Here is a 57,416-nt window from a genome sequence, read left to right on the forward strand (position 1 = left end):
TCAAAACCTGGCGCGTAGCCTACTGGAATCACATCGGCCACCCGAAAGTCACGCCGACCTATGACATCGGCACGACCACCTGGTGGGTCAAGCCGGACACCAAGCCTGCCGATGAAGTAAAGCAAGTGATCGAACAACAGAACAACGCTGCCCCGGCGAGCGTGGAGTAACCCGATGCTGGCTTATATTTTCAGGCGGCTGCTGCTGATTATCCCAACGCTGTTCGGCATTCTGCTGATCAACTTCGTCATCATCCAGGCCGCGCCCGGCGGGCCGGTGGAGCAGATGATCGCCAAGCTCGAAGGCTTCGAAGGCGCCACCAGTCGCATCGCCGGTGGCGGCGCGGAAGTGTCGGTGGCCGGTTCTTCCTATCGCGGCGCCCAGGGCCTGGACCCGGCGCTGGTCAAGGAAATCGAGCGCATGTACGGCTTCGACAAGTCGGCGCCCGAACGCCTGTGGATCATGATCAAGAACTACGCCCACCTGGATTTCGGCGACAGTTTCTTCCGCGACGCCAAGGTCATCGACCTGATCAAGGAAAAGATGCCGGTGTCCATCTCCCTCGGGTTGTGGAGCACGTTGATCATGTACCTGGTGTCCATCCCCCTGGGGATCGCCAAGGCCACGCGCCATGGCAGCCATTTTGACGTGTGGACCAGCTCGGCGATCATCATCGGCTATGCGATTCCGTCATTTCTGTTTGCCATCCTGCTGATCGTGGTGTTCGCTGGCGGCAGCTATTTCGACTGGTTCCCGTTGCGCGGGCTGACCTCGAACAATTTCGATCAATTGAGCTGGGGGGGCAAGATCCTCGACTATTTCTGGCACCTGGCCCTGCCGGTGACCGCCCTGGTGATCGGCAACTTCGCCACCATGACCCTGCTGACCAAGAACAGCTTCCTCGATGAGATCAACAAGCAGTACGTGGTCACCGCCAAGGCCAAGGGCCTGACCCGCAACCGGGTGCTCTACGGCCATGTGTTCCGCAACGCCATGCTGCTGGTGATCGCCGGCTTCCCTTCGGCGTTCATCGGTATCTTCTTTACCGGTTCCTTGCTGGTGGAGGTGATTTTCTCCCTCGACGGCCTGGGACTGATGAGTTTCGAAGCGGCCATCAACCGCGACTACCCGGTGGTCTTCGGCACCTTGTTCATCTTCACCCTGCTGGGGCTGGTGGTGAAGCTGATCGGCGACCTGACCTACACCTTTGTCGATCCGCGCATCGACTTCGAAAGCCGGGAGCATTGAGATGAACCTTTCCCCTCTCAATCGCCGTCGTTTCGAGCTGTTCAAGGCGAACAAGCGTGGCTGGTGGTCGCTGTGGCTGTTCATGATCCTGTTCGTGCTCAGCCTGGGCGCCGAACTGATCGCCAACGACAAGCCCCTGGCGGTGCATTACGACGGCGGCTGGTACTTCCCGGCCCTCAAGCGCTACCCGGAAACCACCTTCGGCGGCGAATTCCCGCTGGAAGCCAATTACAAGAGCCCGTACATCCGCGAATTGCTGGCGGCCAAGGATGCCTGGGTGCTATGGGCACCGATTCCGTTCAGCTACCAGAGCATCAACTACGACCTGAAGGTCCCCGCCCCCGCCCCGCCCTCCGCGGTGAACTGGCTGGGCACCGACGACCAGGGCCGTGATGTGCTGGCCCGGGTCATCTATGGTTTCCGCATTTCGGTGCTGTTCGCCCTGACCCTGACACTGCTCAGCTCGATCGTCGGCGTCATCGCTGGCGCCTTACAGGGGTTCTATGGCGGTTGGGTCGACCTAGCCGGCCAGCGGTTCCTGGAGATCTGGTCCGGTCTGCCGGTGCTTTACCTGCTGATCATCCTGGCCAGTTTCGTCCAGCCCAATTTCTGGTGGCTGCTGGGGATCATGTTGCTGTTCTCCTGGATGAGCCTGGTGGACGTGGTGCGCGCCGAGTTCCTGCGCGGGCGCAACCTCGAATACGTGCGCGCCGCCCGGGCCCTTGGCATGCAGAACGGCGCGATCATGTTCCGGCATATCCTGCCCAATGCCATGGTCTCGACCATGACCTTCATGCCGTTCATCCTGACCGGCGCCATCGGCACCCTCACCGCCCTGGACTTCCTCGGTTTCGGCCTGCCGGCCGGCGCGCCGTCCCTGGGCGAGCTGGTGGCCCAAGGCAAATCCAACCTCCAGGCGCCCTGGCTGGGCATCAGCGCGTTCGCCGTACTCGCGATCATGTTGAGCCTGCTGGTGTTCATCGGCGAGTCCGCTCGCGATGCCTTCGATCCGAGGAAGTGAAATGAACCAGGACAATCTGATCGAAGTCCGCGACCTGGCGGTGGAATTCGTTGTCGGGCAACACCGCCAGCGCGTGGTCGAAGGCGTCAGTTTCGACATCAAGCGCGGCGAAACCCTGGCCCTGGTGGGGGAAAGCGGCTCGGGCAAGTCGGTGACCGCCCACTCGATCCTGCGGTTGCTGCCCTACCCGCTGGCCCACCATCCCACCGGCGCCATCCAGTACGCCGGGCAGAACATGCTGGGTTTGAAGGAAAAAATCATCCGCCACATCCGCGGCAACCGGATCGCGATGATCTTCCAGGAGCCGATGACGTCCCTCAATCCGCTGCACTCCATCGGCAAGCAGATCAATGAAGTGCTCGGCATCCACAAGGGCCTGACCGGCAAGGTCGCGACCCGTCGAACCCTGGAATTGCTGGAACTGGTGGGCATCCCCGAGCCGCACAAGCGCCTCAAGGCCCTGCCCCACGAACTGTCCGGCGGCCAGCGCCAACGGGTCATGATCGCCATGGCCCTGGCCAACGAGCCGGAACTGCTGATCGCCGACGAGCCGACCACCGCCCTGGACGTCACCGTCCAGCTGAAAATCCTCGATCTGCTCAAGGATCTGCAGGCACGATTGGGCATGTCGCTGCTGCTGATCAGCCACGATTTGAACCTGGTCAGAAGAATTGCGCACCGCGTATGTGTCATGCAGCGCGGTTGCATCGTCGAACAGGCATCGTGCGCAGAATTGTTCCGCGCGCCGCAGCATCCGTACACTCGGGAACTGCTGGCCGCCGAGCCCAGCGGCAACCCGGCGAGCAACGTGATGGGCCCGCCGTTGTTGCAGGTCGAGGACCTGAAAGTCTGGTTCCCGATCAAGAAAGGCCTGTTCAAGCGCACGGTGGACTACATCAAGGCCGTGGACGGCATTCGCTTCAGCCTGCCCCAGGGCCAGACCCTGGGCATCGTTGGCGAGAGCGGTTCCGGCAAGTCCACTCTGGGGCTGGCGATCCTGAGGTTGATCGGCAGCCAGGGCGGGATCCGCTTTGAAGGCAAGCAGCTGGACAGCTTGACGCAGCAGCAGGTGCGACCGCTGCGCCGGGAGATGCAAGTGGTGTTTCAGGACCCGTTTGGTAGCCTGAGCCCGCGGATGTCTGTGGGACAGATCGTCGGTGAAGGCCTGCGGATCCACAAGATCGGCACCGAAGCCGAACAGGAACAAGCGATAATCGCGGCATTGAAGGAGGTAGGCCTGGACCCGGAAACCCGGAACCGCTACCCCCATGAATTTTCCGGAGGGCAACGGCAGCGTATCGCCATTGCCCGGGCCCTGGTGCTCAAGCCGGCGTTGATTCTGCTGGATGAACCGACGTCGGCCCTGGACCGTACCGTGCAACGCCAGGTGGTGGAGCTGTTGCGGTCGCTGCAAACCAAGTACAACCTGACGTACCTGTTTATCAGCCATGATCTGGCTGTCGTCAAAGCGCTGAGCCACCAATTGATGGTGGTCAAGCATGGCCAAGTGGTCGAACAAGGTGACGCCCGCAGCATATTCGCTGCGCCGCAACACCCCTATACACAGCAGTTGCTGGAGGCCGCCTTCCTGGCCCCAACAGCTGCCGAATAACCTGAAAGAGGAGCAACACATGGGTTTTCTCGCCGGTAAGCGCGTACTGATCGTCGGTGTCGCCAGCAAGCTGTCCATCGCATCCGGCATCGCCGCCGCCATGCATCGCGAGGGCGCTGAACTTGCCTTCACTTATCAGAACGACAAACTCAAAGGTCGTGTCGAAGAGTTCGCCCAAGGCTGGGGTTCGAGCCCTGAGCTGTGCTTCCCGTGCGACGTGGCCAGCGATGAAGAAATCGCCAAGGTCTTCGAAGAACTGAGCAAGAAGTGGGACGGCCTGGACTGCATCGTGCACTCCGTGGGCTTCGCCCCGGGCGACCAGTTGGACGGCGACTTCACCGAAGCCACCACCCGTGAAGGCTTCCGCATCGCCCACGACATCAGCGCCTACAGCTTCGTCGCCCTGGCCAAGGCCGGCCGCGAAATGATGAAAGGCCGCAATGGCAGCCTGCTGACCCTGTCGTACCTGGGCGCCGAGCGCACCATGCCGAACTACAACGTCATGGGCATGGCCAAGGCCTCCCTGGAAGCCGGCGTGCGCTACCTGGCCGGCTCCCTGGGCCCGGACGGCACTCGCGTCAACTGCGTCTCGGCAGGTCCGATCCGCACCCTCGCCGCTTCCGGCATCAAGAACTTCCGCAAGATGCTGGCCGCCAACGAAGCGCAAACCCCGCTGCGTCGCAACGTCACCATCGAAGAAGTCGGCAACGCCGGCGCCTTCCTGTGCTCCGACCTGGCGTCGGGCATCAGCGGTGAAATCATGTACGTGGACGGCGGCTTCAACACCACCGCCATGGGCAACATCGAAGAGTAATCTTCGCCGCGCCTGAAAAACGCCGCTCGTCCTGGAAGGGACGAGCGGCGTTTTTCATTCCCGATGCCCCTGCCACGACTCTCCAGTGTGGGAGCGGGCTTGCTCGCGAAGACGTCGGCACAGCCAACGTCAATGCCAACTGACCCGCCGCTTTCGCGAGCAAGCCCGCTCCCACCTGGGTCCTGGGTCGGCCGCAAAAATCTCCATCCACCGCCAATCCCCTGTGGGAGCGAGCCTGCTCGCGATGGCGGTTGATGGGCATCAGCACCGCTTGTCCTGTTTCTGCGCATACATGGCGGCATCCGCGTCAGCCAGCAAGCTGTCGATCGATTCGTGGTGTTGTGGCCCGTACTCGACCTGCCCGACGCTGAAGCGGATGTCGTAGCCGCGCTGCTGCATCGCATTGCGCTCATCGAGGACTTCCCGGAGTCGCTCCATGATCGCCGAGATCTCGACATGGGAAGAGCCAGTGAGCAAGGCCACGAACTCATCACCGCCCAGACGACCAATCACGTCGCTTTCGCGAAAGGCGATGCGCAGTACGTCGGCGAAGGTCTTCAGCGCGCGATCACCCTCGGCATGCCCAAAGCGGTCGTTGATGGGTTTGAAATCGTTGAGGTCGAAGTACAGCAGCGTCGCCGGTCGCGACAGGCGCTCACAAACGTCCAGAGCATGTTGGGCCAGTGTCCTGAAGCCACGTCGATTGGACAGCAGGGTCAGTTCGTCCATGCTTGCCATCTGCACGGCGACCATTTCCTGCTCGGCCATCCGCGCCAGGTCGCGCAGCAGCTCGCGCTCTTCGTCATCGAGTTTGCGCGGACGGGTATCGATCAGGCATAGCGTCCCCAGCTTGCTGCCACCCTCCAGTCTCAACGGTTGCCCCGCATAGAAGCGAATGCCGGGGTCACCCGTGACCAACGGATTGTCTCGAAAGCGTTCGTCCTGCTTCGCGTCGCTAACCTCCATGATCTGATCCTGCAAGATCGCATGCCCACAGAAGGAAATCGCCCGCGGCGTTTCACTGATGCTCATGCCACTCTTGGATTTGAACCACTGCCGGTTGGTATCCACCAGGGACACCAGCGCGATGGGCACATCGAACAGGCGTCGAGCGAGGCGGGTCAATCGATCGAAGCGCTCTTCGGGTGCGGTATCGAGCAGTTTCAGCGATTGCAGAGTCTTGAGACGGACGGCTTCGTCATCAGGTTTACCTGGTTCGAGCATCGGTCACTCCGTTGTGGGTACTGGCTCAAGTCTAGCCCAGCTTCAACCGCTGACGAACCGCATGACTGAATCAGACGGGCATTTGCCGACGAGGGCTTATACACTGCGACACAGGTTCAATAAGAGGCGCTGACCGATGAAGCCCATCCCCCAGGATTCCGCCCCCCGTTTCTGGCGCGATGCGGCCTTGCCCTTCATTGAAGCCAGGGCCATCGCGGATGGGCGCAAGGTCTGTTATTCACGGCATTCCCACGACCATTTCTCCATCGGGGCGATCACCGCCGGATGCAGCACCTACGTGCATGAGCAGTCGAATTTCAAAGTCCAAAGCGGCACCGTGGTGCTGATGAATCCAGGGGATGTCCACGCCTGCAACCCGATTGACGATCAGCCATGGTCATACGTGATGCTCTACGTCGACACCCTGTGGCTGAGGGACCTGCAACGGCGAATCGGCTTTGACGAGGAGCTGGATTTCCAGGGCTTTGCCACCACCCACAGCCGCGATGCCGAGCTGTTTGCCGCGTTGCAAGGGTTGTATGGGCAATTGGTGGATGAACGGCTCGCCCCCCCGTCCAAACAAGCCGCCGCCGAGGCGTTCTTCATCGATCTGCAACAGCGCCTCAACCCGGCGGGACGTCCGGACCGGGGCAGCCATCCCGGTTTGATGCGAGCGGCACAGTTCATCCATGACCATTGCGCCGAAGCCTTGAAGCTCGAAGACATCTGCAGCGCCGCGCAACTGTCGCCGTCCTACCTGAGCCGGGCTTTCAAGCGTCACTACGGGATGACGCCCCATGCCTTCCTGGTCAATCGCCGGATCCAGTTCGCCCGCCGGCAATTGCGCGAAGGCAAGCTGATCGCCGACGTCGCCCTGGACAGCGGATTCGCCGACCAGGCGCATTTCCAGCGAGCCTTCAAGCAGCACCTGGCGGCGACGCCAGGGCAGTATCGAGGCTGACACGGGCCATCGGGTGATCCCCTGTGGCGAGGGGATTTATCCCCGTTGGGGTGCGAAGCAGCCCCTGCAACTTGCAACGCAGTGAATCAGGTACGGTTAATTGAACGTTTTAGAGGGGCTGCTTCGCACCCCAGCGGGGATAAATCCCCTCGCCACAAAAAGCTTGCAGGTCAAAACACCCGTGACACCTCAAGGCAGCAACAGGTACATCGCGCTGGCTACCAGCAACCCCGCCATCGTCCGATTGAACCAGCGCATGGTCGCCGGATTGCCCAGCCAGTTGCGCAGGAAACTGCCCGCATACGCCCAGCACCCCACGGAAACGTAGCAGATCACCAGGTAGACGGCTGCGAATTGCCAGACCAGCCTCGCTTCACCATCGGCCACGAAGGCCCCCATTCCCGCGACACAGGCCAACCAGGCCTTGGGGTTGAGCCATTGCATCAGAGCCCCATGGAACATCGAGGGCGCGCGCCCTTCATTCGCACTTCCCAGGTGTCCGTTATCCCGGGCCAGCTTCCAGGCCATGAACAACAGGAACGCCACGCCGCCCAACTGCACCACTCGCGTGAGACCGGGCCAGCGCTGCAGGACTTCATGCAAACCCAGCCCCATCAACACCAGCAGCAGGACAAATCCCAGGGTTGCACCGGCCACATGGCGCAACGTCGCACGAAAGCCGTACCGGGCCCCGGAGCTCAGGGCTACGATATTGACCGGGCCTGGCGTGATGGAGGCGACAAGCGCAAACGCCGCCATGGAGAAAAACAGAGTCATCGCATACCTTCTTCAAGTTGGTGAGGTGGCGCACACAGTAAATCTGCGCAAGCCGCAGGTATTGAACAAAACTGCCCCATTGCAACCACGCGGTACCCGGTGATTTTTTTGTAAACTCTATGCGAATCCGGCCAGTGGAGCCGATACTGTGCGGCTATCTCAGTCAGGCGCGCCCTATGTCCTTTGCGGTATTGCGATTCATTGGCTTCATTCTCGGTATTTTCCTGATCACGCTGGCCGCGAGCATGGTGATTCCGCTCATCACACTGATGATCTATGGGCGAAACGATGACCTCTCGGCGTTCTTATGGTCGAGCCTGATCACCTTCACCTGTGGCATCGTGCTGGTCGCTCGCGGACGGCCCGCACACACGCAGATGCGCCCTCGGGACATGTACCTGTTGACGACCGCCAGCTGGGTCGTCGTCTGCGTGTTCTGCGCACTGCCGTTGGTGTTCATCCAGCACATCAGCTACACCGACGCCTTTTTCGAGACGATGTCAGGCATCACCACCACCGGCTCGACCGTCCTGACCGGGCTGGACAGCGCATCCCCCGGCCTGCTGATCTGGCGCTCGATGCTGCACTGGCTTGGCGGGATCGGCTTTATCGGCATGGCGGTAGCGGTCCTGCCGCTGCTTCGGGTCGGCGGCATGCGACTGTTCCAGACCGAGTCGTCGGACTGGTCGGAAAAAGTCACCCCGCGCTCCCACGTCGCAGCGAACTACATTCTGTGGATCTATATAGGATTGACCGCTCTGGCGACCCTGGCCTTGTGGCTGGCAGGCATGACGCCTTTCGAAGCGATCAATCATGCGATGTCCCTGATCTCCACGGGCGGTTTTTCCACGTCGGACGCATCCCTGGGGCACTGGCCTCAACCGGCGATCCATTGGGTATCAGTCGTCGTCATGATGGCCGGCTCGCTGCCATTTACCTTGTATGTCGCCACCTTGCGCGGCAACAGGCGAGCCTTGTTCAAGGACCAGCAAGTCAGGGGTTTTGTCGGCTTCCTGGTCGTCACCTGGCTCGTGGTAGGAACCTGGCTGAGCCTGAACAGTGACTACACATGGTGGGATGCGGTCCGTATCGTGGCCGTCAACGTGACGTCCGTGGTCACCACCACGGGCGTTGCGCTGGGTGACTACACCCTATGGGGCAGTTTTGCCTTGTTGCTGTTCTTCTACCTGACGTTCGTCGGCGGCTGTTCCGGATCAACCGCCGGCGGCCTGAAGATCTTTCGCTTTCAGGTGGCCCGAGCCTTGCTGATGGGCAGCTTGAAACAACTGATTCATCCCCGGGCAGTGATCCAGAAAAAATACAACAACCATCCCATCGATGAAGAAATCGCCCGCTCGCTGCTGACGTTTTCATTTTTCTTCGCCATCACCATCGGCGCTATCGCCCTGGGGCTGGCACTGATCGGCCTGGACTGGACAACCGCCCTGACCGGCGCGGCCACCGCCGTGTGCAACGTGGGACCGGGGCTGGGGTCGATCATCGGGCCGGCAGGCAACTTCTCGACCTTGCCGGATGCCGCAAAATGGCTGTTGACCGTTGGCATGTTGCTGGGTCGCCTGGAGATTCTGACCGTCCTGGTGTTGTTCACACCGGTGTTCTGGAAGTACTGAGCCCCTCGCCCTGTTGCAAAGTACAAGGCAAAAAAAAGCCGCGACACCTCGATGGAGGCGTCGCGGCTTTTTTCAGACGATCAGCGGTCGTTCTTGATCGACGAACTGGTCGCGTTGGTCAGTCCCTTAGTGTTGTGGGTACCAGGCGTGCTGTCGGAAATAGCCGAAGCTTTGGTCAAGCCGCGGGTATCGCGGTCGTTGGCAATGCTCGAAGTGACCGACGCATGGCTCGTACGGTCAGTGCGAGTGGTCCCGGTGTGCTTGCCGCTCACGCCATGATCGCGGGTGCGTGTCGCGGTGCCGGTGTGATCGCTGCTCAGGCCTTTGCCGTGACCACTGGAGTCGCTGGATTTCCCACTGCCCTTGCCACCACCATTGCCGCCTCCGTTGCCGCCGCCATTACCACCTCCGTTGCCACCTCCATTACCACCGCCATTTCCACCCGCAGCAGCGTAGCTCGCGCCAATGGGCGACAGATCCGCCGGCAGCAAGGCAGAGGCCCCTAGCATCAGGGTGCAAACTGCGACGGCAATTAATGACTTCTTATGTTTGGACATGTTGTCTCCGAAAGACAAAATCAACGGTTGAACCTCTAAGACGTCAAGGTTCAATTTTTGTTCGCGTTTCTCCGACCAACGACAGGAAATTCACTGTCGATTTTTCGGTGGAGCTGTGTCGAAGGCAGCTCTATGCTCAGCCCCATGAACAAACAAGACTCGCAGCTCCCACCCCACGCCGAGATGGTCCGCGCCATGCTCGAACGAGACACCGCCTACGAGGGAGTGTTCTTCACCGCGGTCAAGACCACCGGCATTTTTTGTCGTCCCGCCTGCACGGCGCGCAAACCCAAACCGGAGAACGTGGAGTTCTTCGCCCATGCCGACGACGCCCTGTCGGCCGGCTACCGCGCCTGCCTGCGCTGCAAGCCCCTGGACGCTGCCGCCATCGCTCCGGACTGGATCCAGGCGCTGCTCAAGGCCGTGGACGCCGAACCCGATCTGCGCTGGACGGACGCCCTGCTGCTGGAACAAGGCATCGAACCGTTGAAACTGCGGCGTTGGTTCAAGCAGCATTTCGGCATGACCTTTCACGCCTACCTGCGCACCCGACGCCTGGGCATCGCCCTGGGGGGGATCAAGGAAGGCAATTCCATCGACAATGCGGCGTTCGATTCGGGCTACGAATCCCTGAGCGGATTTCGCGATGCTTTCGTGAAGTCTTTCCACATCACCCCCGGCCGTGCCGCTCAAAGCGAACCCCTGCTGTTCACGCGCCTGACCACCCCATTGGGGCCGATGCTGGCCATGGCCGAACGACGCGGACTGGTGCTGCTGGAGTTTCTCGACCGTCCGGCGCTGACCCGGGAAATCGAAGAACTGCAACAGCGCTACGGCTACACCGTCGCGCCGGGGCACAACGCACACTTGCAGCAGATCGAAACCGAACTGACGGATTATTTCGCCGGCAACCTCACAACCTTCAATGTCCCGTTGCACATGCCCGGCAGTGCATTTGCCATCCGGGTCTGGGCCGAACTGCAAAAAATCCCTTATGGCGAGACTCGCAGCTACGGCGCCATCGCCACCGTCCTCGGCAGCCCTGGCGCCAGCCGCGCCGTAGGATTGGCCAATGGTCAGAATCGCCTGGCCATCGTTGTACCGTGCCATCGGGTAATCGGTGCGGACGGCTCCCTGACCGGCTATGGTGGCGGGCAACCGCGCAAGGCCTTCCTGCTGCGACTGGAAAAAGCCGCTGTGCAAGTTTCCCTGCCCCTGGCGTTCTGACCATCCCGAGGACACAGACCCGATGCCCGTGCCGTACCACGATGCCAGTGTCTTTCTTGCCAACCTCGATGAAGAGTGGCGGCGTCACGTCGAAACAACCGGCCCCTGCCTGCTGCAACCCAAGCCGGCCCGCGATCCCTACGAAGTCCTGGTGCGGGCCATCGCCTACCAGCAGTTGCACGCCAAGGCCGGCGATGCGATCTTCGGTCGACTGCTGGCGTTGTTTCCGACGCAGCCATTCCCAAGGCCGGAGCAGATTCTGGCGACCGACTTCGAGCAGTTGCGGGGTTGCGGTTTTTCCGCCAGCAAGATCGCAACCATCCAGGGCATCGCCCAGGCAGCCCTGGACGGTGTGGTGCCGGATTACCCGACAGCGTTGGCGATGGACGACGAAGCCCTGATCGAACGCCTGGTCACCCTGCGCGGCGTCGGTCGCTGGACCGTGGAGATGTTGCTGATCTACAGCCTGGAGCGACCGGACATCCTGCCAGTGGACGACTTCGGTGTGCGCGAAGGCTATCGGCGTCTGAAGGGCCTCGAACGACAGCCCGGTCGCAAGCAGATGATCGATATCGGCCTGGCCTGGAGCCCCTATCGGACGGTGGCGGCGTGGTACCTGTGGCGGGTGCCGGTGCCTGCCCGTGGGACCGCGTGATCGTTCTTCGCGAGCAAGCCCGCTCCCAGGGGATCGCATTTCAATGTGGGAGCGAGCCTGCTCGCGATGGCGTCAGACCTGTCGAAACGCTGACCGTCTACGCTATCCCAGGTCATCCCAACCCCATCGGAGGCTCCCATGCTGCTCGAAGGTTCCTGCCATTGCGGCGAGGTGTCATTCAGCCTGACCTGTGCCCACCCCTACCCTTACCAGCGCTGCTACTGCTCGATCTGTCGCAAGACCCAGGGCGGCGGCGGTTTCGCGATCAACCTGGGCGGCGATGCCCGCAGCCTCAAGGTGCGCGGTCGCCGGCACATCTCGATTTATCATGCGCGGCTCAAGAACGAAGGCGATAAACGCGCCCACCGCAGCAGTGCCGAACGGCATTTCTGTTCCCTCTGCGGTTCGGGATTGTGGCTGTTCAGCCCCGAATGGCCGGAATTGATCCACCCTTTCGCCTCGGCTATCGATACGCCGCTGCCGGTTCCGCCAGAGCGCACCCATCTGATGCTCGGCTCCAAGGCCCCCTGGGTGGAAATCGAAGCGCATCCCGGCGACCAGCGGTTCGAGGTTTACCCCGAGGAATCGATTGCCCAGTGGCATGAGCGCCTGGGGTTGAAGGCTTAAGGCCCCCATCGCGAGCAGGCTCGCTCCCACATGGAAACGCATTCCCCCTGTGGGAGCGAGCCTGCTCGCGATGGCGTCAGTACCGACAACGCTGTACTACAGCGCCGGCACACCACTGTGAAAACGAAACTCCACATCCGGCGACTCGATCAGGTCCCGCTCGGCCTCACGCACCTTGTCGATCACCTGGGCGATGTCCTTGGCATCACCGTACTGGTAGGCCAGTTTCAGATAGCCCTGGAAATGCCGGGCCTCGCTTTTCAGCAGGCCGAAATAGAACTTGCCCAGCTCTTCGTCCAGATGCGGCACCAATGCCTCGAAACGCTCGCAACTACGGGCTTCGATGAACGCACCGACCACCAGGGTATCCACCAGCTTGACTGGCTCGTGGCTGCGCACCACTTTGCGCAGACCCGAGGCGTAACGCCCGGCGGAGAGCTGACGCAAGCCGACCTTGCGCTTTTTCATCAGGCGCATGACCTGCTCGTGGTGCACCAGCTCTTCCCGGGCCAGGCGCGACATCATGTTGATCAGATCGACATGGGAATGGTACTTGGCGATCAGGCTCAGGGCGGTGCTGGCGGCCTTGAACTCGCAGTTCTTGTGGTCGATCAGCAACGTTTCCTGATCGGCCAGCGCAGCCTGGACCCAGGCATCGGGAGTGCGGCAGCCAAGGAATTCGTGGATTTCGGGAAGGATCATGGGGCTCACGGGCAAAAGGTAGTCGAGCGAAGGGCGCCGATTATACCGGCCTGCCCCCAGACCACCAGCCACCCCTGTTGATATGCATCAAGTCGACGACTCACCGGCAAGAACTATAGTTGAGCAACATCATGCCTTTTCATTGCTGGAGACGCCGATCATGCAAGCCATCCGCAGCATCCTGGTGGTCATCGAACCCGAACACTCGGAAAGCCTGGCGCTCAAACGCGCCAAGTTGATCGCCGGTGTGACCCAGGCCCATCTGCACCTGCTGGTCTGCGACAAAAAACATGACCATGCCGGCATGCTCAGCGTATTGAAAGCCGCGCTGCTGGCGGACGGCTACAGCGTCACCACGGAACAGGCCTGGAACGAAAGCCTCCACGACACCATCATCGATGTACAACAGGCCGAAGGGTGTGGCCTGGTGATCAAGCAGCATTTCCCGGACAGCCCGCTGAAAAAAGCCCTGCTCACCCCGGCGGACTGGAAACTGCTGCGCCACTGCCCAACCCCGGTGCTACTGGTGAAAACCGCGGGCTCCTGGAAAGACAAGGTGATTCTTGCCGCCGTTGACGTGGGCAATACCGACGATGAACACCGGCACCTGCACAACACCATTATCGATCATGGCTATGACATTGCCCTCCTGGCCAAGGCGCACCTGCACGTAATCAGCGCCCATCCGTCGCCGATGCTGTCGTCCGCCGACCCGACGTTCCAGCTCAAGGAAACCATACAGGCCCGTTATCACGAACAATGCCGGGCGTTCCAGGCCGAATTCGACATCGACGACCAACATCTGCACATCGAGGAAGGCCCGGCGGATGTGTTGATCCCCTATATGGCGCGCAAGCTCGAGGCCGCCGTGACAGTCATTGGCACCGTGGCCCGCTCCGGGCTGTCAGGGGTGCTGATCGGCAATACCGCCGAAGCGGTGCTCGATACCCTGGAAAGCGATGTGCTGGTGCTCAAGCCCCAGGAAGTGGAGGATCACTTGGTGGAGTTGGCGGTCAAGAGCTGAAACACCACCCTTGTGGGAACTACCTTTGTGGCGAGGGGATTTATCCCCGCTGGGGTGCGCAGCAGCCCTGAAACCAGCCGCCTCGCTGTGTCAGACAGATTGAGCTCACAGTGATGGGGCTGCTACGCAGCCCAGCGGGGATAAATCCCCTCGCCACAAAGAATGTCAGCGGGCCACAAAGGAGCACAGTCTCAACCGCCAAACGCGTCCTTCAGGAACCCCGGCGCGATGTAGCGCTGGTAATGGGCTTCGGACAGCAGGAAAAACTCCCGATCGATGGCGTCCCGCAGGTCCGGCAGTTCCCAGTCGCGGAACTCCGGTAGCAGCACCATGCCGTAGGCTTCGAGGTTGTTGATCACCCGGGCGCCCCGGGCGATCAACTGATAGGCCCAGCAATATTCCGACTGGTGCGCCACGAAGCGGATCTGGCGCGCCACCAGTTGCTCGCGCAGCAGCCCGGGGTCGAACACCTCGAGTTTCGCCACCATGACTTGCACCAGCAACTGCTCCAGGCGCATCCACACCGCGCGTTTCTCGTCTTCGCTGTAGCCGTTCCAGTGAATCACCTCGTGGTGGAAGCGCTTGCAGCCACGGCACACCAGGTCACCGTAGACAGTGGAGCAAAGGCCGACGCAGGGGGTCTTGATGAGCTGGTTGGGCATAACGGAACGCACACGCAAAAGCAGGACAGGCCGGCATGTTAGCCCTTTGTCTAAGATTGATCACCCCTCAAACTTCCCGGCCCAACTTACCTTTAATTTTTTTTTCCCGTAGAATCAGCCAGCCTTTTAAGGCGCCAATGTCCGTTAGAAGCTGTTTTCAAAGCGTCACGAGCACAGTCGTTCCTTCAGAACGGTGTTGGCGAAGGGTCTTTCCAGCGGGGAAAGCCCAACGCCAACCCTCATCAGCTCCCCGTTCTGCAGGCGTAAAACTTTGAAAGCAGCTTCTGTGAGGAACCCCGGAAACCCTGGCGTGGTGGCTCAAAAAGCCCCCGACGCGCATGGGTACCGCGGGTTTCTGGATGAGCGTCCCGGACACCCATTTGGGACCACTGATGAGGGTAATACTGTGCTTGAAGCCTACCGCAAACATATCGAAGAGCGTGCAGCACTGGGTATCGTTCCCCAGCCGCTCAACGCCGAACAAACCGCAGGCCTGGTCGAGCTGCTGAAGAATCCCCCGGCTGGCGAAGAAGCTTTCCTCGTTGACCTGATCACCAACCGCGTTCCGCCTGGAGTCGACGAAGCCGCCTACGTCAAGGCCGGTTTCCTCTCCGCCCTGGCCAAGGGCGAAGTCCAATCCCCTCTGCTGGACAAGAAACGCGCCGTTGAACTGCTCGGCACCATGCAGGGCGGCTACAACATTGTGACCCTGGTGGAACTGCTGGACAGCGCCGAGCTGGCGCCAGTGGCCGCCGAAGAACTCAAGCACACCCTGCTGATGTTCGATGCCTTCCACGATGTGGCTGAAAAAGCCAAGAACGGCAACGTCCACGCCAAGGCCGTGCTGCAATCCTGGGCCGACGGCGAGTGGTTCAAGAAGCGTCCGGTGCTGGCCGACAAGATCAGCCTGCGGGTGTTCAAGGTTCCTGGCGAAACCAACACCGACGACCTGTCCCCTGCCCCGGACGCCTGGTCGCGCCCTGACATCCCGCTGCACGCCCTGGCCATGCTGAAAATGGCCCGTGACGGCATCGTTCCGGACGAGCAAGGCAAGACCGGCCCGATGAAGCAGATCGAAGAAATGCGCGGCCAGGGGTTCCCGATCGCCTACGTCGGTGACGTGGTCGGTACTGGTTCCTCGCGTAAATCCGCCACCAACTCGGTGCTGTGGTTCTTCGGCGACGACATTCCTTACGTGCCGAACAAGCGTGCCGGTGGTTTCTGCTTCGGCAGCAAGATCGCCCCGATCTTCTACAACACCATGGAAGACGCCGGCGCCCTGCCGATCGAATTCGACGTGTCGAACATGAACATGGGCGACGTGATCGACCTGTACCCGCACGCCGGCAAGGTCTGCAAGCACGGTACCGACGAAGTCATCACCACCTTCGAAATGAAGACCCCGGTCCTGTTGGACGAAGTCCGCGCCGGCGGCCGTATTCCGCTGATCATCGGCCGTGGCCTGACCGAGAAGGCCCGTGCCGAGCTGGGCCTGCCACCGTTCGACCTGTTCAAGAAGCCTGAAGCCCCCGCCGCCAGCACCAAGGGTTTCACCCTGGCGCAGAAAATGGTCGGCAAGGCGTGCGGCGTAGCCGGTGTGCGTCCTGGCACCTACTGCGAACCGAAGATGACCACCGTGGGTTCCCAGGACACCACCGGTCCAATGACCCGTGACGAGCTGAAAGACCTGGCCTGCCTGGGCTTCTCCGCTGACCTGGTGATGCAGTCGTTCTGCCACACCGCGGCGTATCCAAAGCCGATCGACGTGACCACCCACCACACCCTGCCTGACTTCATCATGACCCGTGGCGGCGTTTCCCTGCGTCCGGGCGACGGCATCATCCACTCGTGGCTGAACCGCATGCTGCTGCCAGACACCGTCGGTACCGGTGGTGACTCCCACACCCGTTTCCCGATGGGTATCTCGTTCCCGGCCGGTTCCGGCCTGGTGGCGTTCGCCGCTGCCACTGGCGTCATGCCGCTGGACATGCCGGAATCGATCCTGGTGCGCTTCAAAGGCAAGATGAAACCTGGCATCACCCTGCGTGACCTGGTTCATGCCATTCCTTACTTCGCGATCCAGAACGGCCTGCTGACTGTCGAGAAGAAAGGCAAGAAAAACGCCTTCTCCGGCCGCATCCTGGAAATCGAAGGCCTGGAAGGCCTGACGCTGGAACAGGCTTTCGAGCTGTCCGACGCATCGGCCGAACGTTCGGCTGCCGGTTGCACCATCAAGCTGTCGAAAGAGTCGATCACCGAGTACCTGCAGTCCAACATCACCCTGCTGCGCTGGATGATCGGCGAAGGCTACGGTGATGCCCGTACCCTGGAACGTCGTGCCCAAGCGATGGAAGCCTGGATCGCCAACCCTGAGCTGATGGAAGCCGATGCCGACGCCGAATACGCTGAAGTCATCGAAATCGATCTGGCCAACATCAACGAGCCTGTGCTCTGCGCCCCGAACGACCCGGACGACGCCCGTCTGCTCTCCAGCGTAGCTGGCGAGAAGATCGACGAAGTGTTCATCGGCTCGTGCATGACCAACATCGGTCACTTCCGCGCTGCCGGCAAGTTGCTGGACCAGGTCAAGGGCCAGCTGCCAACCCGTCTGTGGCTGTCGCCGCCGACCAAGATGGACGCTCACCAGCTGACCGAAGAAGGCTACTACGGCATCTACGGCAAGGCCGGCGCACGCATGGAAATGCCAGGCTGCTCGCTGTGCATGGGTAACCAGGCACGCGTCGAGCCGAACAGCACCGTGGTGTCGACCTCGACCCGTAACTTCCCGAACCGTCTGGGCGACGGCGCGAATGTCTACCTGGCTTCGGCCGAGCTGGCATCCGTTGCGTCGATCCTGGGTCGCCTGCCGACCGTCGAGGAGTACATGGAATACGCCGGTAAGATCGACAGCATGGCAGCGGACGTGTACCGCTACCTGAGCTTCGACCAGATCGCCGAGTTCCGTGAAGCGGCTGCAAACGCCAACATCCCGGTCGTTCAAGCCTAAGGCTTCGACGCTCGACTGAAAACGCCGCCCTTCTTGCGAGGGGCGGCGTTTTTTTTATGCCTGGGCTTTTGATGCAAGCCGCACCGCCGCCATCGCGAGCAGGCTCGCTCCCACAGGGGATCTGGGGTGAACACAATTCCCGAGAACACCTCAGAGCCTGTGGGAGCCGAGCTTGCTCGCGATGGCGGCGGCACATCCAGCATCACCGCAACTGACCCACCGCATTCGCGAGCAAGCCCGCTCCTACAGGGGATTTGGGGTGTCAAGCCGTAAGGGAATAGACCAGTGCAGTAATCGCCACCAGTCCCACCGATACCACGAAGACGTTGGACGCCTGACCACGATAGCGGGCCATGGCCGGGACCTTGCGGATGGCGTACATCGGCATCAGGAACAGGATGGCCGCGATCACCGGGCCGCCCAGGGTTTCGATCATGCCGAGGATGCTCGGGTTGAGCGTGGCAACGATCCAGCACACCAGCAACATGAACACTGCCGTCAGGCGGTCCAGGGTCTTGGCTGCCGGGCGACGGCCGCTCTTGACGATCAGGCCCTTGAGGCCTTCACTGGCGCCGATGTAGTGCCCCAGGAACGACTTGGAAATCGCCACGAAGGCAATCAACGGCGCCGCAAACGCGATGGTCGGGTTGCTGAAATGGTTGGCCAGGTACGACAGGATCGACAGGTTCTGCGCCTTCGCTTCGGCCAGTTGCGCCGGCGACAGGGTCAGCACGCAGCTGAACACGAAGAACAGCACCATCACCACCATCAACACATGGGCGCGGGACAGGATCTGCGCGCTGCGCTGCTCGGCGCCCTCCCCGTAGCGGCGTTTCTGGTCCACCGCGAACGCCGAGATGATCGGCGAGTGGTTGAACGAGAACACCATCACCGGAATCGCCAGCCACAGGGTATGCAGCAGCGCCGAAGGGGCCGGCAGCGTGGACGCGGTGCTCAAGATGCCGCCGCTCCAATGTGGGATCAGGAACACCGCCAGGAACAGCAACGCAACGATAAACGGGTAGACCATCAGGCTCATGGCCTTGACGATCGCCTGCTCGCCACACCGTACCACCGCCAGCAGGCCCAGGATCAGCACCAGGGACAGCACGGCACGGGGGGGCGGCTGGATATGCAGTTGATGCTCCAGGAAGCTGCCCACCGTGTTGGTCAGCGCCACGCTATAGATCAGCAGGATCGGGAAAATCGCAAAGAAATACAGCAAGGTGATCAGCGCGCCGGCCTTGATGCCGAAATGCTCTTCCACCACCTCGGTGATGTCCGCCCCGGCGCGACCGGACAGCACGAAACGGGTCAGGCCCCGGTGCGCGTAGAACGTCATGGGAAATGCCAGCAATGCCAGGATCAGCAAGGGCCAGAAGCCGCCCAGGCCAGCATTGATCGGTAGAAACAACGTACCGGCACCGATGGCGGTACCAAACAAGCCCAGCATCCAGGTCGTGTCCTGGCGACTCCATTGGCTGAGGGTGGCTGGGGCTGTCGATTCAAAGCGCTCTTCGACGCTATTGGCCTGATCATTCATCCGGTCGGATCTCCGCTTTCCGGTCATATGCACCCGGCCGGGACGAGTCGGAAAACCCCGACAGGCAGCGCCCTGGCCGAAACAGGGGCGCGATTGTCCGGGATTAGCGAGCAGAAGCAAAGACTTAGCTGAGGAGCGGTGGTGAATGGCAAAAAATGCCAGGGCATGAGGTATCGCCGCTTTGCACCAGCTCCTACACTCACAAACAGAATCCACAAGACCTGTGGGAGCGAGCCTGCTCGCGATGGCGACCTGTCAGCCAACCTGGCGTCGACTGACTCGCCGCCATCGCGAGCAGGCTCGCTCCCACAGGGTATTCGTCAGTACGATTTGCCCACAGGAGCCCAGCATGACCGCAACCGTCCTGGTACTGGTTGAAACCGTCAATGACTACTTGCCGATCCTCGAACGCCAGGGTTATCACCTGGAACTGGCACCCACGCCGGCCGAGCGCAAAGCGGCGATTTTCGAGCATGGCGAGCGGTTCAATGCGGTGCTGACCCGCGGCCCCCTGGGTCTGACAGCCGACGAGATGGCGGCCCTGCCCAACCTGCAGATCATCTGCGTGATCGGCGCCGGCTACGAGCAGGTGGACCTTCAGGCTGCCCGGAACCGCGGCATCGTGGTCACCAACGGTGCCGGGGTCAACGCGTCCTCGGTGGCCGACCACGCCATGGCGCTATTGCTGGCGCTGGTGCGCGACATCCCCCGAGCCGACGCTTGTATACGCCGCGGAGAATGGACGAAAGTCATGCGCCCTTCCCTGGCCGGCAAACGCTTGGGGCTGCTGGGCCTGGGTGCGGTGGGCATGGCGATTGCCAAGCGCGCGGCCCTGGGCTTCGACATGAGCGTCAGCTACCACAGCCGGCAGGTGCGCAACGATGTGCCCTACACCTTCTGCGCTACGCCCACGGAGCTGGCCCGTGTTTCGGATTTCCTGATCGTCGCCACGCCTGGAGGGCTCGACACCCGACGCTTGATCAACAAGCAGGCCCTCGATGCCCTGGGTCCCAAAGGCTTCCTGGTGAACATCGCCCGGGCCAGTGTGGTCGCCACTGATGAGCTGATCAGCGCCTTGGAACATCGACGCATCGCCGGAGCGGCCCTGGACGTATTCGATCACGAGCCCGAAGTGCCCGAAGCGCTCAAGCACCTGCCCAATGTGGTCCTGACGCCCCACGTCGCCGGCCTGTCGCCGGAAGCGACCCGAGGCACGGTGGAGCTGGTGGGCCAGAACCTGAATGCGTTCTTTTCCGGCAAACCCGTGCTGACACCGGTGCCGCTGCCCGAGCCGAGTTGATTACAAAGCTGTAGAACTGACACCGAACCTGTCGCGAGGGGATTTATCCCCGCTGGGCTGTGCAGCAGCCCCAATACAATTTATCTGATGCACCGAGGTGTTAGGATTTAGGGCCGCTTTGCAGCCCAGCGGGGATAAATCCCCTCGCCACAAAAGCCGTTCATCTGAGCCAGCCATAGCACAACACGATCAGAGAACCCCCAACAACGTCCACAACCGTCGGGACTCGGCATCGGCGCTGATCAGTTCCCCCAGCAGCTCGCTCAACGGTTTGTTGCCCCACTCCACGCCCCGCCGGATCAGGTAAGGCACCGGGCTGTGGGGTTCGGTGCGCGACAGGTAGCCGGCGATGACCAGCAACTGCCGGTAGGCCTCTTCACGGCTGGCGGGCTCCTGGAAGACCTGGGCCGGCGCTGTACCCGCCTGGGCCTGGGCAGTCGATGGCGCGCCCGCGGGTGAGGCTTGCGCCGGCACGACAGTGGGCTGTTGTGGATGCATCGCGATGAACTCCTCTACCAGTGCCAGCAAGGCCTGTATCACGTCCTGCAGGGATTTGTAGCCGGGGGCCAGGTTGCCCAGGTAAGCGTCGCTCCAGGCTTCGAGCCGTTGCAGGTGCTGCTGGCTCAACATGAGGCTGCCCTGGCGATGCAGCCAGAACGACAACGGTGTGCCGCGAATCAGTTCGTCGAGCTTTTTCTGGTCGCTGCGCGCCGCTTCCGCCGAGGCCTTGGCGTTCTTGCTGTCGTTGGCCTGCACTTGCTGACGCCGCAAGCGCTGCCAGTCGTCCAGGCAGAAGCCGTCGAAGGCCGAGTCGCGGCCATTGAACAGCGGCACCCGCGTCAACAGCACCTCGCTATAGCGCCGGGCCAGCCATTCCAGCGGGATGACGCGCCATGACTGGTCGCCTTCTTCAGCCAGGGGATGCAACTGCTCTGGGTAGCGTTCACACAGGCCCGCCACCAGCGCCAGGCTGCCCGGCAAGCCCTCCAGGCCGGACAGGTGCAACCAGGCCTCCCCCAGCCAGGCGCTGATCATCAGGTCCTTGCTGCGTTCGAGCAGCAGCGCGGTGGCGAGTTTTTCCAGTTCCGGCCATTGGGCGCGCTTGATCTGGGACTGCCACACCCCGGTGGGCAGGCTGGTGTCGTCTTCCCGGCGTAACTCCCGCAGTTGATCGTATTCCAGCTCGTAGCGCAGGTCCTGGCCGCAGGGCGACTCGGCGCTGATCGGCTCGAGCAACTGGCTGATCAGCTCGGGCAAGGGGGAGATAGGTACGCTCACAGGCCCTCCTCACGGGTGGCGATGGCGGGGCTCGACGAGGTCGCCATGAAAGGTGAACGGGGTGCCTGGGTCGGCAGCGGCGGTATCGACAGCGGCAGCTTCGAACCCTGGCTCATCAATGACAGGCGCAGGAACATCAAGGTTTGTTGCGTTGTGCGGGCCTGGAGCTGGGCCTGGGCCGGACTCTGGGCTGGAATCTGGCCCGTTACCGGCAGTTGCAGGGTCAGCGGGAAATCGGTGTAGTCGACATTCGGCTGGCGTTGCACCGACACCAGCGAACGCATCAGGCGCAACAAGGACCACGGCCCCTGGTATTCCCAACCGGCCTCCAGGTCGCGCACCACCAGGTTCGGCTGCAGCGGGTCATTGGCCGGTCGCTGGTAACCGTTGCGGGCCCAGCGCAAGGTCAGCCGCACGGGCTGCCCGACCATCCAGCGCAGGTTCTGCTGGGCGTCACCTGGGTAGTTGATCTGTTGATTGCCGGCGTTCAGCCCCCAGGCGATTACCTGGTCGGCGCCGCGCTCCTCGTCGCGGTCGGTACGCCAGCGCACGTCCATTTCCACGCCGAGAATGCCGCTCTTGTCCCGCACGAACAGCGGCCCCAACCAGGTACCGGCCTGCTTCAACCGGTTCAGAAAGTCCTCGGCAGCCAGGCGCTCCGGGGTCTGGCTCAGTGCCAGCCCGGCCTGGGCCAGGGGCAGGCGTGTATCGATCAGCTCCAGCAAGCGCTGCACCCGCGCCGGGTCGGCGTCACTGGCCCGCAGGTCCTGGGAAAACGGAAAGCGCCCGGCCAGGTATTGGTTGAAGTAATTGGCCACATCGTTCCAGGCCGTCGCCGCCTGGTTCTGTTGCAGGTACAGGCATCGTTGCAGGGCCCCCTGCTGCAAGCTGACGGCACGCTGGGCCAGATCACCACGGCCGCCGGACAGGTTGGAGGTCTGCAGGATCTGCGCGCAGGAAGAGGTGTCCATCTGGTTGAAATCCCGGCTCACCAGTTGTTCCAACTGCGCCGCGGAACTGGCCGGGTTCTGGCTCTTGTACTTGAGCAACTCATCGTTGATGGCCATGAACCGCGACACCCGGTCGTGCTCCAGGGCCGAGAGATCGTCCTGCTGGACGATCAACCATTCCAGGGCCGGCATGCGCTGCTCGGCGATCTGCACCATGGCGTCGAACTGCTGGTTCAGGCTCAGTTTCAGACCTTGTGGATCGCTGGCCCCGTAGAGCTGCAAACCGAAATTCTTCGAGCCGTCCCAGCGCTGGACATCGGCCCGCTGGCTGAACAGGGGCTGGGCTTCGATTTCGTCCAGGCCACTCTTGATCTGCGCCAGGGCGCGACGGTTGAGCAGGCGCTGGAACCGCGTCGCCAGGTCGGCCCGGTGCACATCCATGAAAGCCTTTTGCAGCGCGACGGCCTGGGTGGTCTGGACATTGAAGCCCATGCCCGGCAACTGCTCCTCGCTTTCATCCAGGCTCAGCCACATGGCCCGGGCCGCGGCCCCTTCAGCCGTCTGGATCAGAGCATCACGGTAGTCCGGCGGGATGCGCGGCAGTTCCTCGTTGGCGTAGTTCTTGTAGCTGGCGAAATAGTTCAGGGCAACGCTGAAATCGTCGCTGCCGTCGCCCTGCCCCTTGGCATCGGCGCTGCCGCCAGAGGGGTCCTTCTGCAGGGCCAACGCCACGAAGTCTCGCTTGAACAAGGCTTTCACCGCGTCATCCAGGGCCGTGACATGCTCCTGCAACACCAACAAGCCACTGCCCTGCTGGACCAGCAGGTTGTCCCGGGAGCCGGTCTGGACGATCCACTGGTCGCGAAAGCTCTGTTGCAGCTTCGCCGCCTGGCTCTCCAGGTCCTGGGCAAGCTCCGGCCCCAGCAAGGTGCTGTGGCTGACTTTGTCCATCATCTGGGTGTAACCGGGCACCAGGTCCTGGCCCTTGCCCCGGCCCCAAGCCGCGTTGGTCAGGTTGACCAGGGTCTGCAAATCGTCGACCAGGGCCATCAGGTCTTCCAGCTCGCTCAGCGAGTTGCCGCTCCCCGCCTCCAACCGTTGCAGGTGCAGCTTGAGGTAACCGGCCTGGCGCACGAAGTTGTCCGCCAGGAAGTAATGATCGAGCCAACGCTGCATCAGCCCGGTGAAGTTATCGCCGATCACCGTGCGTGCAGCGTTCAGGTCCAGCCCTTGCAAGTCCTGTTGCGAGCCCATGCCTTGTGCATCGAACAGCACCCGGTTGTAGAACCGCGCCCGGCTCAGCGTGCCGGCGTTGAGACTCAGCGACAAGGCGTTATTGCTCAGTTGCACCAGCTCATCCAGAGGTGCCTTGGGGTTGCTCACCGCCTGGCTGAACATCTGGTTCTGCTGTTCGAGGCGCACGGCGCGCTCCACCAGATCCTTGGCCTTCACGTAGCTCTGCCATTGCGCCGGGTCTTCGCTTTCCACGTTGCCCCGCCGCTCGGTGTTGCGGATGGCCTTGAGCTGCTCCAGGTCTGCCGCCAGCAGGTCGCGCAGGGGTAACACCCAGTGATGCCGGGCGGTCAGGCGCAAGCCTTGCTCCAACTGAGTGTCCACAGAGGAGAACCACGAGGTGGGAAAAACTACCGCAACGTAGCGCCAACGCGGAGCTTTCTCCAGCATGTTCCAATAGGTCTGCACGTTGTAGCGGGTCGGTTCCAGCTGCGGTTGGTCAGGGTCGACCACCAGGTAGTTCTTATGCGTGCGCAAGATCAACTGCGACAACCCCTCGGCCTCTTCCACCGAGTCGTGCCAGACCCAGAGCATGCCCCCCAACCAGACCAGGCCGACCACCAGCGCGACCACGCCCGCCAGTCGATGCCAACGCAGGCGCAAACGCAACAGGCGCGGCACGGGCTGGGCCAGGCCGCGTTCGGCAACGAAACGCCGCGCCCACAGTTGCCGGGCGAACACCGTCTGGCGCAGGACCTTGTCGCTGGCGGCAAACCCATCCCCGGTGACGGTCGGCGCCTGACTCGCAGTGAAGTACACGCCGCGAAAGCGCGGCGCCTCGCCCTGGGCATTACCCTGGAACACCGGTTCCAGGAGGATCTGCAAGGCCCGCCGCAACCCTTCGAAGCGCTCCGGCAGCCCATACAGATCGCCGCTCAACTGCCCCGAAAGCGCGCCGATTTCGATGATCGACTGCGACAGCGCGGCGTTGACCTGATCCAGCGCCTGGTCGCTCCAGTGCGACTGCCAGGCCGCGTCGGGTGAGTACGGCGACGACCAGCCCAGCGTCGATTCCCGGGCCTCGGCGGGCAGCGCGCTGACCAGTTCCTGGAACCCGGGCAACTCTTCCATCCCGGTAATCACCACGTACACCGGCAGACTCAGGCCGAATCGCTGCAGCAGGTCGATGAAGCAGCGGCGAACCTTGAGGCTCAGCTCGGTGGTGTGCTCGATATCGTCGAGCCTGCTGAACGGCACAGTCCAGATCACCGCGTCCATCGGCCGGCGGCTGCGCAGCCGCAGGATCAGTCCCAACAGCCGCCACCAGTTGCCCCGTTGCCGGTTCATGCCTTCATCGGGCAGGAACAGCGCCTGGGGCACCACCAGCACCGCCCCCTCGGCATCCGACCACCAGCGTCCGAACCACGCGGCCTTGTCCGTTGGCTGCAAATGCCACTGGGTGCACAACTGGGCCCCGTCGGTCTCGTTGCCAAGCATCAACAGCCAGGGGATCTGGTAGCGGTCCCGGGTGCCCTGCTCCTGCTCCATGTGACGGACCGCCCCATAGAAACTGCGAATCGCCGCGCCGCCCTGGGTTCGCAGCCACCAGATCAGCGCCGCGATCACCAACACCACGACGATGACCAGCACCACCAGGGCGACGATGCTCACGGGGCTCATGAGTCCTGCTCCTGGACCACCGACTCGTTCAACTGCAACACCGGCTCGAGTTCCGAGCGGATGTCACGCCAGAACACCTGTCCCAGCCCGGTCAGCAGCAACACCATCGCCAGGATCGCCAGCCCCAGGCGCAACCCGTCGGGCAGCGATGTCTGCGCCGGCATGCGTACCGGCGGGGCTGCCGCCGACATCGCCAGGCGCTGGCTGACGTCGACATAGTCCGGCTCATGCTGCCAGGCGAACGTGAACAGCGCCGCGCGCCATTTTTCATGCTGGATCTGGCCGGGCTCGCCGCGCAGGCGCCCCTGGAACCCGAGGATCAGGCATTGCAGGTACACGTTCGCCAGGTCCCGGGTGCCGGGCATCTGCTCATCCAGCAGTTTCTTGATGGCCGCGGGCAGCCGTTCGCCAGCCTGACGGCTGGAATACATGCGTGATTCAAGGGGATGCTGCTGCCAGGCCAGTTGTCCCGGCCAAGGGGTGAACAGCAAGGTTTCGTCCACCAGGGCGACGAAGGCATAGACCAGCGCCTTGACCTGCTCGGTCGCCGAGTCGCCGACAGTGGCAAAGGCCACCCGCCACAAGCGTTGGGCACTACGTCCGGAAAACTCCACCACCCGGCTGACCAGGGCCGCGGAGTCGTTGTCCTTGGGCAAATCCTGCCATTCCTGGAACCACCTCAGCCAGACCTGACGAAACGCGCTGCTCAGCGGCGCCTCGTGCAGACTCCGGACCGCCCCGCCACTTCCGTCAGGCATACGACTCCCCTTTTGCGATCAGGCACTTTCACCGACTTGCGCGACAAACAACACCACTTGCCACGGGCTGCTGGCCTGGGTCGACGCCGGCGCCACGATGTGCAAGGGCAGTTGCCCGTCGAACCACTGCCCGCTGGCGGCCACCACAAACAACCGGGTGTCGTCGCCCACGCTATAGGCCACCTGCTCGTTGCGGCTCATGGCTTGGTGCGGCAGACCGCTCATGCGCTGCCGGCTCAACAGTGGGACGTGTGGCGCGGACGCGATGATCGCGCCGCGCAACCAATCGGCGGCGGCTTGTTCGCTGGCGCCGTTGGGCATGCGCAGGCCGATCACCAGGCGTTGGCTCGGCTGGTCGTCGGGCAACTGGATGGAGAACACCTGCTCATTGCGCTCGAAAGCCAGGCTGCGATAACCGGCGCGGACCAGTTCCAGGGTGGTGTCGAGCCAGTCGAGCAGCGGTTCGTAACCGCGCTGCAACTCGAGGAAATCCAGCGGCGCAAACGCCGGCACGCCGGCCAACGGATCGAGGGCCGACCAGGCGCCGGCCAGTCCCAGCAACAAACCGTACAGCGCCTGGGGGGTCGCCACCCGCGTGTTCAGGCTGCCTTCGACTTCCGGCAGGCGCGCCCACAAGGCGGTCATCTGCCGACGGATCTCCAGCGCATCGTCCTGGTTGCCGGCTGCCTGGGCCTGGCGCAAGCGACCGGCGAGGAACAGGCACTTTTCCCGGGCCCGGGCACACAGCCCGGCCACTCGCCGACCGAGCACCGACTCGGGCAACAGCACCGGCGTGGGTGGTGTATAGGGCATCCGCAGAAAGCCGCCGCCCTCCTTGCGAATGCGCAACAGCGGCAGGCAGATCGAATCGGCCTTGCTCAGTTGCGTGCACAGCCGCGGGTTCGGACGCCAGACGGTGATGGATTCGGGGAACTCGCCACTGGTGAGGTCCGGCAGCGCATCGCCGACCACCGATTGCAGGCGCCCCTTGAGCGGCAGCAATTGCCCGGCGCGCCAGAGAGGGCTGATCGCCAGGTACACGGTGACGGTGGCATCGTCGGTCTTGTTGACCGCCTCGGTGATGTCCAGCTCCAGGGTCGGCCCGACGCCGGCCTGAAGATTGACCGGCAAGCCGTCCGGCAAGGTGCCCTGCAATTGCAGCAGCCGGACCTGGCCGGCGCTAAGGGCCGATGGGTCGACCTCCAGTTGACTGACACCCCAGAACCAGGGGTTGCAGGCTGCCGCGACATGGGCGGCCAGGGCCTCGGCACGCAACCCTTGCAGTTGAAAATGTTGGGGCAACAGTTGCATGCCCTCATGCCAGCACACCGCGTCAGGTAACAGACTCATACGACTCCCTTCGACATCCCAGTGTCGCCGCACAAGGCGGCCCGCGGTCATTCAAGGCTGACTGGCATTGAGCTGGCCATCATCGACGAGGCTCATCTCACGACTGTCGAACTTCAGCCAGGCCTTGCGCTGATCGTCCAACCGGAGCCGGTGGGCTCCGGGAGTGTTATAGCTGGCGAAGACCAAAAGTCCAGCGGCGCGCCGGCCCTCCAGCGGAAAGGGTTGGCGGTCGATGAACTGCCCCGGAACCAGCTCCAGCCCCCACACCGACATGAGTTGACGATAGTCGCGCTGGAACTGTTCGCGCTCGGCGAACCACTGGCGGGCGGTGATCGCCGACAGTTGCTTGAGCAGGTCGGGATCATTCACCGCGATGAAATCCACGGCGATGGGCGTGTCGTCGTTGGCGCCGGACGCGACGTCGAGGGTCAGGCTGTCCAGGTCGACGCTGGGCGCAAAGAACGAGCAACCGCTGAGCGCCAGGCTGAAAAAAAATCCATAAAAAAACACACGCAAAATGAATCTTCCTTTTCGTCGCGGTCAAAAATTGTTTTTGCTTGCATTTTTATAGACCTGTTCTAGCGTCTTGGATAGTTCGACCTGCACGGTCGAATGGACCAGGTTCGTCAAGGGAATGACAGGTTTTCTGCCCTCCCTTTGCAACCTGCGGATCAGCAAGGGAATGCGATGAGCGGGCCTCCCGATGCATTGCTCCCCACATGCATCGGAGTCGGCCGCCATGGCAGAAAGTACCCAGCACAAGCTCGACAGAGTCCGTCCTCCCCGCGTCCAGATCACCTACGACGTGGAAATCGGCAATGCCATCGAAAAGAAAGAATTGCCACTGGTCGTCGGCATTCTGGCCGACCTCTCGGGCAAGCCATTGGACCCACTGCCCAAGCTCAACGAGCGGCGCTTCACGGAAATCGATCGCGACAATTTCAACGAGGTGCTCGCCTCCATCGCTCCCCGCGCCACGCTCCAGGTGAACAACACCCTCAGCGGCGACGACAGCAAGCTCAACATCGAACTCAACTTCCACCACATCGATGACTTCGACCCGGTCAAGGTCGTGGAGCAGGTCACGCCGTTGCGCCGCCTGTTCGAAGCCCGTCAACGCCTGCGCGACCTGCTGACCAAGCTCGACGGCAACGATGACCTGGACAAATTGCTGCGCGACGTGATCGTCAACACCGAAGGCCTGCAAGAGATCAAGTCGGCCCGGCCCCAGGACGCACCGCAAGAGCTGCCAACCGTGGCCGCCAACGATGATCCGGCCCCGGCCGAACCACAGGCCTGATCGTGCTCATCACTCAAGGGAGATAAAGCCATGCCTGCTTCATCCAGCGCTCAAACCAGCGAGAGCACGACCCAGACCTTGTCCCTGCTGGACAAGATCATCGCCGAAGGCCGTATGGCCCATGACGACAGCCAACAGGACTACGCCCGCGACATGCTGGCCGAATTCGCCACCCAGGTCCTCGACGAAGGCATGGCCATCGACAAGGACACCGTGGCGATGATCAACGACCGCATCAGCCAGATCGACCAACTGATCAGCGCCCAGCTCAACGAAGTGCTGCACCACCCCGACCTGCAGAAACTCGAAGCGTCCTGGCGCGGCCTGCACCTGTTGGTACAGAACACCGAAACCAGCACCCGGCTCAAACTGCGCCTGCTCAATGTCACCCAGAAAGAGCTGCAGAACGATCTGGAAAAAGCCGTCGAATTCGACCAGAGCGCGCTGTTCAAGAAAATCTACGAGGAAGAATACGGCACCTTCGGCGGCCATCCGTTCAGCCTGTTGGTGGGCGACTACACGTTCGGCCGGCACCCGCAGGACATCGGTCTGCTGGAGAAACTCTCGAACGTCGCCGCCGCGGCCCACGCCCCGTTCATTGCCGCCGCCAGCCCACGCCTGTTCGACATGACCAGCTTCACCGAACTGGCAGTGCCTCGGGATCTGTCGAAGATTTTCGAGAGCCAGGAGCTGATCAAGTGGCGCTCGTTCCGTGAAAGCGAAGACTCGCGCTACGTGTCCCTGGTACTGCCGCACTTCCTCCTGCGCCTGCCCTACGGCCCGGACACCCGGCCGGTGGAAGGCATCAACTACGTCGAAGACGTCAACGGCACCGACCACAGCAAGTACCTGTGGGGCAACGCGGCCTGGGCGCTGTCGCAACGCATCACCGAAGCCTTCGCCAAATATGGCTGGTGCGCGGCGATTCGCGGTGCCGAGGGTGGCGGTGCGGTGGAAGGCCTGCCGGCCCATACCTTCCGGACCAGTTCCGGCGACCTGTCGCTCAAGTGCCCGACCGAAGTGGCGATCACCGACCGCCGCGAAAAAGAACTCAACGACCTGGGGTTCATCGCCCTGTGCCACAAGAAGAACAGCGACATCGCGGTGTTCTTCGGCGGCCAGACCACCAACCGGGCCAAGGTCTACAACACCAACGAGGCCAACGCCAACGCACGGATCTCGGCGATGTTGCCCTACGTGCTCGCGGCCTCGCGTTTCGCCCACTACCTGAAGGTGATCATGCGCGACAAGGTCGGCAGCTTCATGACCCGCGACAACGTGCAGACCTACCTCAACAACTGGATCGCCGACTATGTGCTGATCAACGACAACGCACCCCAGGAGATCAAGGCGCAGTACCCGTTGCGCGAGGCCCGGGTGGACGTGACGGAAGTGGCTGGCAAGCCCGGGGCCTACAACGCCACGGTGTTCCTGCGACCACACTTCCAGCTTGAGGAATTGACCGCCTCGATCCGCCTGGTGGCGACCCTGCCGCCACCGGTTGCTGCCTGACCGCTGAAACCTGAGGCGAGGATGCTCGTTGTGGCGAGGGGATTTATCGAAACGTCGCACCGCCCCGCTGGGGCGCGAAGCGGCCCCAAATCCCGGCAACTCGGTCTATTCGAGAGATTGAGCTGACTGTTCAAGGGGCTGCTACGCAGCCCAGCGGGGATAAATCCCCTCGCCACAGGGGTTCGGCGTTCGTTTTTTAGCGGTATTGGGTACCCCCCACTTGTCTTCTTCTGGAGTTCCACACCATGGATGCAATCATTCTCGACCTCGGCGGCGACATCAAGGGCGACAGCCTGCTGGAGGGTTTCACGGACAAGATCGAGGTCATGTCCTACAGCCACAACGTGGCGATGCAAGTCACCAACGACGTCAGCAACTCGGAGCGCACCTCCGGTCGACCGCACATCGGTGAGTTCACCCTGACCAAGTTCATCGACAGCTCCACCCCTTCCCTCAACGAATATTGCTGCGCCGGCAAACCGATCCCGCAAGCCGTCATCACCATTGGCCGCAACGCCGCCGAAGGCAGCGGCAAGATCATGCCCTTCATCGTCTACACCCTGACCAATGTCGTGCTGTCCAACGTCAGTGTCAGTGGCGGTACGGGCGGCAAACCGGTGGAAACCCTGTCGCTGAACTTCACCAAGATCAAATGGGAGCTCACCGCCCAGAAAGACGACGGCACCAAGGAAGGCACGGCGGGCACCACCTGGGACCTGGCGGCCAACAAGATGACCAAGTAAGGACGCTGCCGCCATGGCTGGCTTCGGGCTGCGCCCGCCACTGTTCGAACGCCTGGCCAGCCAGGGGGATGAACAGGGCCGGGTATTCGATCGGCAGGCGCTGCAGGACTCGGTCCACGCCGAACTGCAGCGCCTGTTCAACACCCGGCGCGGCCCTCGGGCGCTGACCGAACCGCCGAGCATCCTGGATTACGGCATTGCCGATTGGACCGCGTTGCAACAGCAGCGCAGCGATGACCGGCGCCTGCTGACCAGGGAGATCCATCAGGCCATCAGTCATTTCGAACCTCGCCTGCAACTGGGCGAGGTCCAGGTCGTCCCGGTACCGGGCCACCCACAACAACTGGGCATACGGCTGTCGGGGGTGCTCCGCGGCGACCCGCACGCCTGGCCCGTGGCATTTGTCATCGAGCACGCCGGCGACGGTCTTGAGGTGCGACATGAGCGACTCGATTGACCCGCAACTGTTGGATTACTACCAGCGCGAGCTGACTTGGCTGCGCCATGCCGGAAGTCTGTTCGCCGAACGCTATCCCAAGGTCGCCCGGCGCCTGGAGCTGTCCCCCGGCGAATGCCCGGACCCGCACGTCGAGCGGCTCCTGGAAGGCTTCGCACTGCTGGCCGCCCGGCTGCAACGCCGGCTGGACGACGACTATGCCGAATTCAGCGATGCCCTGCTCGAACAGCTTTATCCCCTGGCCATGCGCCCGCTGCCTTCGTGCGCAATCGTGCAGTTCGAGCCCGACCCGAGCAAAGGCAACCTCGACGACGGCTACCCCCTGCCCCGGGACACGCCCCTGTTCGTCACCACGGACAAGGGCCAGAGCATTCACTTTCGCACCACCGCCGCCGTGCACCTGTGGCCGCTGGAAATCAGCGAGGCCGTGCTGCTGGGCAGTGATGAAGCCCAGGCACTGACCGGCGTGGTCCAGGCGCGTTCGGCCTTGCGCCTGAACCTGCGGTGCCTGGGCGAGCGCCAATGGTCGACGCTGGGGATCGACTACCTGCGGGTGCACCTGGCGGCGTCGCCGATGATCAACGCCTGGCTGTACGATCTGCTCGGCGCCCACACGGTCAAAGTCCTGGCCGGCCCGCCGGGCAGCGTGCCGGAACCGCTGGCTGGCCTGCCCCGGATCGTCGGTTTCGCCAGCGACGAAGTCTTGCTGCCGGATGAGGATGGCGTGCATCCGGGCATGCGTCTGTTGGCGGAATACTTTGCCTTCCCCGACAAGTTCGGTTTCTTCGACCTGCCCCTGGCCGGAGCGACCAGCGACAGCTCATCCCTGTACCTGTACATCGTCTTCGATCGCGCCCCCGCCAATCGCCTGCCGCTCCAGGCCAGCGACATCGCCCTGGGCTGTGCGCCGGTGATCAACCTCTTTCCCAGGACCAGCGAACCCCTGCGCCCGGACGGCACCCGCAGCGAATACCGGTTGGTGGCCGACAGTCATCGGGAAAACAGTGTCGAGATCCACAGCATCCGCACCGTGCGTGCCACGTCCAGCCAGGGCGTGCGCAAGGTGCCGGCCTACTACGGCAGCCAGCACGGCAACGAGCAGACCTGCTATTGGCATGCGCGGCGGGTCAGCGGCATGAGCCCGAACCGGCTGGGCACCGACTTGATGATCAGCCTCGTGGACACCCAGCTCGACCCGCTCGCCGATACCCGCGACTACAGCCTCACCGCCGAATTGCTGTGCACCAGCCGGCACCTGGCCCAGAGCCTGCCGGCGGGTACGCCGCTGGGTTTCGAACGTCCGGGCCCGGTGGCCTGGGCCCGGCTGCGCAACTCGCCGAGCCCGCAGAGCCTGCCACGGCTGGACGGAGAATCGCGCTGGCGGCTGGTATCGCAATTGACCCTCAACCATTTGTCCCTGGTGGAAGGCCCCCAGGCACTCGATGCGCTGCGCGAGATCCTGGAGCTGCACAACCTGCGGGACGAGGCCAGTGCCCGCCGCCAGATCGAAGGGGTCATGGGCCTGGGCTGCGACCGGGTCATCGCCCATGTCGGTGAAGACGCCTGGCGCGGCTGGCGCAACGGCCTTGAAGTGCGCCTGCAACTGGATCCGCAACATTTCGTCGGCAGCAGCGCCGTGCTGTTCTCCGGCGTACTGGCGCAGTTCTTTTCACTGTATGCCACCGCCAATCGCTTCGTGCGCACGGTGCTGGTCCAGTCCGACAGGGAGGTGAAAACATGGCAACCCCAAGCCGGCAAACCCCTGACGCTCTGAACCTGAGTCAACGCCTGCGCCGCGATCCACAGCGTTTCGAATGGCTCCAGGCCCTGTTGCTGCTGGAGCGCGAACATCCCCAGGCCGAACCGCTGGGCAGCGGCACCGCGCCCCACGCCGAAGCGTTGCGCCTGCGAGGACCGTTGACGCCGCTGTTCGCCGCCAGCGAAGTCGAGGACTTGAGCCAGGAAGCCGGTTCTGCGCCCGTGCTGACCACGCCGATCTTTGGCCTTGGCGGCCCCGACGGCCCGTTGCCCTACGCCTATCAGGAATGGCTGCAACAACGGGCACGAGCGCGGGATCATGCACCGGCGGAATTTCTCGACCTGTTCCAGCACCGGCTGCTCAGCCTGCTCTACAAAGTGATGCGCAAGCACCGCATTGCCCTGGGCTTCACCCACCCGAGCGCCTCCGCCGTGCAGGCACAACTGCGGGCCCTGACCGGCCTGCTGCCCAAGGCCTTGCAGGAACGCCAGGCCGCTCCCGATTCCGCCGCGCTGGCATGCAGCGCGCTGTACGCCGACGGCCGCCGCTCCCTGGCCGGGTTCGCGGCCATTGTCCGCGAGCAGTTCGGTCTGCCAGTGGAACTGACCGCCTATGAAGGCGGCTGGCGCGAAATCCCGCCGGCCAGCCGCAGCCGCTTGCAACCGGGCGGCCGCAACTTGCGTCTGGGCCGTAGCGCGGTGGCCGGTACCCGGGTCTGGGACGAACATGCCGGCGTGCGCCTGACCCTCGGTCCATTGAGCGCAGCCCAGGCCAGCGGATTGCTGCCCAACGGCGAAACCCATCCGTTGCTTGCCAGCCTGTATGCCCTGTATTTCGGCCCCGACCTGGATTGCACCCTGGTGCTGCTGATCCGTGGCGCCGGCCCACTGCAACTGGGCCACCAGGCCCCGCCACGACTGAACTGGAACGGCGGCCTGCAACGGCAGTCGAGCCTGGCCCTGCAACGGATCGAAACCCGCCTTCGTCAGCCGGAGATCGCCTGAAATGGAACTGGCCAGCCTGATCGGACGCCTCAACCCGGACAATCGCCGCGCCCTGGAACGGGCCGCCCAGCGCTGCCTGCAACGCAGTCATCATTATGTGGAAATCGAACACCTGTTGCTGGAGTTGCTGGACATCGAAGGCGGTGACTTCGCCTGTCTGCTACCGCGCTTCGGCCTTGAGCGTGACGCGGTGGCGGCGGAGACCAACAAGGCCCTGGACCTGTTCAAGTCCGGTAGCACCCGCACACCCGCGCTGTCGGCGCAAACCATCGGCCTGCTGGAAGACGCCGTGGTCCAGGCCAGTGTGCTCGGCCTGACTAGCATCCGCTCGGGGCTGTTGCTGCTGGCGCTGCTGGACCGCGATGAGCGTCGCAGCCTGTTGCTCAACAGCGCCTCGTCACTGCTGCGCATTCCCCGGGACGCCCTGCGCACCCATCTGCTGGAATGGACCGAAAGCTCCCGGGAACATGCCGGCGTTGCCCGTCCGGCGAAACCCGGGCAGGCAGCGCAAAAACAGGACCCGGTACTCGACCAGTACACCCAGGACCTGACCGACGATGCCCGCAATGGCCGCATCGACCCCATCGTCGGACGCGACGGCGAGATCCGCCAATGCATCGACATCCTGCTCAGGCGCCGGCAGAACAACCCGATCCTGGTGGGCGCACCGGGTGTCGGCAAGACCGCCGTGGTAGAAGGCCTCGCCTTGCGCATCGCCGCCGGGGATGTGCCGCCGTCGCTGCAGGAGGTCACGCTGCGGGTGCTCGATCTCGGCCTGTTGCAGGCCGGCGCGGGGGTCAAGGGTGAATTCGAGCAACGCCTCAAAGGCGTGATCGACGCGGTACGCAGTGCCGAGAAACCGATCATTCTGTTCATCGACGAAGCCCATACCCTGATCGGTGCCGGCGGCGCAGAGGGCGGCAGCGACGCGGCCAACCTGCTCAAACCGGCCCTGGCCCGGGGCGAGCTGCGCACCCTGGCCGCCACCACCTGGCTGGAATACAAGAAATACTTCGAGAAAGACCCGGCCCTGGCCCGCCGCTTCCAGTTGGTACAGGTCGAAGAGCCGGACGAACTTACTGCCGTGGAAATGCTCCGTGGCGTGGCGAGCAAGCTGGAACAGCACCACGGTGTTCAGGTGCTGGACGCGGCAATCCACGAAGCGGTGAAACTCTCCCACCGCTATATTTCCGGACGGCAACTGCCGGACAAGGCCATCAGCGTGCTCGACACCGCTTGCGCCCGGGTCGCCCTTGGCCAGCACGATGTACCGCCCCCTCTGGAAAGCCTGCGGCACCGGCAGAACAGCCTCAAGGACGAAGTCGAACGCCTGCGCCGGGAACAGGCCACCGGCCTGGACCATCGCGAACGCATCACCCTGCTGGAGGGCGAGTCCACCGACAATGTACAGGCCATCCGCGAACTGGAAACCCGCTGGGGCGAAGAACGCGAAGCCGTGCGCGAACTGCTCGACACCCGGCGCGAACTGCTGGCCCTGAGCGAACGCGCCGACAGTGAAAAAGCCGACACCGAAGTCGATAACCGCATCGACCATCTGGCCGCCGAACTGCTGCGCCTGGAAGCCGGCCTCGATGCCATTCGCCAGGACGATCCACTGGTGCCCGAGCAGGTGGACAGCAAGACCGTGGCCGCCGTAATCGCCGGCTGGACCGGCATTCCCGTGGGCAAGATGCTCGCCGATGAAGCCCATGCCGTGCGCACCCTCGGCCAACGCATGGGCCTGCGGGTCATGGGCCAGGGCACCGCCCTCAATACCATCGCCCAACGCCTGCAGGCCTACCGCGCCGGCCTTACCGATCCGCAGAAACCGGTGGGCGTGTTCCTGCTGGTCGGCCCCACCGGGGTGGGCAAGACCGAAACCGCCTATGCCCTGGCTGACGCCTTGTATGGCGGCGAACGCAACCTGATCAGCATCAACCTCTCGGAGTACCAGGAAGCCCACACCGTCAGCCAACTCAAAGGCGCCCCGCCCGGCTATGTCGGCTATGGCAGCGGTGGCGTACTCACCGAAGCGGTGCGGCGCAAACCCTATTCGGTGGTGTTGCTGGACGAAATCGAAAAGGCCCACCCGGACGTGCTCGAAGCGTTCTACAACGTCTTCGACAAGGGCCTGATGGAGGACGGTACGGGCCTGGTGGTGGATTTCAAGAACACCGTGATGCTCGCCACCAGCAACGTCGGCGCCGAATTGCTACTGGACACACCAGCCGCGCAACTGGGCAGCGATGCCTTCAACGAAGCCTTGCGCAAGGTGCTGCTGCAAGCGTTTCGTCCGGCGTTCCTGGCGCGCATGACGGTTGTGGCGTATCGACCGCTCGATGAGGCAACGCTGGAGGGCATCGTGCTGGCGAAGCTGGAGAAATTGCGCGGGCGCTACAAGACCGCGACGGGCAAGCAGTTCGAGTTCGATGCCGGGATCGTCAAAGCGGTGCTTGCCAAGTGCAGCGCGGCTGGGGCGCGGGATGTGGAGAATGTGTTGATGACGCAGGTGACCGGAAAACTGGCGGAATGGGCATTGGAATAAAATGTTGCCCCAGTGCCTATCGGAGATGTGATCAAAACCTACAGGAGCTGCAAATATGGGCTATGCACAATCAACACTTACCGCAGCGAGTATTGCCACGCACGATCCTTGGACACCGATGGTGAACTCCATCATTAAATCCGGGGCTGTCTACGGAGAGGAACTTGATGTAATCGGTGCTGTGGGTGGTACAAATCTTGTCACCGGCACCCGCTCGGGAATGCTTCTGCTTGATGGCCTGAAGGTGGGTGACAATAGCGCGCATATTTCTATTACTCCGAACGATTCAGGCATGTGGACCTATTTTCATGTAACTATGGTAGGTGGAAAAAATAACGGATCTATTTACTTTCAACTTGAAACTGACCAAGACGATCAACTTGACGTCAAGTCTTCAACGAAGACCTTGCTGAAAGAAGAAGGTAAAAAAGCAAAAATATCCAAAGCCACTCATACCATTACCACGCCACCTGAACACTTACTCAAAGACCTGAAAACAGTGATGGAGAAGCTGTTAGGCAGTAATTTCGTGAAGGGTGAGGCGGTATAGAGGTATCAATCGATGGCCCGCTCCACCGACAGCAACACCACCCTATCCCTCACCGCCGCCACGGTGTCGGCGCTGTACCCTGAATCGCTGTCCGGCGAAGAAAGCCTCAATGCCCTGGGCTCGCATATCCTCAATGGCGTCGTCGACGGCGCCCCGCTGACGCTCGCCAGCGCGGTCGCCAGCCATGTCACCACCACCCTGCACAAGGACGCCCTGCTACGTCCGCTGGATTGGCTGGTCGCCGAAATCCGCCAGTTGCCCGCCGACGCTACCGCCGAGCGCTATCAGCTGTTGCTCAGGCCCTGGCTCTGGTGGCTGAGCCTGGCCAGCAACAACCGGGTGTTCCAGAACCTCGCCACATCGGACATCGTCACCACGATCTTCAAGGCCCACGCGTTTACCGATTTCCAGCTCAAGCTCAGCGGCAGCTACACGCCAAGGGAGTACTGCGTGCAGTACGGAGAAACCGATCTGGCCTTCGTTTCCCGGCTGTTGGAGGAAGACGGGATTTTCTGGTTCTTCAGCCATGAAGCCGGCAAGCACACCCTGGTGCTGGCCGACAGCAACGACGCCTTCGCACCGATCCCCAACGGGCCGACGGTGAACTATCTCGGGCAGGGAATGGGCGAGCGGGAACTGCATGGCATCCGCTCGGGGCACGTGTCCCTGCAAGCGGTGGCCGGGGTCTATCAGGCGACCGACTATGAATTCACCACGCCGACGACCTCGCTCTACAGCCAGGCCGAAGCCGTGGCCGGCCCCAGTTCGATGTACGAACATCCGGGCGGCTACAACGCCAAGGCCCAGGGCGATGCATTGACCAAGCAACGGGTGGATGGCTTGCGCAGCCAGGCGCAGCGGTTTGTCGGTGAAAGCGATTGCCGCTGGCTGGTGCCGGGGTATTGGTTCACCCTCGCCGGCCACGAAGATCCGTCGTTGAACATCGATTGGGTGGTGACCTCGGTCAGTCATGAAGCCAGCCACGACAGCTACCGCAATCGCTTCGAAGCGATTCCCAAGGCCACGCCATATAGACCGGCCCGCCTCACGCCGAAACCGCGCATGCACACCCAGACCGCACTGGTGGTGGGCAAGGCCGGCGAAGAAATCTGGACCGATGAATACGGGCGGATCAAGTTGCAGTTCCCCTGGGACCGCACCGGCAAGAATGACGAAACCTCGTCTTGCTGGGTGCGGGTGGTCCTGCCCTGGAGCGGCAAGGGTTTTGGCATGCAGTTCGTGCCCCGGATCGGCCAGGAAGTCATCGTCACATTCATCGACGGCGACCCCGACCGACCGCTGGTGACCGGCTGCGTCTACAACGGCGACAACGCCCTGCCCTACGCGCTGCCGGCGAACCAGACCCAATCCGGGATCAAGACCAACTCGTCAAAGGGTGGCGGCGGATTCAACGAGCTACGCTTCGAAGACAAGAAGGATGCCGAGGAGGTGTTTCTCCAGGCTCAGAAAGACTTCAACATCAACGTACTCAACGACACCACCGCCACCGTCGGCCACGACGAAACCCTCACGGTGCAGAACGCCCGCACCCGCACGGTAAAGGATGGCGACGAGACCGTGACCCTGGAGAAAGGCAAGCGCAGCGTGACGATCCAGACCGGCAGCGACAGCCTCGATGTGAAAGACACCCGCACCGTGACCGTGGGCTCGGACCAGACCCACAGCACCGGCGGCAACTACACGCACAAGGTCACCGGCAACTACGAGCTGACCGTGGACGGCAACCTGACCATCAAGGTCAGCGGCACCCTGACCCTGCAAAGCGGCGGCAGTTTCGCCATCAAGAGCGGCGCGGACCTGGCGGCCCAGGCCAGCACGTCCATCAGCCAGAAGGCCGGCACGGCCCTGAGCAACCAGGCCGGCACCTCGCTGGAGAACAAGGCCGGCACCACCCTGACCAATGATGCCGGCATCAGCCTGGTCAACAAGGCCGCCGCCGAACAGACAGTGGACGGCGGCGGCATGTTGACCATCAAGGGCGGCATGGTGAAGGTCAACTGACAGGAGCGCGACGATGGCCTCGAAGAAGCTGGACGTGGAACGTGGCGACAGCCAACTGAGCGGTCAGTTGATCGACGGCCGGCTCGACGGCCCGTTGCACATCGAAGAAGCCCGACGCCCGCAAGCGAAACTCAACTACAGCCAAGGTGAACTGCAAGGCACCAGTACCTTGTACCACCCCAATGGCAAGGTCTCGGCGGTACTGCCGTTCGTCAAAGGCAAATTGCAGGGCGTGGCGAGCTTTTACGCGGCCGAAGGTGGGTTGCAGCGCCAAGCCACCTATCGCGGCGGGTTGCTGCACGGCGAAGCCAACAATTATTTCCCGGATGGGCAATTGGCCGAGTCCGAGTTCTATCGCGACGGCGTGCGCGACGGCCGCTATCGCCGCCTGCACCCCAACGGTAACCCGGCCGTCGAAGCCCGCTACCTCAACGGCCAACTGCTGGAACCGGCCCATGCCTACGCCGAGGACGGACGACCGCTGGACGCCGACGGCAAGCCGATTTCCCGGGTACGCTGGTGGTTCAGGCGCTGGAATGATCCGGCGCAGGCATGAACGCCTAGCTTCTGCTGGACTTTGAGACCTGAACCCACCGGCAAACCTTGTGGGAGCGAGCCTGCTCGCGATGACAGCGGCACATTCCCCATCACCGTCAACTGACCCACCGCTATCGCGAGCAGGCTCGCTCCCACAGAGTATCGGGTGCGGCCGGGCAAAACACGCCAGTTGCAAAGCCGCTTTGCTTTAGCTTTTGCTTTTGATCCTGGGCGCCCCGTTAAACCACGCTGGCCGAACGCAGGCATTGCGTAGTGGGTACCCCGGCATGGATGCCGGGGTAGCCGCGCTGGGCCACGGATGGCCCTTCGCGGCGGGCCCACGGAGCAATGCCGGAGTGAGGGAACACCTCGCCTTGGCGAGGTGCCGAGTGGTGGGGCAAGAGCGTTTTGGTTACTTTTGCGCTTTTCAAAAGTAACCCGCCGTCAGGGCGGAACCATAAGCAGCCGTTACCGCAGCAATGGATATACACCCGGTCAACAAGATCCAGGCAGACCCACTCAGGGAATCAACATCTGCACCTGCCCCGGCACAACAATCTTGATCACCCCCGCCCAGGTACACATGAGGGTGCTGTTGGCATCGATCGCCGGCATGTTGCCCAACAGCAAGGTCGGCGCCCCACCCGGTATCCAGGGCGCGGCAGTAGCCGGAATACAAGGCATGGGCGTCAACACCCCCAGGGCCGCCGCAGTCGCAGCGGCTACGGTGGGGTTGGCCAGGCTCGTGCACATGCCGAACGTAGTGATGTTCACCAGCGGAATGTGATCCATGATATTCGCCGCCGGCATGCCACCGGTCAGCATTCGATTGACCGGCAAGACGTTGAGCACCGCCGGGGCTGCACCGAAGCTGCATTGCAGGATGGCGGTGCTGCAAACCTGTGGGCATCCCATCGCGGCGACTCCTTGAAGCGACCCCGAAACCATAGCTCACCCGCGCGCATCAGGCCCGCTGATTATCCGGCAACACGCTAACCTATAAGACCCGGGCGTGCTTGTTACGCCTCCCACACGCCATTAGGCTTTGGACGAAAAGTGCCTGCGCGACGATCAGGCTGCGTTGAAAACAGGCTCGGAATGCTCATTTACAACCCGTAAACTCCGCTTCCTCGCCTGTTTTCGCCTTGCCTGATCGCCGCTCGGCGACTTTTCGTACAAACCCTTGATTAGCCAATGATCGATGGCCTCCAGAATAAGCAGAAGGGATAAGCATGGCGTTTACTGATCAGTCCACCCGCGTACGCGACGGTGAAGAACTCGATGCCAACCTGATCGACCCGTACCTCAAGGCCCACATCCCCGGCCTGACCGGCGTACCACGGATCAGCCAGTTTCCCGGTGGCGCGTCGAACCTGACCTACCTGCTGGAGTACCCCGAACAGGAGTTCGTCCTGCGCCGTCCGCCGTTCGGCCACAAGGCCAAATCCGCCCATGACATGGGCCGTGAGTTCCGCATCCTCAACCAGTTGCGCGATGAGTTCCCGTATTGCCCGAAAGCCTATGTGCACTGCACCGATGAGTCCGTCATGGGCGCCGAGTTCTACGTGATGGAACGGGTCAAGGGCATCATCCTGCGCTCCGACCTGCCGCCGGAGCTGGGTTTCGACGCCGCCCGCACCGAGGCGCTGTGCAAGAGCTTCATCGACCGGCTCGTCGAATTGCACCGAGTCGATTACCACGCCTGTGGCCTGGCCGACCTCGGCAAGCCCGAAGGCTACGTGGCTCGCCAGATCCGTGGCTGGAGCGAACGCTACGAAAAAGCCCTGACCCCCGACGCGCCGAAATGGGAGACGGTCAAGGCCTGGCTCAACGACAAGATGCCGGCCGACCATCCAGTTTCCAGCATCGTCCACAACGACTACCGCTTCGATAACGTGATCCTCGACCCGGACAACCCGATGCAAATCATCGGCGTGCTGGACTGGGAACTGACCACCCTCGGCGACCCGCTGATGGACCTGGGCAACAGCCTCGCCTACTGGATCGAAGCGACGGACCCGGCACCGGTCCAGTTGATGCGCCGTCAGCCCAGCCATGCGCCCGGCATGCTGACCCGTCGCGAATTCGTGGACTACTACGCCGAGCGCGCCGGGATCCGCATCGACAATTTCGACTTCTATTACACCTACGGCCTGTTCCGCCTGGCCGGTATCGTCCAGCAGATCTACTACCGCTTCTTCCACGGCCAGACCCAGGATCAACGCTTCGCCCAGTTCGTTCAGATGAACAAACTGCTGGAGCAGATGAGCTTGCAGGTCATCGGTCAATCCACGCTCTGAGCGCCCCATGACAAGGAAACAGCATGTCCAAGACCCAGTTGTTCGACCTCGACGGTAAAATCGCCTTCGTTTCCGGCGCCAGCCGTGGCATCGGCGAGGCCATCGCCAAGTTGCTGGCCCAGCAAGGTGCCCATGTGATCGTTTCCAGCCGCAAGCTCGACGGTTGCCAGCACGTGGCCGACGCCATCATCGCCGCGGGCGGCAAAGCCACCGCCATCGCCTGCCACATTGGTGAAATGGAGCAGATCAGCCAGGTCTTCGCCGGCATTCGCGAACAGTTCGGGCGCCTGGACATCCTGGTGAACAACGCGGCCACCAACCCGCAGTTCTGCAACGTGCTGGACACCGACCTGGGCGCCTTCCAGAAAACCGTCGATGTGAACATTCGCGGTTATTTCTTCATGTCGGTGGAAGCCGGCAAGCTGATGCGCGAGCACGGCGGCGGCAGCATCATCAACGTGGCATCGATCAACGGCATCTCGCCGGGGATCTTCCAGGGCATCTACTCGGTGACCAAGGCCGCGGTAATCAACATGACCAAGGTGTTCGCCAAGGAATGCGCGCAGTTCGGCATCCGCTGCAACGCCCTGCTGCCGGGCCTGACCGACACCAAGTTCGCCTCGGCGCTGGTCAAGAACGACGCGATCCTGAAAACCGCCCTGGCGCAGATTCCGCTCAAACGCGTGGCCGACCCAAGCGAAATGGCTGGCGCCGTGTTGTACCTGGCCAGTGACGCGTCGAGCTACACCACCGGTGTGGCGCTGAATGTGGATGGTGGGTTCCTTTCCTGACACCGCACTTTCCCCCTGTGGGAGCGAGCCTGCTCGCGATGATGGTGGCTCAGTAACATTGATGTTGACTGATACACCGCCATCGCGAGCAGGCTCGCTCCCACAGGGGCCTTCACCCCAACAAGAATATTTATTCCAACATTTGCAATTTGCGAATATTTATTCCATAAAGAGCCCTTCTGAATATCACCATTCAAAGGGCTCTTTCTCATGCGCGAACTTGGCATTGGCTTGATTGGCACCGGTTTCATGGGCCGAGCCCATGCCTTGGCATTCAACAATGCCAAGGCGGTATTCGACCTCCCCCTGAACCTGACCCTGGCGGCCCTGGCCGATGCCGATCCGCAGCGTGCCCGGCAATGCGCCAGCAGCTGGGGGTTCGAGACGGTTCATAGCGACTGGCAACAACTGATCGACGACCCGAAGGTCCATCTGGTCGCCATCACCACCCCCAACCACCTGCATTATCCGATGGCCATGGCGGCGCTGGCGGCGGGCAAGGCGGTCTACTGCGAAAAACCCCTGGCGGTGTCCCTGGAACAGGCCGAGCAGATGCGCCAGGCCGCCAAGGCCGCCGGAGTGGTCACGCGGGTCGGCTACAACTACCAGCACAACCCGATCATTCATCTGGCACGGGAGATGATCCAGCGCGGGGAGCTGGGCCGGATCATCAGTTTCCAGGGTGAATTTAGCGAGGACTTCATGGCCGACCCGACTTCGCCATGGTCATGGCGCTGCGAAGCGGCCCATGCCGGTGGCGCATTGGCGGACCTGGGCAGCCATCTGCTGGCCATGGCCCGTTACCTGCTGGGCGATGTCGAAGCGGTCTGCGCCGACAGCCAGACCGTGCACAACCAACGCCCGGCCAGCACGGGCAATCCCGAGCAGCGCACCATCGCGGTAGACGATCAGGTCCACGCCCTGCTGCGCTTCAGCAGCGGCGCCCGCGGCACGGTGAGCAGCAGTTGGCTGAAACACGGCCGCAAGAATCACCTGGGCTTCGAGATCAGCGGCACCCTTGGCACGCTGATATTCGATCAGGAACGACTGAATGAACTGCAGGTGAGCCGTGTCGGCCAGACGGGTTTCCAGCGGTTGCTGGCCGGCCCGGACCTGCCGGGCTACGCCGCGTTCAGCCCGGCCGCCGGGCACCAGTTGGGCTACAACGAATTGAAGACCCTGGAGGTACAGGAACTGATCATGACCCTCGCCGATCAAGGTGGCAGTGGGACGGACTTCGAAGAGGCCTGGGAAGTGGAGCGGCTGGCGGCGGCGATTCGCCTGTCAGCACGGGAACAGCGGTGGGTGCAAGTCAGCGGTTTGTGACCCCGCGTTGCACCTCGCCACTGGCTGTCTCGTCTCCAGGAGTCAAATCACCACGTTGCGCACGAACCGCGTCGCCACCGCCCCATCGTTGCGATAACCATGGGGTTGGTTGCTGGCGAACATGAAAAACTCCCCCGCGCCGATCCGACGCTCTTCATTGCCCAGCAGCAAGGTCAGGCATCCCTCGAATACATAGAGTTGCTCACTCCAGCCATCGTTATCGGGCTCGGAAGCGTAGTGTTCGCCAGGCTCCAGGCGCCATTCCCACAGTTCGACTTCGCGGCTGGCATTGGCCTTGGCCAGGAGCACGGCTTTGCTGCCGGGGATCGCGCCGGCCCAGGCCAGCTCGTTGATGCGGCTCGGGTCGCGGGCATCGGGCGCCTGGATCAGGTCGCTGAACGCCACGTCGAGGGCTTCGGCGACGCGGTCCAGGGTGGTCAGACTGACGTTCTTCTCTCCGGCCTCGATGGCGACCAGCATCCGCCGGCTGACCCCGGACCGCTCCGCCAATACGGTCTGGCTGAGCTGCGCGGCGTGGCGCAGACGGCGGACGTTCTGGCTGACGTGTTGCAGGACGGACGCCCGCTGGCCGGATTCTTTGTGCACTATATTGCTCACATACTAGGGTTGCGCATTATACTGCCCAACTTCGGACGCATTGTGCGTCCCTCTCCAGTGGCGCGCAAGGTCATGGCATCGGTGAACTCTCCTCAAACTTCCTCCCGCTTTCTGCGGCTCAGCAAGGCCGAGTGCGTGCTGGTGCTGATCACCATGATCTGGGGCGGGACTTTCCTGCTGGTGCAGCACGCCATGACCGTCAGCGGGCCGATGTTTTTCGTCGGCTTGCGCTTTGCCGCCGCAGCGGCGTTTGTCGCGCTATTCTCCTGGCGCCATCTACGGGACCTGACCCTGTTCGAACTCAAGGCCGGCTGCTTCATCGGCGTGGCGATCATGCTCGGCTACGGTCTGCAGACGGTCGGCCTGCAAACCATCCCCAGCAGCCAGTCGGCGTTCATCACCGCGCTCTATGTGCCCTTCGTGCCACTGTTGCAGTGGCTGGTGCTGGGCCGTCGGCCGGGCTTGATGCCAAGCATTGGCATCATGCTGGCGTTCACCGGGCTGATGTTGCTATCGGGACCGGCCGGCGCGTCGCTGAACTTCAGCTCCGGCGAAATCGCCACGCTGATCAGCGCCATCGCGATTGCCGCCGAAATCATCCTGATCAGCACCTATGCCGGCCAGGTCGACGTGCGCCGGGTCACCGTGGTTCAGCTGGCCAGCACTGCGGTGCTGGCGTTCCTGATGGTGGTGCCCACCCAGGAAACGATCCCGGGATTCTCCTGGCTGCTGCTGTTCAGCGCCGTAGGCCTGGGGGCCGCCAGTGCGGCGATCCAGGTGGCAATGAACTGGGCGCAGAAAAGTGTCTCGCCGACCCGCGCCACACTGATCTACGCCGGTGAACCGGTGTGGGCCGGCATCGCCGGACGCCTGGCGGGCGAGCGCTTGCCGGGGATTGCCTTGCTCGGCGCGGCATTGATCGTGGCGGCGGTGATTGTCAGTGAACTGAAGACCCGGAATAAAACTGCCGTCGAGGCGGATAACGTGCTGGAGGGTGAAGGTTGAGGTCCGCCACTGAAACAACGCAAAGCAGGAAAAATCTGCCTATCTTGTAGGATTCTGCGACACCCTCGCGGTTGGTGATCGGGGACACGCCACGTATGATCCCTCACTATCTCCCGCCGAATAGAATCCTATGTCACTGATAGTTCTATTGCTTTTGCCCTTCATCGGCAGCGGCGTCGCGGCGCTGCTGCCGCATAACGCCCGTAACGCCGAATCGCTGCTGGCAGGCCTCGTCGCCCTGGTCGGCACCGTTCAGGTGGCCTTGCTCTACCCGCAGATCGTCGACGGCGGCGTGATCCGTGAAGAATATTTCTGGCTGCCGAGCCTGGGCTTGAACTTCGTGCTGCGCCTGGACGGGTTTGCCTGGTTGTTTTCGTTGCTGGTGCTGGGCATCGGTACGTTGGTGTCGTTGTACGCCCGCTATTACATGTCACCGGAAGATCCGGTGCCGCGTTTCTTCGCGTTCTTCCTGGCATTCATGGGGGCCATGCTCGGGCTGGTGATCTCCGGCAACCTGATCCAGATGGTGTTTTTCTGGGAACTGACCAGCCTGTTCTCGTTCCTGCTGATCGGCTACTGGCATCACCGCGCCGATGCCCGGCGCGGCGCCTACATGGCCCTGATGGTGACCGGGGCCGGCGGGCTGTGCCTGTTGGCCGGGGTGTTGCTGCTCGGCCATGTGGTGGGCAGCTATGAACTGGACAAGGTCCTGGCCGCGGGCGACCTGATCCGGGCCCATGCCCTCTACCCCATCCTGCTGCCACTGATCCTGATTGGCGCCCTGAGCAAAAGTGCCCAGTTCCCGTTCCATTTCTGGCTGCCCCACGCCATGGCCGCGCCCACGCCGGTCTCGGCTTACCTGCACTCGGCGACCATGGTCAAGGCCGGGGTGTTCCTGCTGGCACGGTTGTGGCCGTCGCTGTCGGGCAGTGAACAATGGTTCTACATCGTCGGCGGTGCGGGAGCCTGTACGCTGTTGCTGGGAGCCTACTGCGCGATGTTCCAGAATGATCTCAAGGGATTGCTGGCCTATTCCACCATCAGCCACCTGGGATTGATCACCCTGCTGCTGGGCCTGAACAGCCCGTTGGCGGCCGTGGCCGCGGTGTTCCACATTCTCAACCACGCCACCTTCAAGGCCTCGCTGTTCATGGCCGCCGGGATCATCGACCATGAAAGCGGCACCCGGGACATTCGCAAGCTCAGCGGCCTGGTGCGGCTGATTCCCTTCACGGCGACGCTGGCAATGGTCGCCAGCGCGGCGATGGCCGGGGTGCCGCTGCTCAACGGCTTCCTTTCCAAGGAAATGTTCTTCGCCGAAACGGTGTTCATTTCCGCCACCGCCTGGGTCGAGCTGGCGCTGCCGATCATCGCCACCATCGCCGGGACCTTCAGCGTCGCCTACTCCTTGCGCTTCACGGTGGACGTGTTCTTCGGCCCCGCGGCCACCGACCTGCCCCATACCCCCCACGAACCACCGCGCTGGATGCGCGCGCCGGTGGAGTTGCTGGTGTTCACCTGCCTGCTGGTGGGGATCTTTCCGGCCCAGGTGGTCGGCTCCTTGCTGGCGGCGGCCGCTCTGCCGGTCGTGGGCGGCAGCCTGCCCGAATATAGCCTGGCGATCTGGCATGGCCTCAATGCACCGATGATCATGAGCCTGGTGGCAATGTCCGGCGGCGTCGTGCTGTACCTGCTGCTGCGCAAGCAATTCAAGCGTGGGCAGATCACCCATACGCCGCTCATTGGTCGGTTCAGCGGCAAGCGTCTGTTCGAGCGCAGCCTGGTGCTGACGATGCGCCTCGGCCGGCGATTGGAACGACTCATCAGTACCCGGCGCCTCCAGGCCCAGTTATTCCTGCTGGTGTTGGTTGCGGTGCTGGCCGGGCTGATTCCGATGCTGCACAGCTCGCTGGCCTGGGGCGACCGGCCGAAGATTCCCGGCTCCATCGTCTTCGTCATCCTTTGGCTGCTGGCCATCGCCTGTGCCCTGGGCGCGGCGTGGCAGGCCAAGTATCACCGTCTCGCGGCCCTGACCATGGTCAGCGTCTGCGGCCTGATGACCTGCGTGACCTTCGTCTGGTTCTCCGCCCCCGACCTGGCCTTGACACAACTGGTGGTGGAAGTGGTGACCACGGTGCTGATCCTGCTGGGCCTGCGCTGGCTGCCACGGCGGATCGAGGACGCATTGCCCCGGCCCAACAGCGAACGGCGCGCGCGTATCCGTCGTCTGCGAGACTTGCTGCTGTCCGGCGCGGTAGGTGGCGGCATGGCGCTGCTGTCCTACGCGATGCTGACGCGCCAGACACCCAACGACATTTCTTCGTTCTACCTCAGCCGGGCCCTGCCCGAAGGCGGCGGCAGCAACGTGGTGAACGTGATGCTGGTGGATTTCCGCGGCTTCGACACCCTGGGGGAAATCACCGTGCTGGTGGCGGTGGCCCTGGCCGTGTTTGCCCTGCTCCGACGTTTCCGCCCACCGAAGGAAAGCATGCAACTGCCAGCGCAGCAGCGCCTGTTGGCGCCGGACGTGGTCACCGACCTGGTCAACCCACGGCACGCCAGCGATACCGCGCTGGGCTTCATGATGGTGCCATCGGTGCTGGTGCGCCTGCTGCTGCCGATTGCCCTGGTGGTGTCGTTCTATTTGTTCATGCGCGGCCACAACCAACCGGGTGGCGGTTTCGTCGCCGGGCTGGTGATGTCGGTGGCGTTCATCCTGCAGTACATGGTGGCCGGCACCCAGTGGGTCGAGGCGCAAATGAGCCTGCGGCCGCTGCGCTGGATGGGCACCGGGTTGCTGTTCGCAACGGCGACGGGCCTGGGAGCGATGCTCGTGGGCTATCCGTTCCTCACCACGCACACCTGGCATGTGGAGTGGCCGCTGCTGGGGGACATTCACCTGGCCAGCGCCCTGTTCTTCGACATCGGCGTGTATGCCGTGGTGGTTGGTTCGACGCTGCTGATCCTCACCGCGCTGGCGCACCAGTCGGTGCGCGCCCACAAGCCGGCCCAGCAGTCCAAGCCTGCCGCCCCCCTCAAAGGAGCCACCCCCTGATGGAAGAAGTCATCGCTATTGCAATCGGCGTCCTGGCCGCCTCCGGCGTCTGGCTGGTGCTGCGGCCGCGAACCTTCCAGGTGGTCATGGGCCTGTGCCTGCTGTCCTATGGCGTCAACCTGTTCATCTTCAGCATGGGCAGCCTGTTCATCGGCAAGGAGCCGATCATCAAGGACGGCGTGCCCCAGGACCTGCTGCACTACACCGACCCGCTGCCCCAGGCCCTGGTACTGACCGCCATTGTCATCAGCTTCGCCATGACCGCGTTGTTCCTGGTGGTATTGCTGGCCTCCCGGGGCCTGACCGGCACCGACCATGTGGACGGCCGGGAGCCCAGGGAATGATGCTGACGCCTCACCTGATCGCCGCGCCTATTCTCCTGCCATTGCTCACCGCCGCGTTGATGCTGATGCTGGGGGAAAAGCACCGCGCGCTCAAGGCACGGATCAACCTGTTCTCCAGCCTGCTGGGCCTGGGCATCGCGGTGCTGTTGCTGTACTGGACCCAGGACCAGACCCTGCCCGCCTCCATTGGCGTGTACCTGCCGGGCAACTGGCAGGCGCCGTTCGGCATCGTCCTGGTGGTGGACCGCCTGTCGGCGCTGATGCTGGTGTTGACCGGCATCATCGGCGTCAGCGCCCTGCTGTTCGCCATGGCCCGCTGGCACGGCGCCGGGGCCAGCTTCCATGCCTTGTTCCAGATTCAGCTGATGGGCCTCTATGGCGCCTTCCTCACCGGGGACCTGTTCAACCTGTTCGTGTTTTTCGAAGTCTTGCTGGCCGCCTCCTACGGCTTGCTGCTGCATGGCTCGGGCCGGGCACGGGTGTCGTCGGGCTTGCACTACATCTCGATCAACCTGCTGGCCTCCTCGCTGTTCCTGATCGGCGCGGCGCTGATCTATGGCGTCACTGGCACCTTGAACATGGCCGACCTGGCCTTGAAAGTGCCTCTGGTGCCGGAAGCCGACCGCGGCCTGCTGCATGCGGGGGCGGCGATCCTCGCGGTGGCGTTCCTGGCCAAGGCCGGCATGTGGCCACTGAACTTCTGGCTGGTGCCCGCCTATAGCGCCGCCAGTGCGCCTGTGGCAGCGCTGTTCGCGATCATGACCAAGGTGGGCATCTACACGATCCTGCGCTTGTGGACCTTGCTGTTCTCCGGCCAGGCCGGCGCTTCAGCGTATTTCGGCGGCGACTGGCTGATCTACGGCGGCATGGCGACCATTGTCTGCGCGGCCATCGCCATTCTGGCGGCCCAGCGCCTGGAACGCATGGCCAGCCTGAGCATCCTGGTATCGGCCGGCATCCTGTTGTCCGCCATCGGCTTCGCCCAGCCGAACCTGGTGGGTGCTGCACTGTTCTATCTGGTGAGTTCGACCCTGGCGCTGTGCGCGCTCTTTCTGCTGGCCGAGTTGATCGAACGCTCGCGTTCGGCCAATGAGCTGTCGCTGGAGGACGACCTCGATGCTTTGCCGCGACCGCTGGAGTCCCTGCAACCGCCCAAGGGCACCAACCTCGATGACGAGCAAAAAGCCGTGGTCGGGCAAGTGATTCCCTGGACCATGGCCTTCCTCGGCCTGAGTTTCATTGCCTGTGCGCTGCTGATTGTCGGCATGCCGCCGTTATCGGGGTTCATCGGCAAGCTGGGGCTGCTGAACGCCCTGCTCAACCCGCTGGGGCTCGGGGCCGACGCCGGAGCGCCGGTGTCGTATCAGGCGTGGGGTCTGCTGGCGCTGTTGATCCTGTCCGGGCTGGCCTCGTTGATCGCGTTCTCGCGCCTGGGCATCCAGCGCTTCTGGACGCCGCAGGAGCGCCCCTCGCCCCTGCTGCGACCTTTCGAATGCCTGCCGATCATTGCGCTGCTCGGCCTGGGTATCGCCTTGACGTTCAAGGCCGAACCGTTGCTGCGCTACACCCAGGACGCCGCTAACGCCCTGAACACGCCAGAACACTATGTGATGTCGGTGCTCGCCACACGTAGCATCCCCAGCCCCGACGCCCTTGGCGCAGTGCCGGAGGTGCAGCCATGAAACGGCTGTTTCCCGCACCATGGCTGTCCCTGGCACTCTGGGCGCTGTGGTTGCTGTTGAACCTGTCCCTCAGCGCCGGGCACCTGCTGCTGGGGGCGGCGCTGGGCTTCCTGGCACCGCTGATGATGCGCCCGCTGCGGCCACGCCCCATTCGTATCCGCCGCCCCTGGGTGGTGCTGCGACTGTTCCTGTTGGTGGGACGCGATGTGCTGGTGTCCAACCTGGCAGTGGCCTGGGGCGTGCTGAATGCCGGGCGACGCCCGCCGCGCTCGCGCTTCGTCAAGGTGCCCCTGGACCTGCACGACGCCAATGGCCTCGCGGCGTTGTCGATGATCACCACGGTGATCCCCGGAACGGTCTGGTCGGAACTGGCGCTGGATCGCCGTATCCTGCTGATGCATGTGTTCGATCTGAAGGATGAAGCGTCGTTCATCGCGCATTTCAAGGCCACCTACGAGCGGCCGCTGATGGAGATTTTCGAATGAGTCCGTTGCTGTCCAATGCCATTCTGCTCAGTCTGTTCCTGTTCGCCCTGGCAATGGTGCTGACCCTGTTGCGCCTGTTCAAGGGGCCGTCGGCGCAAGACCGGGTCCTGGCGCTGGATTACCTGTACATCGTTGCGATGCTGATGATGCTGGTGCTGGGCATTCGCTACGCCAGTGACACCTACTTCGAGGCAGCGCTGTTGATCGCCCTGTTCGGCTTTGTCGGTTCGTTTGCCCTGGCCAAGTTCCTGCTGCGTGGCGAGGTGATCGAATGACCGGGCATTTGTCGATGTGGGTGGAGATCCCGGTGGCGGTCCTGCTGGTACTCAGCAGCCTGTTCGCCCTGGCCGGGGCCATAGGCCTGGTACGGTTGAAGGATTATTTCCAGCGCATGCACCCGCCGGCCCTGGCCTCGACGCTGGGAGCCTGGTGCGTGGCGCTGGCCTCGATCATTTATTTCTCGGCGCTCAAGTCCGGGCCGGTGCTGCATGCCTGGCTGATACCGATCCTGCTGTCCATCACCGTACCGGTGACCACCCTGTTGCTGGCCCGGGCGGCGTTATTCCGCAAGCGCATGGCCGGGGATGATGTGCCGGCGGAGGTGAGCAGCCGACGTCAGTGAAGGATCAGACGGTGCAAACCTGTGGGAGCAAAGCTTGCTCCCACAAAATCTCCTGGGCACAACGGTGATGTTGTGTTTCAGGCCCAGGCCACCGCCAGCAAGCCGGCGCCCAGTACGACGCACAATGGCGAATAGACCCAGGTGTCGAGCCGGGCGAAGGTCGACTCCTTGAACTCCTTGAAGAAGCCCACCAGGTTCGACTCGCCAATGGCCCGGGCAAACATCAGCAAGGCAATCGCACTGATCAACCACTGCAGCGCCCGATGGGTGACCGGCGGCGCCAACAGGCCGCCCCGCAGACACACCAGCAAGGCGATGAACAGCAGCGCCAGGGCCACCAACAGGGTCAGCCAGCCCGAAGGGTCAAATGCCGGGCGCAGCACCTGCCCCTGCTCGACCGGAACCTGCGGCACTACCGCCTCGGCTGCCCAGCGTCCACCCAGGGCCCAGTACACATGAATCAAACTGATGGCCGCCAACACCGCGACCAGCGTCCGTGCCAATAAAAGCGTCATTCGCCAGCCTCCTGGAAAAGGTTGAACACTCATCCTAGCTCGAATTTGGCATTTCGCAGGACGGGCGCAGATTGCCCGTTTCCAGCGGATGACACATTGCTCGGGATCAATTGTTCAAGCCGCCTAGAGGCCAGCAGACACCTTGTCCGCCACTTCACTGGGCAGCCAGGCCTGCCACACCTGGGGATGGGCCTTGAGAAAGGCCTCGGCAGCTTCGCGGGGCGGCGTGCGCTTTTCGCTCATCTCGGCCAGGGCCTTGTTCAGGGGCTCGATGGGCAGGTCGACCTTGCTGAAGAATTCGGCAATCTCCGGATACTGTTTCTGGAACGGCGCCGAGACGCCAATCGACAGTTTCGACGCCAGGGAACGGGTCGGCCGGGGGTTGGGATTGTCGGCGTCGGTCAGGGTTTTCCAGGCCTCGGCATCGAAGGGCGGCTCTTGCAGTTGCACCAGCTTGAATCGCCCGAGCAACGGCGTGGGCGACCAGTAGTAGAACAGGATCGGTTTGCCCCGGCGAATCGACGAGGTGATTTCCGCGTCCAGCGCCGCCCCGGAACCACTGCGGAAATTCACGTAGCTGTCGGTCAGGCCATACGCCTTGAGCTTCTGCTTGTTGACCACCTCGGACGTCCAGCCGATGGGGCTGTTGAGGAAGCGCCCCTTGTCGGGACTTTCCGGGTCCTTGAACACCTGCTTGTAGCGCGCCAGGTCGCTGACGCTGCGCAGGTCCGGCGCGAGGGGCTTGATCCCCTTGGCGGGATCGCCCTTGATCACGTATTCCGGCACCCACCAGCCTTCCGTCGCACCCTTGACCGTATCGCCCAGGGCGATCACCTTGCCCTCGGCTTCAGCCTTGACCCATACCGGACTGCGACCGGCCCACTCTTCGCCGATGACCTGAATGTCGTTATTGGCCAGCGCGGTTTCCAGGGTGATGGTGGTGCCCGGCAAGGTGTCGGTTTTCAAGCCGTAGCCTTTTTCGACGATGATCCGCAGGATATCGGTAATCAGGCTGCCGCTTTCCCAGTTCAGATCAGCGAAGTGGATCGGTGCCGAAGCAGCCGATGCCGGAAATGACGAAGCCAACACAGCGCAGGTGGCCCAGGCAGCCAGCCACTGTCGAACTCGTTTCATGCAATGTCCCTCATACCAGGCAGCAAGAGCTGAACGGTCCTGCGTAATCGAACGCAAGCCCCCGAATAACTCAGTCAACTGACTGTAGCCGAGGTTCCAGCAAAACGGTCGCCGCCCCTGGGTATCACTCGCTGGCCTTGAACGTCACCAGTTCGCCCTTGCGCCACTTCGCGGCTTTGGCGGTGACCGCCTTCAAGGTCTTGGTCAAACCTTCTTGCAGCTGTTCGTTCGCCGCATACACGGTCACCACGCTGTGGCCTTCCTTGAACAGGATGGCCTGGCCGCCCGGGGTCGTTACGAACGCGTACTCTCCAAGGCCATAGACCGTCAGTTTGATTTCGCGAAACCTGATCTCAAACTTGCCCCCCTCGCGACTTGGCAAGACCGCCGCGCGAAAATGATCACCCACCTTGAGTTCGAGCCTGGGCTTGTCATCGACCACGAGAGCCGATTCGGTGTCGATTTCGGCGACGTAGATACCTTCGGCGGTCTGCTCGGTGATGTAGACGAAACGTGACTGAAACAGTTTGACCAGTTTTGCCCGAAGGTCACCCAGTACAAATAACGCATGCGTGTCGAGATTACTTACTGCCAAGGAAACATCCCCATCTTTGAAAACGGCCCGTTCCGCAGAAAGGACGGACCACGAGAACCCGTGCCGACTGTATTGTCGCAATGGACCTGTAACTGAAATTCGAAGTGAACGGCGCACCCTGTCCCGGGGCGAGAGAAGACTAAAGGATTGCCACTCTCGCCGTCTTTCCCGGGAGGTCGTCAGAAGCTGAAGGAAATAGCCACTCTGAGCATCGGAAAAGGTGGGACTACTAACTTTAGGGAAAATTCTCACTTAAAAAAGCATTTTTCTGACATCGAGCCTAAAAAAAATTGCTTTAGATAGGCGCAACCGTCCATACAGCGCTATCGATTCTAGAGCAGCCGGAGGTGCGGAGACTACTTGAAATACTTGGCAATTCGTCGGTAAACCATAGAAAAGGAATTCACATGGGCACTTTCACAACCTTGATCCACCCCATCACCCCTCGCATCGTCAACACCCATGACGCCTTTGACGGCGTCGACTACCTGCCGCTCTCGCTGATTCAACCGCGTTATCGGGTCGTCCTGGCCGGTAAGTGTTTTTTCCATATTGAAGAAACATCCACTGGACGTGTAAGAGGTTTCCGCACTGATCATAACGAAGCCTGCTACCTGGCCAGGTATCTCGAGCGAAGTGCCGGAACACAGCAATAATCGAACTCCTGACGCGCGCCTGCCTCAGATAAAGGGACGCAACCGAAGCGCCATGACGGCGCATGCCCAAAGGAGAACCCCATGGAACAACCCTCCCACGAACTCAAGACCCTGTTCGACCAACTGGGCCTGCCCTCGGATGACAAAGCCATCGACAACTTCATCGTGGCACACCCCCTGGACCCGGAAACAAAACTGGTGGAAGCCGACTTCTGGTCGGATCAGCAGAAGGACCTGCTACGGGAATGGCTGCTCGCCGATGGCGAAGAAGCGGTGTTGGTGGATCAACTGAACGTGCGCCTGCACGACGGTAAATAGCGGCTCGACAGCATCCGGGCTTGCTCGCGATGGCGGTGGCACTTCCCGGTATCGATGCAAGCTGGTCCACCGCTATCGCGAGCAGGCTCGCTCCCACAGTGGCCTTCGGTGGCCGCAAGATCCGCGAACACCACAAATCCCCTGTGGGAGCGAGCCTGCTCGCGATCAGCGGTGGGCCTGGCCTATCCAAATGAAAGCCTAGCGCGGCTTCTCGGGTTTATAGCCCAACCGCAACCCACCCCAGTGGCGGCCCTTGAGCATGATGGGCACGGACAGGTCATGCATCAGCTCGCCCGTGTCGCGGGTGTAGGTCTGCAACAGCACCGGCTGCTGGTGACTGCCGCATCGAATCCCGGTCCGATCGGAAAACTTGCGCTTGGTACGGTTGTTCAGCGTGTCAACGGCGGGGTCGCCGGTCAACGGCTGGCTGAAGACTTTGTTGTGGGTCGGCACATACCCCTGCTGGGTGCAGGCAATCGCAAACACCAGGCCTTCGTGCCGGGCGAGCAAAGGTTCCTGGATGGCCGGCAGGACCTGATCGGTATAACGGTCGAAACGGGTCTGGAACTTGGCGGGATGGGTATTGGGGATGGCCTGGTAGTTACGATCGAACAGATCCTCCAGACTGATACGCCCCTGATCGATATCCGCCTCGAATTGCGCGGCGATCTGACTCGCGCCTTCACGCGCCAGGTCGTAGACCCGCTGGTGATAATCGTCGAGACCCACCTCGGCCAGGCGCTCGCTGATGGTTTCAGCCTGGCCTTCCATCTGCACGGCCGCCTCGGCCAGACGTTGAGTCTGCTGGTCGCTGATGGACAGGTCGCTGCGCATCTGCTCGATGGCGTGGAACAGGCTGTCGAGTTGCTCGCGGTTGGTGTCGGTGCCCTGGGCGATGGCGCTGACCTGGGTTTCGACACCAGCCGCGAGCCGGGCAATGTTCTCCAGATGCTGGCCCGTGTGCTCGACCTGCTGCACACCGCTGTCCAGATCGGCGGCCAACTGGCGGATCTGCTCGACCACCTGGGCGGTGCGCTGCTGGATGTCCGCCACCATGACCCCGACCTCGCCGGTCGCCGCCGCCGTGCGCCCCGCCAGGCCACGGACTTCATCGGCCACCACCGCGAACCCACGGCCATGCTCGCCGGCCCGCGCCGCTTCGATGGCCGCGTTCAACGCCAGCAGGTTGGTCTGGCTGGCGATCGACTGAATCACCAGGCTGACCCGCTGGATCTCGTCGCTGCGCACGCTCAACGCTTCGATCAGCTCGCGGCTGTCGTTTGCCCGCTGGCTGAGCTGGTGCATGCGGCTGATGGACTCCACCAGTTCGCTGCGCCCGGCAACGCTGCTGCGATGGGCTTCGCTGGCAGCCCCCAGGGCTTGCTGGCTGAGTTGAGAGGTGGCCTGTTCGGTGACGATCATCGCTTCGGCATTGCTGACAATCTGCGCCGCCGCATCGAGTTGCGACTGGACCTTGCCGGCCAGTTGCCTGACCGAATAGGCGACACCGGCGGCCGACAACGCGTTATGACTGGTGGTGTAGGACAGGTCACGGGTCAGCTCGGCCAATGAGCCAGAGCCAGGCGAGGATTGCGGTGCTGTAACCAGACGCGAGCGCAGGCGCGGCAACCAGACGATCAGCATCGCCAGGGGCAGGCCCAAGTACAGCGACCAGCCTCCCAGCACAATGCCGCACAGCA

Annotated in this window: 52 protein-coding genes (2 of these 52 only partly in view); 35 read left to right on the top strand and 17 right to left on the bottom strand. The window is 62.7% G+C overall.

The genetic code is table 11. From position 1 onward, the window contains the following. The 5 genes in view from PCOSP_RS17630 to fabI are tightly spaced (at most 19 nt apart) and all read left to right on the top strand, a layout consistent with a single transcriptional unit that may run on beyond the window. Positions 1-170, top strand: the end of a protein-coding gene (locus PCOSP_RS17630) for an extracellular solute-binding protein (RefSeq protein ID WP_175363695.1). The gene continues 1,684 nt to the left of window position 1, outside the view; only the last 170 of its 1,854 coding nucleotides appear in the window; its start codon lies off the left edge, out of view; its stop codon occupies positions 168-170. A gap of 4 nt (positions 171-174) precedes the next feature. Next, entirely contained in the window at positions 175-1,248 is a 1,074-nt protein-coding gene (locus tag PCOSP_RS17635; RefSeq protein WP_047700952.1) for a microcin C ABC transporter permease YejB, read from the top strand. 1 nt (position 1,249) lies between these two features. After that, entirely contained in the window at positions 1,250-2,269 is a 1,020-nt protein-coding gene (locus PCOSP_RS17640) for an ABC transporter permease (protein WP_139648408.1), read from the top strand. Between the two features lies 1 nt (position 2,270). After that, positions 2,271-3,881, top strand: coding sequence for an ABC transporter ATP-binding protein (locus tag PCOSP_RS17645; RefSeq protein WP_464709174.1), 1,611 nt, complete (start codon positions 2,271-2,273; stop codon positions 3,879-3,881). Between the two features lie 19 nt (positions 3,882-3,900). Next, positions 3,901-4,695, top strand: a complete 795-nt coding sequence (gene fabI, locus PCOSP_RS17650; protein ID WP_003202751.1) for an enoyl-ACP reductase FabI — start codon at positions 3,901-3,903, stop codon at positions 4,693-4,695. 261 nt (positions 4,696-4,956) lie between these two features. On the opposite strand, the gene PCOSP_RS17655 is transcribed toward fabI, so the two are convergent. Further along, positions 4,957-5,919 (bottom strand): GGDEF domain-containing protein, encoded by a 963-nt coding sequence (locus PCOSP_RS17655; RefSeq protein WP_464709175.1) that lies wholly within the window; start codon positions 5,917-5,919, stop codon positions 4,957-4,959. A 136-nt stretch (positions 5,920-6,055) separates the two neighbouring features. On the opposite strand from PCOSP_RS17655, the gene PCOSP_RS17660 reads away from it, so the two are divergent. After that, positions 6,056-6,880, top strand: coding sequence for a helix-turn-helix transcriptional regulator (locus PCOSP_RS17660; protein WP_464709176.1), 825 nt, complete (start codon positions 6,056-6,058; stop codon positions 6,878-6,880). A gap of 189 nt (positions 6,881-7,069) precedes the next feature. Here the strand turns inward: PCOSP_RS17660 and PCOSP_RS17665 are convergent, their stop codons facing one another. Further along, positions 7,070-7,657: a LysE family translocator gene (locus tag PCOSP_RS17665; protein WP_139648400.1), complete on the bottom strand. Its 588-nt coding sequence runs from the start codon at positions 7,655-7,657 to the stop codon at positions 7,070-7,072. 176 nt (positions 7,658-7,833) lie between these two features. Between PCOSP_RS17665 and PCOSP_RS17670 the strand changes: the two genes are divergently transcribed. Then, positions 7,834-9,288 carry a TrkH family potassium uptake protein gene (locus tag PCOSP_RS17670; RefSeq protein WP_175363689.1) on the top strand — a complete coding sequence of 485 codons (1,455 nt, stop codon included), beginning with the start codon at positions 7,834-7,836 and terminating at the stop codon, positions 9,286-9,288. 80 nt (positions 9,289-9,368) lie between these two features. On the opposite strand, the gene PCOSP_RS17675 is transcribed toward PCOSP_RS17670, so the two are convergent. Continuing rightward, positions 9,369-9,845, bottom strand: a complete 477-nt coding sequence (locus tag PCOSP_RS17675) for a hypothetical protein (protein ID WP_464709177.1) — start codon at positions 9,843-9,845, stop codon at positions 9,369-9,371. Positions 9,846-9,989: 144 nt separating this feature from the next. Between PCOSP_RS17675 and PCOSP_RS17680 the strand changes: the two genes are divergently transcribed. The 3 genes from PCOSP_RS17680 to PCOSP_RS17690 all read left to right on the top strand — a co-directional run bounded on the left by PCOSP_RS17680 (position 9,990) and on the right by PCOSP_RS17690 (position 12,354). Next, the gene (locus PCOSP_RS17680; protein WP_464709178.1) at positions 9,990-11,072 is read left to right on the top strand and encodes a bifunctional transcriptional activator/DNA repair enzyme AdaA; all 1,083 of its coding nucleotides are present in this window, start codon (positions 9,990-9,992) and stop codon (positions 11,070-11,072) included. A gap of 22 nt (positions 11,073-11,094) precedes the next feature. After that, entirely contained in the window at positions 11,095-11,727 is a 633-nt protein-coding gene (locus PCOSP_RS17685) for a DNA-3-methyladenine glycosylase family protein (protein WP_139648393.1), read from the top strand. Positions 11,728-11,865: 138 nt separating this feature from the next. Beyond that, a complete protein-coding gene (locus tag PCOSP_RS17690) occupies positions 11,866-12,354 on the top strand; it encodes a GFA family protein (protein ID WP_139648391.1) in 489 nt (162 codons plus the stop codon). Positions 12,355-12,450: 96 nt separating this feature from the next. On the opposite strand, the gene PCOSP_RS17695 is transcribed toward PCOSP_RS17690, so the two are convergent. Then, positions 12,451-13,056 (bottom strand): MiaE family protein, encoded by a 606-nt coding sequence (locus tag PCOSP_RS17695; protein ID WP_047700941.1) that lies wholly within the window; start codon positions 13,054-13,056, stop codon positions 12,451-12,453. Between the two features lie 160 nt (positions 13,057-13,216). Between PCOSP_RS17695 and PCOSP_RS17700 the strand changes: the two genes are divergently transcribed. Further along, a complete protein-coding gene (locus PCOSP_RS17700) occupies positions 13,217-14,080 on the top strand; it encodes a universal stress protein (RefSeq protein WP_139648389.1) in 864 nt (287 codons plus the stop codon). 191 nt (positions 14,081-14,271) lie between these two features. Here PCOSP_RS17700 and PCOSP_RS17705 read toward each other — a convergent pair whose 3' ends face one another. Further along, positions 14,272-14,742 (bottom strand): DUF1289 domain-containing protein, encoded by a 471-nt coding sequence (locus tag PCOSP_RS17705; protein ID WP_139648387.1) that lies wholly within the window; start codon positions 14,740-14,742, stop codon positions 14,272-14,274. Between the two features lie 406 nt (positions 14,743-15,148). On the opposite strand from PCOSP_RS17705, the gene acnB reads away from it, so the two are divergent. Further along, complete coding sequence (gene acnB, locus PCOSP_RS17710) at positions 15,149-17,749, top strand: bifunctional aconitate hydratase 2/2-methylisocitrate dehydratase (RefSeq protein WP_139648385.1); 2,601 nt, start codon at positions 15,149-15,151, stop codon at positions 17,747-17,749. A gap of 262 nt (positions 17,750-18,011) precedes the next feature. Here acnB and PCOSP_RS17715 read toward each other — a convergent pair whose 3' ends face one another. Beyond that, positions 18,012-19,292, bottom strand: coding sequence for a serine/threonine transporter (locus PCOSP_RS17715; protein ID WP_139648383.1), 1,281 nt, complete (start codon positions 19,290-19,292; stop codon positions 18,012-18,014). 349 nt (positions 19,293-19,641) lie between these two features. On the opposite strand from PCOSP_RS17715, the gene PCOSP_RS17720 reads away from it, so the two are divergent. Then, positions 19,642-20,592: a 2-hydroxyacid dehydrogenase gene (locus PCOSP_RS17720; RefSeq protein WP_175385690.1), complete on the top strand. Its 951-nt coding sequence runs from the start codon at positions 19,642-19,644 to the stop codon at positions 20,590-20,592. A 189-nt stretch (positions 20,593-20,781) separates the two neighbouring features. Here PCOSP_RS17720 and tssA read toward each other — a convergent pair whose 3' ends face one another. The 5 genes from tssA to PCOSP_RS17745 are packed head-to-tail and all read right to left on the bottom strand — an operon-like array spanning position 20,782 to position 28,357. Beyond that, entirely contained in the window at positions 20,782-21,870 is a 1,089-nt protein-coding gene (gene tssA, locus PCOSP_RS17725) for a type VI secretion system protein TssA (protein ID WP_175363681.1), read from the bottom strand. Beyond that, on the bottom strand, positions 21,867-25,733 hold the full coding sequence (locus tag PCOSP_RS17730; protein WP_464709181.1) for a type VI secretion system protein: 3,867 nt from the start codon (positions 25,731-25,733) through the stop codon (positions 21,867-21,869). Before PCOSP_RS17730 ends, tssA begins: the two co-directional genes overlap by 4 nt. After that, positions 25,730-26,491 (bottom strand): DotU family type IV/VI secretion system protein, encoded by a 762-nt coding sequence (locus PCOSP_RS17735; protein ID WP_139648375.1) that lies wholly within the window; start codon positions 26,489-26,491, stop codon positions 25,730-25,732. The genes PCOSP_RS17730 and PCOSP_RS17735 overlap by 4 nt, the downstream gene beginning before the upstream one ends. Before the next feature lie 18 nt (positions 26,492-26,509). Continuing rightward, a complete protein-coding gene (gene tssK / locus PCOSP_RS17740) occupies positions 26,510-27,841 on the bottom strand; it encodes a type VI secretion system baseplate subunit TssK (protein WP_175363678.1) in 1,332 nt (443 codons plus the stop codon). A gap of 51 nt (positions 27,842-27,892) precedes the next feature. Beyond that, the gene (locus PCOSP_RS17745) at positions 27,893-28,357 is read right to left on the bottom strand and encodes a type VI secretion protein (RefSeq protein ID WP_139648371.1); all 465 of its coding nucleotides are present in this window, start codon (positions 28,355-28,357) and stop codon (positions 27,893-27,895) included. Positions 28,358-28,580: 223 nt separating this feature from the next. On the opposite strand from PCOSP_RS17745, the gene tssB reads away from it, so the two are divergent. The 10 genes from tssB (at position 28,581) to PCOSP_RS17795 (ending at position 40,289) form a co-directional block, all read left to right on the top strand. Further along, positions 28,581-29,141 carry a type VI secretion system contractile sheath small subunit gene (gene tssB / locus PCOSP_RS17750; protein WP_139648367.1) on the top strand — a complete coding sequence of 187 codons (561 nt, stop codon included), beginning with the start codon at positions 28,581-28,583 and terminating at the stop codon, positions 29,139-29,141. 30 nt (positions 29,142-29,171) lie between these two features. Then, entirely contained in the window at positions 29,172-30,653 is a 1,482-nt protein-coding gene (gene tssC, locus PCOSP_RS17755) for a type VI secretion system contractile sheath large subunit (protein WP_024776583.1), read from the top strand. Between the two features lie 245 nt (positions 30,654-30,898). Further along, positions 30,899-31,396, top strand: coding sequence for an Hcp family type VI secretion system effector (locus PCOSP_RS17760; protein WP_024776584.1), 498 nt, complete (start codon positions 30,899-30,901; stop codon positions 31,394-31,396). A gap of 13 nt (positions 31,397-31,409) precedes the next feature. Then, entirely contained in the window at positions 31,410-31,853 is a 444-nt protein-coding gene (gene tssE, locus PCOSP_RS17765; RefSeq protein WP_464709183.1) for a type VI secretion system baseplate subunit TssE, read from the top strand. After that, a complete protein-coding gene (tssF, locus tag PCOSP_RS17770; RefSeq protein ID WP_464709184.1) occupies positions 31,837-33,627 on the top strand; it encodes a type VI secretion system baseplate subunit TssF in 1,791 nt (596 codons plus the stop codon). The genes tssE and tssF overlap by 17 nt, the downstream gene beginning before the upstream one ends. After that, complete coding sequence (tssG, locus tag PCOSP_RS17775; RefSeq protein WP_464709185.1) at positions 33,591-34,616, top strand: type VI secretion system baseplate subunit TssG; 1,026 nt, start codon at positions 33,591-33,593, stop codon at positions 34,614-34,616. Before tssF ends, tssG begins: the two co-directional genes overlap by 37 nt. A 1-nt stretch (position 34,617) precedes the next feature. Then, on the top strand, positions 34,618-37,161 hold the full coding sequence (tssH, locus tag PCOSP_RS17780) for a type VI secretion system ATPase TssH (protein WP_464709186.1): 2,544 nt from the start codon (positions 34,618-34,620) through the stop codon (positions 37,159-37,161). 55 nt (positions 37,162-37,216) lie between these two features. Continuing rightward, positions 37,217-37,711, top strand: a complete 495-nt coding sequence (locus PCOSP_RS17785; protein ID WP_024776588.1) for a hypothetical protein — start codon at positions 37,217-37,219, stop codon at positions 37,709-37,711. Between the two features lie 12 nt (positions 37,712-37,723). Next, positions 37,724-39,733 carry a type VI secretion system Vgr family protein gene (locus PCOSP_RS17790; RefSeq protein ID WP_464709187.1) on the top strand — a complete coding sequence of 670 codons (2,010 nt, stop codon included), beginning with the start codon at positions 37,724-37,726 and terminating at the stop codon, positions 39,731-39,733. Between the two features lie 13 nt (positions 39,734-39,746). Further along, positions 39,747-40,289 (top strand): toxin-antitoxin system YwqK family antitoxin, encoded by a 543-nt coding sequence (locus PCOSP_RS17795; protein WP_175385682.1) that lies wholly within the window; start codon positions 39,747-39,749, stop codon positions 40,287-40,289. A gap of 500 nt (positions 40,290-40,789) precedes the next feature. Here PCOSP_RS17795 and PCOSP_RS17800 read toward each other — a convergent pair whose 3' ends face one another. Then, a complete protein-coding gene (locus PCOSP_RS17800; protein WP_464709188.1) occupies positions 40,790-41,185 on the bottom strand; it encodes a DUF4280 domain-containing protein in 396 nt (131 codons plus the stop codon). Positions 41,186-41,502: 317 nt separating this feature from the next. Between PCOSP_RS17800 and PCOSP_RS17805 the strand changes: the two genes are divergently transcribed. The 3 genes from PCOSP_RS17805 (at position 41,503) to PCOSP_RS17815 (ending at position 44,687) form a co-directional block, all read left to right on the top strand. Further along, on the top strand, positions 41,503-42,570 hold the full coding sequence (locus PCOSP_RS17805) for a phosphotransferase family protein (RefSeq protein ID WP_175364286.1): 1,068 nt from the start codon (positions 41,503-41,505) through the stop codon (positions 42,568-42,570). A gap of 23 nt (positions 42,571-42,593) precedes the next feature. After that, positions 42,594-43,361, top strand: a complete 768-nt coding sequence (locus tag PCOSP_RS17810) for an SDR family oxidoreductase (protein WP_024780032.1) — start codon at positions 42,594-42,596, stop codon at positions 43,359-43,361. A gap of 210 nt (positions 43,362-43,571) precedes the next feature. Next, a complete protein-coding gene (locus PCOSP_RS17815) occupies positions 43,572-44,687 on the top strand; it encodes a Gfo/Idh/MocA family protein (protein ID WP_139648350.1) in 1,116 nt (371 codons plus the stop codon). 42 nt (positions 44,688-44,729) lie between these two features. On the opposite strand, the gene PCOSP_RS17820 is transcribed toward PCOSP_RS17815, so the two are convergent. After that, positions 44,730-45,293, bottom strand: a complete 564-nt coding sequence (locus tag PCOSP_RS17820) for a helix-turn-helix domain-containing protein (RefSeq protein WP_464709190.1) — start codon at positions 45,291-45,293, stop codon at positions 44,730-44,732. Here PCOSP_RS17820 and PCOSP_RS17825 point away from each other — a divergent pair. The 7 genes from PCOSP_RS17825 (at position 45,288) to PCOSP_RS17855 (ending at position 52,498) form a co-directional block, all read left to right on the top strand. Beyond that, positions 45,288-46,310: a DMT family transporter gene (locus PCOSP_RS17825; protein WP_139648346.1), complete on the top strand. Its 1,023-nt coding sequence runs from the start codon at positions 45,288-45,290 to the stop codon at positions 46,308-46,310. The genes PCOSP_RS17820 and PCOSP_RS17825 overlap by 6 nt on opposite strands. 130 nt (positions 46,311-46,440) lie before the next feature. Further along, complete coding sequence (locus PCOSP_RS17830) at positions 46,441-49,365, top strand: monovalent cation/H+ antiporter subunit A (protein ID WP_464709192.1); 2,925 nt, start codon at positions 46,441-46,443, stop codon at positions 49,363-49,365. After that, entirely contained in the window at positions 49,365-49,709 is a 345-nt protein-coding gene (locus PCOSP_RS17835) for a Na+/H+ antiporter subunit C (protein WP_003180540.1), read from the top strand. The genes PCOSP_RS17830 and PCOSP_RS17835 overlap by 1 nt, the downstream gene beginning before the upstream one ends. After that, positions 49,706-51,391, top strand: a complete 1,686-nt coding sequence (locus PCOSP_RS17840) for a monovalent cation/H+ antiporter subunit D (RefSeq protein ID WP_464709193.1) — start codon at positions 49,706-49,708, stop codon at positions 51,389-51,391. The genes PCOSP_RS17835 and PCOSP_RS17840 overlap by 4 nt, the downstream gene beginning before the upstream one ends. After that, positions 51,388-51,876, top strand: a complete 489-nt coding sequence (locus PCOSP_RS17845; protein WP_139648340.1) for a Na+/H+ antiporter subunit E — start codon at positions 51,388-51,390, stop codon at positions 51,874-51,876. Before PCOSP_RS17840 ends, PCOSP_RS17845 begins: the two co-directional genes overlap by 4 nt. Beyond that, positions 51,873-52,151, top strand: coding sequence for a K+/H+ antiporter subunit F (locus PCOSP_RS17850; protein ID WP_139648338.1), 279 nt, complete (start codon positions 51,873-51,875; stop codon positions 52,149-52,151). Before PCOSP_RS17845 ends, PCOSP_RS17850 begins: the two co-directional genes overlap by 4 nt. Beyond that, on the top strand, positions 52,148-52,498 hold the full coding sequence (locus PCOSP_RS17855; protein ID WP_139648336.1) for a Na+/H+ antiporter subunit G: 351 nt from the start codon (positions 52,148-52,150) through the stop codon (positions 52,496-52,498). The genes PCOSP_RS17850 and PCOSP_RS17855 overlap by 4 nt, the downstream gene beginning before the upstream one ends. A 77-nt stretch (positions 52,499-52,575) precedes the next feature. Here the strand turns inward: PCOSP_RS17855 and PCOSP_RS17860 are convergent, their stop codons facing one another. The 3 genes from PCOSP_RS17860 to PCOSP_RS17870 form a co-directional block, all read right to left on the bottom strand. Further along, positions 52,576-53,013 (bottom strand): DUF3995 domain-containing protein, encoded by a 438-nt coding sequence (locus PCOSP_RS17860; protein WP_139648334.1) that lies wholly within the window; start codon positions 53,011-53,013, stop codon positions 52,576-52,578. Between the two features lie 123 nt (positions 53,014-53,136). Further along, the gene (locus PCOSP_RS17865) at positions 53,137-54,147 is read right to left on the bottom strand and encodes an ABC transporter substrate-binding protein (RefSeq protein ID WP_139648332.1); all 1,011 of its coding nucleotides are present in this window, start codon (positions 54,145-54,147) and stop codon (positions 53,137-53,139) included. A 124-nt stretch (positions 54,148-54,271) separates the two neighbouring features. Then, positions 54,272-54,742 (bottom strand): hypothetical protein, encoded by a 471-nt coding sequence (locus PCOSP_RS17870; RefSeq protein WP_041022135.1) that lies wholly within the window; start codon positions 54,740-54,742, stop codon positions 54,272-54,274. 407 nt (positions 54,743-55,149) lie between these two features. Here PCOSP_RS17870 and PCOSP_RS17875 point away from each other — a divergent pair, with 407 nt between their 5' ends. Next, the gene (locus tag PCOSP_RS17875; protein WP_139648330.1) at positions 55,150-55,398 is read left to right on the top strand and encodes a hypothetical protein; all 249 of its coding nucleotides are present in this window, start codon (positions 55,150-55,152) and stop codon (positions 55,396-55,398) included. A gap of 81 nt (positions 55,399-55,479) precedes the next feature. Next, a complete protein-coding gene (locus PCOSP_RS17880) occupies positions 55,480-55,716 on the top strand; it encodes a DUF2789 family protein (protein ID WP_139648328.1) in 237 nt (78 codons plus the stop codon). A gap of 198 nt (positions 55,717-55,914) precedes the next feature. On the opposite strand, the gene PCOSP_RS17885 is transcribed toward PCOSP_RS17880, so the two are convergent. Next, on the bottom strand, positions 55,915-57,416 hold the 3' portion of the coding sequence (locus PCOSP_RS17885) for a methyl-accepting chemotaxis protein (protein WP_175385679.1). Its footprint extends 106 nt past the window's final position; only the last 1,502 of its 1,608 coding nucleotides appear in the window; its start codon lies beyond the right edge, outside the window — the gene reads right to left on this strand; the stop codon is at positions 55,915-55,917.

The sequence above is a fragment of the Pseudomonas sp. MAFF 730105 genome, assembly GCF_055380705.1.

Bases quoted from the DNA above. Each gene is read 5' to 3' on its own strand.
- PCOSP_RS17635 (WP_047700952.1), top strand. From the start codon at position 175: ATGCTGGCTTATATTTTCAGGCGGCTGCTGCTGATTATCCCAACGCTG.
- PCOSP_RS17640 (WP_139648408.1), top strand. From the start codon at position 1,250: ATGAACCTTTCCCCTCTCAATCGCCGTCGTTTCGAGCTGTTCAAGGCG.
- PCOSP_RS17645 (WP_464709174.1), top strand. From the start codon at position 2,271: ATGAACCAGGACAATCTGATCGAAGTCCGCGACCTGGCGGTGGAATTC.
- fabI (WP_003202751.1), top strand. From the start codon at position 3,901: ATGGGTTTTCTCGCCGGTAAGCGCGTACTGATCGTCGGTGTCGCCAGC.
- PCOSP_RS17655 (WP_464709175.1), bottom strand. From the start codon at position 5,919: ATGCTCGAACCAGGTAAACCTGATGACGAAGCCGTCCGTCTCAAGACT.
- PCOSP_RS17660 (WP_464709176.1), top strand. From the start codon at position 6,056: ATGAAGCCCATCCCCCAGGATTCCGCCCCCCGTTTCTGGCGCGATGCG.
- PCOSP_RS17665 (WP_139648400.1), bottom strand. From the start codon at position 7,657: ATGACTCTGTTTTTCTCCATGGCGGCGTTTGCGCTTGTCGCCTCCATC.
- PCOSP_RS17670 (WP_175363689.1), top strand. From the start codon at position 7,834: ATGTCCTTTGCGGTATTGCGATTCATTGGCTTCATTCTCGGTATTTTC.
- PCOSP_RS17675 (WP_464709177.1), bottom strand. From the start codon at position 9,845: ATGTCCAAACATAAGAAGTCATTAATTGCCGTCGCAGTTTGCACCCTG.
- PCOSP_RS17680 (WP_464709178.1), top strand. From the start codon at position 9,990: ATGAACAAACAAGACTCGCAGCTCCCACCCCACGCCGAGATGGTCCGC.
- PCOSP_RS17685 (WP_139648393.1), top strand. From the start codon at position 11,095: ATGCCCGTGCCGTACCACGATGCCAGTGTCTTTCTTGCCAACCTCGAT.
- PCOSP_RS17690 (WP_139648391.1), top strand. From the start codon at position 11,866: ATGCTGCTCGAAGGTTCCTGCCATTGCGGCGAGGTGTCATTCAGCCTG.
- PCOSP_RS17695 (WP_047700941.1), bottom strand. From the start codon at position 13,056: ATGATCCTTCCCGAAATCCACGAATTCCTTGGCTGCCGCACTCCCGAT.
- PCOSP_RS17700 (WP_139648389.1), top strand. From the start codon at position 13,217: ATGCAAGCCATCCGCAGCATCCTGGTGGTCATCGAACCCGAACACTCG.
- PCOSP_RS17705 (WP_139648387.1), bottom strand. From the start codon at position 14,742: ATGCCCAACCAGCTCATCAAGACCCCCTGCGTCGGCCTTTGCTCCACT.
- PCOSP_RS17715 (WP_139648383.1), bottom strand. From the start codon at position 19,292: ATGAATGATCAGGCCAATAGCGTCGAAGAGCGCTTTGAATCGACAGCC.
- PCOSP_RS17720 (WP_175385690.1), top strand. From the start codon at position 19,642: ATGACCGCAACCGTCCTGGTACTGGTTGAAACCGTCAATGACTACTTG.
- PCOSP_RS17730 (WP_464709181.1), bottom strand. From the start codon at position 25,733: ATGAGCCCCGTGAGCATCGTCGCCCTGGTGGTGCTGGTCATCGTCGTG.
- PCOSP_RS17735 (WP_139648375.1), bottom strand. From the start codon at position 26,491: ATGCCTGACGGAAGTGGCGGGGCGGTCCGGAGTCTGCACGAGGCGCCG.
- tssK (WP_175363678.1), bottom strand. From the start codon at position 27,841: ATGAGTCTGTTACCTGACGCGGTGTGCTGGCATGAGGGCATGCAACTG.
- tssB (WP_139648367.1), top strand. From the start codon at position 28,581: ATGGCAGAAAGTACCCAGCACAAGCTCGACAGAGTCCGTCCTCCCCGC.
- tssC (WP_024776583.1), top strand. From the start codon at position 29,172: ATGCCTGCTTCATCCAGCGCTCAAACCAGCGAGAGCACGACCCAGACC.
- PCOSP_RS17760 (WP_024776584.1), top strand. From the start codon at position 30,899: ATGGATGCAATCATTCTCGACCTCGGCGGCGACATCAAGGGCGACAGC.
- tssE (WP_464709183.1), top strand. From the start codon at position 31,410: ATGGCTGGCTTCGGGCTGCGCCCGCCACTGTTCGAACGCCTGGCCAGC.
- tssF (WP_464709184.1), top strand. From the start codon at position 31,837: ATGAGCGACTCGATTGACCCGCAACTGTTGGATTACTACCAGCGCGAG.
- tssG (WP_464709185.1), top strand. From the start codon at position 33,591: ATGGCAACCCCAAGCCGGCAAACCCCTGACGCTCTGAACCTGAGTCAA.
- tssH (WP_464709186.1), top strand. From the start codon at position 34,618: ATGGAACTGGCCAGCCTGATCGGACGCCTCAACCCGGACAATCGCCGC.
- PCOSP_RS17785 (WP_024776588.1), top strand. From the start codon at position 37,217: ATGGGCTATGCACAATCAACACTTACCGCAGCGAGTATTGCCACGCAC.
- PCOSP_RS17790 (WP_464709187.1), top strand. From the start codon at position 37,724: ATGGCCCGCTCCACCGACAGCAACACCACCCTATCCCTCACCGCCGCC.
- PCOSP_RS17795 (WP_175385682.1), top strand. From the start codon at position 39,747: ATGGCCTCGAAGAAGCTGGACGTGGAACGTGGCGACAGCCAACTGAGC.
- PCOSP_RS17800 (WP_464709188.1), bottom strand. From the start codon at position 41,185: ATGGGATGCCCACAGGTTTGCAGCACCGCCATCCTGCAATGCAGCTTC.
- PCOSP_RS17805 (WP_175364286.1), top strand. From the start codon at position 41,503: ATGGCGTTTACTGATCAGTCCACCCGCGTACGCGACGGTGAAGAACTC.
- PCOSP_RS17810 (WP_024780032.1), top strand. From the start codon at position 42,594: ATGTCCAAGACCCAGTTGTTCGACCTCGACGGTAAAATCGCCTTCGTT.
- PCOSP_RS17815 (WP_139648350.1), top strand. From the start codon at position 43,572: ATGCGCGAACTTGGCATTGGCTTGATTGGCACCGGTTTCATGGGCCGA.
- PCOSP_RS17830 (WP_464709192.1), top strand. From the start codon at position 46,441: ATGTCACTGATAGTTCTATTGCTTTTGCCCTTCATCGGCAGCGGCGTC.
- PCOSP_RS17835 (WP_003180540.1), top strand. From the start codon at position 49,365: ATGGAAGAAGTCATCGCTATTGCAATCGGCGTCCTGGCCGCCTCCGGC.
- PCOSP_RS17840 (WP_464709193.1), top strand. From the start codon at position 49,706: ATGATGCTGACGCCTCACCTGATCGCCGCGCCTATTCTCCTGCCATTG.
- PCOSP_RS17845 (WP_139648340.1), top strand. From the start codon at position 51,388: ATGAAACGGCTGTTTCCCGCACCATGGCTGTCCCTGGCACTCTGGGCG.
- PCOSP_RS17850 (WP_139648338.1), top strand. From the start codon at position 51,873: ATGAGTCCGTTGCTGTCCAATGCCATTCTGCTCAGTCTGTTCCTGTTC.
- PCOSP_RS17855 (WP_139648336.1), top strand. From the start codon at position 52,148: ATGACCGGGCATTTGTCGATGTGGGTGGAGATCCCGGTGGCGGTCCTG.
- PCOSP_RS17860 (WP_139648334.1), bottom strand. From the start codon at position 53,013: ATGACGCTTTTATTGGCACGGACGCTGGTCGCGGTGTTGGCGGCCATC.
- PCOSP_RS17865 (WP_139648332.1), bottom strand. From the start codon at position 54,147: ATGAAACGAGTTCGACAGTGGCTGGCTGCCTGGGCCACCTGCGCTGTG.
- PCOSP_RS17875 (WP_139648330.1), top strand. From the start codon at position 55,150: ATGGGCACTTTCACAACCTTGATCCACCCCATCACCCCTCGCATCGTC.
- PCOSP_RS17880 (WP_139648328.1), top strand. From the start codon at position 55,480: ATGGAACAACCCTCCCACGAACTCAAGACCCTGTTCGACCAACTGGGC.